Origin of the sequence: Pseudomonas syringae CC1557 (assembly GCF_000452705.1) — a bacterium.
GTDB lineage: Bacteria > Pseudomonadota > Gammaproteobacteria > Pseudomonadales > Pseudomonadaceae > Aquipseudomonas > Aquipseudomonas syringae_F.
In genome coordinates this window covers 1-53,629 of the sequence record NZ_CP007015.1, presented here as the reverse complement: position 1 = coordinate 53,629, position 53,629 = coordinate 1, and the positions used below count along the sequence as shown (strand labels likewise).

The following is a 53,629-nucleotide window of genomic DNA, read 5'->3' as shown; positions in this document are numbered from 1 at the left end:
AGCAGGATGACGAAATTACCCGCCAGAGAGGTGTTTAAAGAACCATCTTTGATCATCGCAGTGTTGATAAAGCCAATCTCGATAGCAAGCACGACCGAAACCAGTACCTGAGCCAACATAAAGCCTCCGATGGCTGATGCCCAACCCCAGAAATACTGCTTGGTCTGATCAAACAACAGAAAGGCAATGAATAGAGGCCCTACGGATACAATAGCCGTTGTCGACACCTTCAGCACAAAAAGCGTGGCAACGGCGGCGAGCAAGAACGGGATACCTCCGAGCACATAAAACACCACTCCTTGAATACCCAACCAAACATTAGCAAAACTGGTTGTTATGATATTGAAGTTCATGGCACTTTTAAGCGCTTGCAGGTTCTCGATATACGTAGCAATCAAACTGTCTATCTGGTTGGTTTGCACGCCCTCCTGGCCGGACATGGCCCCCCCATCCAATTGGGGAGGCCGGTGACAAAGGGTACGATTGTATTTACGTACCACTCCAGGTTGAATGCACATGCGGTGATAAAAGCCATTTTTGCAATTTCTTTCGCCACGTCTTCGAAAGCGACGTTCATGCCACGGTACAACCATTGAATGTTTCGAAGCGTGAAGTTGATCAACCACATGGTTCCGAATAGCGCTCCAAGTCCCAGCATCACCTTTGCCATGCCGGTGACCAAAGCGCTTTGCAGAGCGGCATCAACGAAATCAAACAACGTCTGGGCTATTTTTGTTACGTCCATGCCGCCTCCGTTATTTTGATCGGCTATACGTTGTGCCGTCGAAGTGAATAACCTTACCTTCCAAGCGCATGGTTGCAAGACCACCGGCCATGCTTAGCACACTGTCTGACTCTGCTTTTGCTTCAAGTCGCTGCAGGTCTTTTTTCATTTTCCCATACCCCACAATATCAGCTGTGGTTTCAAGGTTAATGTGGAAGACTTCTCCATCCTTTGATATATCCATCACATAGGTTGGCTTGCCCATTCTGGTTTTATTTTCACCGGTCCATCGCCCAACAAATTCTTGCCCTTTATCATCACCGCACCCGGACAGTGCAAATGCAAACAGCACTAAACAAAACAAAGAACTCATTTTTTTAAGCATAGGTCATATTCCCTTGTGAACTTAGTAATCAATCGTAGCTAGGCCGTACGCTAGTTTTACCTTTCATGTAATCACTAAACGCTTGGGCCCGCTGTTCATTTTCCATTTTCTCTTGCTGCTGCTGGAGCATCTGCATGTTGGCCAGCCGCATCTGCTGGTTTTGCTGCTCGATCAGCTCCTGTTGGTAACGCAGCTGTAGATCTTCCTTCTGTTGTGGGGTCTGCACCTCGTTTAACCGGGCCCTTAGCAGCTCGGCGTTCTTGACCCGTTCAGTGCTGGCGTTGTAATTGCGCTCCAGCGCATCGGCAGCCGACATCATCTGATCGAATTTCGCCTGCACGCTGGCATTATCCGAAGTTAAGCCGTAGCGGTCACGCAAACTGGCGATATCCCGTCCCGTGCTATACACATCGGCCCAGTCCCCCAGAGGCATTACCTTGTTCAAGGCTGGGTCGTTCAGGAACCCACCCAACATGTCGTTGCCGGTGATGATGCTTTTGTAGTGGTTGTATTGCTGCGCGGTCTGTGTGATCGCGTCTTTGGCCGTGCTCAGCGCGTCCATCGCCTGCTTGGCCTGGGCCAACGCATTCGCCTTCAGCGCGAGCAGGTTAGACGGATCCAGGACCGGAACGCCTGGTACTGCCGCATGCGCAGCAGGCAGGACTGTGGTCAACATGAGCGCGCTAAGCGCGTAAGCCATCACGTGATTTTTCATGACGAAACCTCGATTTCATTCTGTTCCTGAAGGGCTTTCCAGGCTTTTTGAAAGGCCGGCATCCAGCGCTGTGCATCCCGCGTCTTCATGGACTGGCGCAGGCCCTCGGCATAGTCGAACGCGGGCAGCCATACAGCGGGATCGTCGGTGTTCAACCATTGGCGCACAGCCTCGGCCACCAGGAACGCATCGACCCAGACCATGGGATCGGTCGTGCCCAGGTGTTGCCGAATACGTTCAGCCACTGCCAGGTTCTTTTGAGTGGCGGATAACAGCGGCAACCAATACTTGAGCGGGCCGTCCAGCTCCATTTTCAGCTTCACCGTCTGGTGCCCCTGTTGCACCACCATTTCCCGGCTCAGCGGTCCCATATCACGCACTGCCTCAAACACCTTGCCGGTGACGCCGAACTTGGCGTAGCTCTCGGCCTGGGCTTTCTTGTTTGGGAGCCAGATAGGCGTTGTCACTTGCTGAATGACGGCTGCTGCGTAAGGCGTCGCCAGTGCTTGCTCGGGGTACTGGGTGTCCATGATCAGGATTTCCCCGCGCATGCGTCCGCTCTGCAGGACCTCTTTGATTGCGTCCGCCGTGCTTTTGAACGACAGCGGTGCCCAATACTCGGCCACCACGTTCAACAGCAGATTGCCGGGGCGGGCTTCGTGCATTTCGCGTTTCATGTAGAACAACGTGTTCAGAAACGCTTCCATGACTTCGGGGTGCTTCTCGGCGTAGTCGTTTTTGAGCAACTGCGTGCAGTCAAAGGCCAGACGCCGGTAGGTCTGCGCATTGAACTGGTTGATCGGCGAGTCCAGAACCCAGGCGTACTGACCTTCGCGGCCTTCACCGGCAAACGGCACCATTTCGACAGCCGGGTGTGCAGGCAATTGCCACCCCGATGGGGGATGTTTTGCAGCAGCAGCGACATGCCCCGAAGTCGCACATTGGTATGCGCCATGACCGCTTCGACCGAATCCTTGATCGTGCGCTGGTCGGCTTCATCGGTCTTCGCTGGACCACCGGCGCAGCACAGCACCAGATCATTCAGCATTTGCCGCAACCCAGGACGGTCGTGAAACTGAAACGGGTTGACGCCGGTGAAGTGCCCAGGCTGCACGGTGTAATACTCGGCACCCAACCCACACAGCAGATGTCTCAAAGACTCGTTGTAGTCGATGCTGAAAATCAGCGGATCGAAGCGGCTGAGAAAGGTCAGCAGGATGGCCTCAGCGGTGGTTTTACCCACCCCCCGTTTGGCCTGTGTAAACCGCATGACCTGGCAGCATTTCACCGAGGTTGTTCTGGCCGGGTGGGCTGTCATGCACGTTGAGCACATATAAGGCCTTGTTGACCGTCAGCACCGGCATCACGCCCGTTCCATCACCGATGGGGTTGCCCTTGACCTTGCCCGTGGGAGTGGAGTGCAGGGAAAAGCTGCACGCCAGGTTCTCGGTCGACTTCATCATGGGGTACATGGCCTCGGTCACACCGGGGAACTGCGTGTACCAGGTGTCGATGTTGCTCATGGTCGAACGCACAAAGGTCGCGTCACGCACCGTGAACACCGACGCCATTTTCGTGCCGTTCTCGATGGCCTGGTCCGGGGTGTTGCCGTAGACGATCAGCGAGGCGTGATAACGACCAAACGCCTTGTCGCCAGGGTGATGGCATCGATGGCATTTTCAAGCTCCTCGGTTTGCTTTGAATCGCGCTCGACCGAACCCAGATCCGCCACGTGCTTTTTGAATTTGTCCTTGGCCTTGTTGCGGTCTTCGAACAGAAACGTTTGCACCAGGGTGAACTCGAACTGCTGCTCGATGGCCTCGTCCCACATACCGGGGTAGGTCCCGCCACTGGGGTAGTCGCGCAGGTCAAAGGTAGTCGCGAAACGCTGGCCACCCCGATTGGGCCGGTTCTCGACAAAATCGTAGTTTTCGAAGTTGGTGACGCTATCAATGATCGCGTCACCCAAGCGGGTGTCGCTGACCAGCACGTCTTTTTCGTGCCCGTTAATCAACAGGCTGAAGTAGCGCCCGATCTGCGAGAACAATGCACCGTGTTCGCTTTCCTCAAGGCCCATGATGACCGGGTCATATTCGGCCAGCAACGTAGAGGAAAGTGACAACAGGTCGCTCATACGCTCGATCCCTTCATCAACCTCGCGGTACTTGAGGATCAGCGCAATGCTGTACCCGACCTGGAAGAAGGTGCCGTTGCGAAAGGGTGCCGTGTAAGCGTCCACGAAGTCCTGCAGCGCGGGCAGCGGCAAGGTGTATTGCGTGTCCAGCTCGATGCCTGTCTTGGTGATGTAGGTTTGCAGCATCAGGTGCTTGCCTTCCTTTTTGCCCAGGGCCAGGAAGTAGCGGTTGAGGTTGTGAAACAGTTGGATCAGTTCGTTATCACTGCGGGTTTCACTGGAAACCCCCTTTAACTGGATCAGGCTCACCAGGCGATTGCCGGGTAGGGTCACCATGTGTTCGTGGACCGGATAGCGCATCAATGGCACTTTCTTTTCCGGGGGCATAACGCTTGTGTGAAAATCGTGCGCCATAGAATTCGCTCCATTGCGGATTAAAAGGGGTCAGCAATAACGGTTTGCCGTACTTGAGATTCAGCCAGAGACGCCGCCGTGCAAAGCGGATACGGCGCAAATACTGAGGATCGATCAGGCCCACGACCCTCAAGGCAATGAGGGCAATCAGGAACGGGGAGGCAGCAACCAGGCCCCACACCCAGGACAGCAGGAACGTCGCGGCAACACCGAAGACCAAGCCGCCCATCAGCAACCCCACCATCGGCATGATGGGAATGTTCCAGAACATCGCAGGCCGACTCATGGCGTTGTAGCTTTCGAAGGTCAGTTTCTTGAGTACTTCGTTACTGGCCATAAGCGCTCCTGGTCAACCCGGCACGCCGGTGCCGAACACCTGCCAAGCCGCTGTGCCGAGGAGCACAGATCCACCAACGACCAGCAGCACACCTACCTGCTCCAGGTAGTCCATGAAGGTGTGCGAGCGGTCGCCCGTGGAGCGAGCAATCAGCCACTGGGCACCTGACCAGATCAGGCAAATCAGGCCCAGGGTGCCCGCCAGGGTGTAAAGGCCCAGGCGGATATTGCTGCCCCACTGGTTCAGCGTGGTGAGCCAGTCAGCGGAGGCGATACCGGGCAGGTAGGCCAGAGCCACCAGCAGAATGCCCAGCTCGCCTTTGTTGGGCACAAGGGTACGTTTGATCATCATTGATCCTCTTTAGGGAGAGTTGAGGGTTCTTCAGGGGATACAGCTGGAGGAGCTGGCGCAGCCGGTGGAGCAGAAACAGACGGTGGTGCAGGTGGCAGATAGCGCGGGTACTGACGCAGCACGTCCCAGCTTTCATAGGTCGGCTCAACGGCGGATACCGGGGCCTGAGCGCGCTGGAGCTGGCTTGGCTCAGCGGAGCCGCCTTCCAGCGCAGGGACGGTCACGGTGGTACCGCCTGCGTTGGCCAGCACACGCTGCACATGGCTGCTGCCACCAAATTCGGCCTCGGCCTTAAAGCCACGTTTGGGGTTGCCGCTGTAGTAACAGGAAATGGCTTTGTGCAAAGCGCTTTGCACATCAGGATCGGCTTTACTGGCCTTTACATAGCAGGCCTGTAGCTCTCGCGCTGCCATGCGCAAGTTGGTGCAGGGTTCGAACACAGGTTCGGGTCGACTGACATCGAAATGCTGCCGGTTGATTTGGCCCAGGCCGATGCTGAAATTAGCGCCCTCCTCCACCAGCTGCTTCACCACTAATACAGCTTCATCCAGGCTTTGCGGTTGACGCGGCAACACTTTGCCGACCACGCCAATGGCATAGGGATTGAAGGAAGATTCTGTCTTGACGATGGGGGTAAGCGTGGAAGGGTGTATCGAGGGAGCACATTGCATAGCCAGGGCCAGGAAAGGCACTGGTGGTGAGCATTGCAAATTCCTTCTAGTCGGTAGTAGTGAGAGGCTTCCCAGAAGGCCGCCCTTGAGAATCTTCAATCAGCTTCTCGACGGCTTTTTCAAGAAAGTTATCGATCAGATACCGAGCGAGGTCAGAAGGCGAAATCTGCCTGGAGCTGTTGGTTTCATAACTCACCCGTATCGCGGCTTTATTCAGTGCTTCCACCCTGATCGGTCGGATATATACGCTTGATGTCTTGGTGGTTGCTTCATCTTCGGATGACGCCATGGGAACTCCTAAGGGCTGTGAGAACGCAAAAAAACACCGCCAAGCAAGACCTGGCGGTGAAATGGGAAATCGTGAAAATAGGTAATGCCTAGGCGGCGTTCACCGTCGAATAGAAAACGGTCCCAGAACGCCCGACAAGTCGCTCCAGCGCGGCGTTCTGCGATAGAAGCGCGAAGAAAGCCGCCCTACGGGCAGCTTCAGACTTCATGTCGATGATCAGCCGGAGAGTTTTTTCTAGCTCTGTCGGCACATTGCGAAACTCGATGCAATCAAGTGAACGGTTAGATCGAATCAGCGCAGCAGCCTTTAATTCCTCTACCGTAGAGTCCTGCAAAACACAGGTTCGACCGCCGAACTGAACGAACCCATGGGCACCATTCAACGCTGTGATGGTTGTGGTGTGTGTCACCTCGGGATCGAACCGTAGCAGCAGATAGCCAGGAAACAAACGAACCTCCTTTTCTATCGACGAAGGGCGATCCGTACGTTTGCGAGAGGTGATTCTGACGGGGGAATACACCTCAACGTCTAACCGTTCTATCAATGTCATAAGTGACTGATAAACGGCAGAATTGTGCATCAAAACATGCCAGTTTTTCATAATCAGAACCTTTCGATCAGGCGCTCTTTCGAATTCCGGAACCGCTGGGCCCAGGGGAGAATCATGAGCCATAGAGAGCCGGCTCTATCCGCTTCTGGATCGAAGGAGCTCAATCAGGAAACGGATTTCTAGGAAACAAAATAGATGGAACAGAAAAAAAAGTAAACACTTTTGTATCTAATAGACACATTTGTGACTTTGTGAAGGCGCAAGCAGATGAAATTATTGGTTTTTTTTTGGAGACACTGTGGACACTCTCAGGAGCGTGGTAGGAGCAAAAATCAAAGCCCTTCGGAAGTCTTCTACGTTGAGCCAAGCGGACTTGGCGGAAAAGATTGGCTGCGACGCTCCGCTGATAGGACGTTACGAACGAGGCATAAACCTGCCTGGCATCGAGCAGTTGGTAAGAATCGCAACCGTTTTCAACGTCTCTCCAGGAGAGCTGCTACCTGGTGGCCAAGATGTTCTCCGCACGCGATTGATATCGCTCCGACAAGAACTTTCAGAAAAAATCAATCAGGTCGATTCTCCTGAAAGTCTTGAGGAAATCATCCGTCTTACCGATAAATTCATCGCATACAATAACCCGTCCAAAAAGACACAGTCTGAATAGATGAAAACTCGTTAAATCAGGCCATATTTTTGAGATAACTCCTCTATACGGCTTTTTCTCTGGAAGTTATATATACTCGATTGCACATCGAGAGGTAAGAAACCGTCTGCAACCAACGCAGCATATTTCTCATCCATTCTAACGAGTTGCACCAGCTCTTTGATTTCATCCCGGTGTGGTTTTTCTAGTACAGCGACTGAGGTAGTCATAGCTGATTCTGTCCTCGAATCTATACCATCACTTGAGCGTTCTACTTAGACGAATCTACGCAAAACGCGCTCAATATTCACGGCAAAATTTCCGGCTTAAATACCACTCTTCACTTTGACCCAAGCGCGTGTGCGAATTCGCTCTAGCTTCAACGGAAGGGGCTCTAAAGGGAAAAGCCTACTAATAGTATCTTTATCCAAATAAACCGAAGCGTTATCTCTAAGTTTTGGCTCTACAAACTGCTTTGCATCTTTATTAGCACTAGGGTAAAGGGTGTGATTTGAAGTTTTAGCAATCACTTCAGGGCGCAACATGTAGTTTATAAACGCCATGCCTTCTTGTGGATGAGGGGCATCCTTCAACAACACCATATTCTCTGACCATACCAAAGCGCCTTCGCGAGGGATGGAGTATGCTATCCGACGTCCAGTTTTGTTTTTCTCATTCAACTCTTGCGCTGCAAGCGCACCATTTGCCCATCCTACAACCATACAAATATTACCATCAGCCAGATCAGCATCAATTTTAGATGAGTCAAAATAGCGTACATAAGGACGAATCTTGAGCAATAAGGCTTGAGCTTTCTGATAGTCGTCTGGGTTTTTGCTGTTGTGAGGCAGACCAAGGTAGTGCAAGGCAATCGAAATAATTTCACTCGGAGAGTCGAGCATTGCTACACCGCACTGCTGGAGCTTACTAATATTTTCTTCCTTGAACACCAAATCCCAACTATCCACCGGAGCGTCATCACCTAGTGCGGACTTTATCTTATCGACATCATATCCGATTCCGGTAGTCCCCCAAAGGTAGGGCACTGCGTACTGGTTTCCAGGGTCATTAACAGAAACCTTAGCCAGTATTTCGGAATCAAGGTGCGACCAGTTGCCGAGCTGGCTACGATCCAGAGGTTGGAGCACTCCTGCAATGATCAAGCTCGGCAACACGTTTGAGGTAGCTACTACTACGTCATACCCCGTGCGCCCAGCCATGACCTTGCTCTGCATGATCTCGGCGCTGTCAAAGGAGTCAATGAGCAGTTTGCTGCCGGTTTCGTGCTCGAATTCTTTAGGGGTATCTGGTGCAATGAAGGCATACCAGTTGTATAGATGCACGCTGGTTGGGCTCGCAATCGCAATATTTAGCCCAGCGCTGAACAAAGAGGCAGTAATGATGGTCAACATACGAACGCTTTTCATAGGCTTACTCCATGCCATTGGTCAGTCCCCATTGGTAGGTACCGAATCCATGAGGGCGCAATATAAACGTATCAAGTCAGGTTTTAAATAACCCAATAGGGGTAGACGATGCCAAACCAGCTCCAGGGCCAAATTTGGCACAGATCGATAGCGAAACTAATCGAAAAGCTCAACCGGCCTGAGTTTTGGAATTCGCTAGTCAGATTGCTGAAGGAATATGCACCAGTCGACAACTGGGTTGTGCTGATGTTTGGCAGCGAAGGGGTACAGGCAATTTGCTATCCTGATACCGCTGACGAAGAAGAAATAGATGGGCTGCTCAACCGGTATGTCAAAGGGCTATACATGCTTGACCCCTTCTACATAGCTAATCGAGAAAATCAGCAAAGCGGTTTCTTTCATCTCTTGGACATTGCACCGACTCACTTTTTGGAAACAGAGTACTATCATCTTTATTTTGAACAATTCGTATCAGTAGATGAAGTTCAGTATAACGTTCAGCTTGACTCTGAAAGAACACTTTGTTTATCCATGGGTAGCAAAAGTCGGTTTACTCAGGAGCATATTGCTATATTCGACTTAATCAAACCTTGGGTATTGGCTTTGATGAAGCAACGTATAGCTTCTGATGTTGAAGAAAAAGAAAGCTCTCGACCCCAGCAATGGCAGGACAAGATTATAGAGCTTGCTCCACAACTCACGGGGCGTGAAATTGAAGTTTTAAAGCTGGCTTTGAGTGGTTTTTCAAATAGCGAAATTGCTGGAAAGCTATCGGTATCCCCAGAGACAGTTAAAGTACATCGAAGAAATTTTTACAGTAAGCTCAATATAAAATCTCAATCAGAACTTTTTGCTTATTTCTTTCAAAGCACTATCAGTTAATATCAGTGCCCTACTTATTGTTCCAACAGCCAGAATACGTCTTTACTCTGCGACGCGAATTGGGGGCAGGACAGGGGCGCGTATAACGCGCTAGCTGTGAAAGCGAACGCGCTAAGCTGTGAGCTTGATCCAGCTAATGCGCTGCTGGTCAACATCAAGCCAGGCAGAGCCTCTGTGTAAGACTGAAACTTACGCTTCAGAGCGCTCTCTGACTGTCACTTCAATCTGCAGGCCTGCGCCGGGCAACATCTTCACTAAAGCATCAAGGGAAAATTTATCAATTTTCCCTTTAAGCAGGTCGTTCAGCCTAGGTTGCGTTACCTTCAATCTCAGCGCTGCGTCCTTTTGGGCAAGCTCCCAAGAGCGTACCTTTCGGGTGAGTGCCCGCATCAGCGTCGAACGTAACTGCAAATTTTCAGCTTCTTCCGGCGACTCAACCAACGCATCCCAAATATTGGCGTGGCGTTCGTTTGTCATCATATTTACCTCGATTGATGAATTTACTCGATACATACCTCATAGGGTTAGGGCTATCGTAGTGCACCTAATGCTTAACCCCTAGCAGATGCAAGGGGGTGCCAGTCCGTCTTAGCCCTGCGACTTCAATCTTGTTTTCGCAAGATCAATGTCACGCTTTTCCGTCTTTTTAGTGGTTTTCTGAAACGCATGCAGTACCGAAATCACGCCTGCTCGATTCGCCACATAAAACACGCGAAAAGCCCCTTGTTTTGCTCGAATTTTAATCTCGTATACGCCTGGTCCAACAGTTTTCACAGGCTTGAAGTTGGATGGATCTTCTCCGTGCTTTACCAAGTCAAGCTGGTAGACCACTCGGTCACGAATAACGGGTGGAAAGCTCGCGATATCCTTTTCACTGCTGCCACAAAAATCTACTAACTTCGATACCTCTGCCATTGGTAATACCTTAGTAAGTTTTTGATAAAATTGAGTTTTTTCTCAGTATATGAGTAAGCCATCAGCGTTCCCCAGCTTGGTCACCTGCTTGTTTGAACTGCGACGGCGCGCCGCAATCCAGAAAATCTTGCACTCCCGGCAGGAATGCCATAGGTCCACACCTATGTCTTGCTTTACACCCGAAGGTGTACACGCACATTATATCAAAATCAGTATAAGTCAAGGCGTTTTGTGGCGTCTCGTGTGCGTAAAGAGAAAAGTCGCTTAGCTCCGTCAAAAACTGGTGATAAAATACGTTATCACCACTTTCAAGCCAGGACGCTGATGAGCAGCTCAGACCCCTTTCAGATCCGCGACACCTACATCCGTGTCGACACTATGGCGGACACCTACGCAAGAATTGCGGAAAACGCCTTCGCATTTTTCCTTGACGATGCTGCAGATCCCAGTCCCCTGTTTTGCCCTCCTTACGATCCCACCGGAGCTATGGACCGCGAGGACCGAAAGGCTGCTAACGGCATCAAGACCATCGTCTTTTCAGCCATGGCCATCGAAGCTGCTGTTTTTGACTTGGCAGCCATCCAGCTGGGTGACAAGGTGGCCACCCTATACCTGGATAAAATGGACCTACTTGGCAAGTGGATGATTGTTCCTCGTCTCATCTGCGGTCGCTCCCTCAATGAGAACGGACCTGCGTTCAATAGCCTCAAAGGCCTGGTCAAAGCGCGTAACGCACTGGTTCACCACAAATCCAGGGAATGGGACAGGGAGGGAAAGGCAGAACGGGCCATGACGGATAGATGGGCCATATTCGAGAAAGACCAAGTGCCCAACGCCTTCAAAACATTGGTTTTGCTTTCACTTGAAGTTGATGCTGTGCTGAAAGACTTCCTAGGCGCTCTTCCCTTCTACGGTACAGAGATCTACACCAGCTCACCGCGCCATCCTCGCGTCGAGGAAGTAGTCCATCGTTGCCGGGTGATCCACATAAAAAACTGGAAGGTAGCTTAGATGTCCGAGCTTGTTATCCAACCTGAGCGTCGGCTGACGGCTGCGGAGTTTCAGCACCTGGCTGCGATGCCTGCGGCAGTAGAGTGGTTCGCCAATATTGACAACCCGCGCACGCGTCGTGCGTACCAGAATGACCTGCAGGACTTCTGCAGCTTTGTCGGGCTGGCCGGTGCCGAGGAATTTCGCGCTGTGACCCGCTCTCACGTTTTAGCCTGGCGCGCACAGTTGGAGCTGCGAGGTCTGGCCGGTGCCACGATCCGGCGCAAACTGGCGGCGCTGGCCAGCTTGTTCGATCATCTCCTGGAGAACAACGCGGTCGCCGGCGGCAATCCCGTGCATGGCGTAAAACGGCCTCATATCGAGAGCAATGAAGGCAAGACACCGGCCCTTGGTGATCACCAGGCCAAGCAGCTGCTTGATGCTCCGGACACTGAAACGCTCAAGGGGCTGCGCGACCGGGCAATTCTGGCCGTGCTGCTGTACCACGGCCTGCGTCGGGAGGAAGCGGCGCAACTAAAGACCGGCGATCTGCAGGAGCGACGTGGCATCAAACACCTGCGGGTGCATGGCAAAGGCAGCAAGATCCGCTTTCTGCCGCTCCATCCAGTGGCTGCCGAGCGTATCTATGCGTACCTAGAACGGGATGTTGAACGAGACGCTGCGCCAGGTCCGCTGTTTCGCTCGATGCGTGGGACCACGACAGGTGCTGGTATCACAGCGAACGGCCTTTACACCATTGTTGCGCAGTGGGCGCGCGTGGCAGGCATCGAGGTCGAGCGATTGGGTGTGCATGGTTTGCGAGCAACAGCGGCAACCAATGCGCTGGAGCATGATGCGGATATCGCTAAGGTGCAGATGTGGCTGGGCCATGCCAACATCAGTACCACGCGGCTATACGATAGGCGCGGCCAAAGGCCAGAGGATTCACCGACGTTCAAAGTGAAATACTGAACCTGCTTGTTACGCCTGCGGGAAAGTGGTTGAAGTAAGCTCTATCACCAACATACTCTGCACAGCATAAACCGGAGTAGGAAATCTGCAGTGCAAGGAAAGTATTGGTCGGACCACCAGAAAGCTCATCACATTGAGATTGATGGCGTCTGCTGGCTGCTGGACCATCTCAAAGATACGACAATTGTCGTGGTTATCCCTCCGGCGCCCGGAAATCCCTCTGTCACCCTAACGGTGTCAGTTGAATACAGCTCCCATTGCGTGAGCCGCGGCCCTAAGCAAAAACAGACAATCGACTTCTCAGCGCTCGGGTATGAGCACTTAGTGATTGATTCACGCAACATCCGGCGGGCATTTCACTCGGAGCGCCATGAGTTGTCCTTTCTGCTCCCCGGAATCATTGCGTCGTTCGCCGACCGTCGCTGTTTTTTCACAGGCAAAGAGAACTTTCTGACACTGGAATTAGGCACAGAGATGCCAGGCTATGCGCCCGACACGAAGTATGAAATCTATTTCAATGTACGCAAAGGGGACGGCAAAAACACACTGAAGCTGTTTATCGAAAGCGCCTACGTGAGGGGCGACGAAGACGCAGAAAACGAGCCAGTTAATTTCAAAAAGGCAGACAAGATCAAAGCGTGGAAGCTGTTCTTGAATAAAATTCGCGGGACATCCATCAAAGCAGCAAGGAATAGTGCGCTGAGAATGGGAAAAGGCAGGAAGTAGAAAAAGCAAACCCCCGGTTAAGGGGGTTTCGCGGATGCCTTTAGGGCGTTTATCCCATCAACCGGCACGGCCGGAACCAATGGCAGCATCTGAACACCTCAGACCCAAGGGGCAGAAGCTCCGTATATATCCAGATGGAAGAACCATACTAAAAGATGACGCCAGTGTCAACCTATGAAGCCACCTTGGCGGGGGGAGCACATTTGTACTACATCCCCAAGCGCAGCCTTTACCACCAATGCTACCGCGCCTACGGCTTGGTGGCCGGTGACAGCCAGCGTGACACGCCACCCTGTCGGTCACCGGCTCCAAGTAAGGCTATCACATGTCCACAATCAGCCGATCTGCCGGGTACTGGTTCATAAACGTCATGCTCTGCTCTGGCCGCGCAGTCAACCAGTCCGCATACGAGCCCTTGGGCAACACTACTACCATGCGCTTTTCGTCCTGGGGCTTGTGATACGCCTTCATGAAGTCGTGATCATCCGCATTCACGGTCAGCATGGTGTAGCTGTGCAGGAGCTGGTCGGTGGACGGATCGCGCCACTGCTCCCATAGGCCCGCAATGCCCAGCAGCTCGCCGTCTGCACGGACTATACGCGTGGCAACTGCCTTGCCCGATCGCCAGTCCGGCTCATATATGGCAACCGCCGGGATAATGCAGTGTTGCGCGTGGCGCCATGCATGCCGGAACGACGGTTTCTCTGCAGCTGTCTCTGACCGAGCATTGTACGTGCGCCTGCCAATTTTACTGTCCTTGCTCCAAGACGGGATCAGCCCAAAGGAGCCAGTCAGCACCTCCATAGCAGCAGGAGATTCTTCGTCTTCGGCACGTCCGTCAGGGCTACGCAGGAATGGGCCTATGTAACCAGGCCACAAATCAAGTCTGCCTTGCTCGAACGGTGCTACTCCGAATGCCTCGGCGACCAGATGCGGTGACGGTGCTTCGTAATGGCTGCACATAGAGCCTCACTGGAACATGTAGATGTCCTACTGAGAGACGCCGCCCTGCCCTGCCGTTCCATTTAATCGACTGGTTACACCCTACTGCGACCATGCGCAAAGGCAAAAAAGGGCGCCCTTGGCACCCTCTTCGTATTAGACCCGGAAACCTCTCGGCTTTCGCCTCGGTTGGCCTTGCGCGAGCAATCTTTAGCAATTCATATTTAACAATTATTAATTGCTAAATTTCGGTTAATCCAGCTTGTACCCTTGAGCTTCCAACGCATGCCTGACAATAGCGCTGACCGTCCTGTGTGCTTTCCCGGAGCGCTTGTTTTCACGCACATCGTCCTCAATTTTTTCCAGTATGCCTGGGGGCAAGCTGATCGATACGGGAACTGGCTTCCGCTTATCCGGTGCCTTTGCCAACGGGGTGGAGTCATAAGGCTTGTCAGCAAGCTCTCGGGCCAGACGTTCAGATGCTTCCTCGCTGATCTGCCCCCTCCTATTTGCAGTCTCACTCGCCTTTTTAACTGCCATGGAACACCTCTTTCAACAGACTCTTTATCTCGTTGGCTGCTTCACGGTTTTTCCCTTCTAAAACTGACATGCCCGAAGGAATGGAGTCTTTGTATGCTTTCCGATAGAAGCCGACTGAATCCAAAGGCTTGATCTCAGGATATTCGGAAAGAAATTCCAGGAATTCGCGCCTCTCAGTGATACGAACTGCAGGGTTTGGGGAAGCCATAGATTGATAGGCATATGCCTGCAGGTTTGGGTTTAGATCTCTGCAGCGCAAGACTTGCTCTTGCAGCTCCCCAAGGGTGTCCAGATCGAGCTGGCTGCATTGGTTTGGAGCAATGATGATGTCGGCCACTACTGCTCCGGTGATCAATTCACGCGAGTTTCTACCAGCGACGTCGACAATCACATAATCAAATTTCTCGCTCAGTGTTCGCAGCGTAATCGTGATGTTGTCGCGTTTTTCAATCAGGGTGATCTTCGGTTCCAGTTGTGCTGCCTCACGCTCTGCGTACCATTTCGAGGCGCTGCGTTGCGCATCCGCATCTACCAGGCAGACATCGTAGCCTTCCATTGCCAACCCAGTTGATACGTTTACGGCAGTGGTAGTTTTGCCTACGCCGCCTTTGTTCCCGCCAACGACCACGATTGTGCCCATGGGGGCCTCCTAAATTAATTCGCAATTAATAATTAGCAAATAACAATTAATAATCAGCTTTGCTGGGCTTCTAGTCAAGCCCGATCCAGTGCAGATCGGTCCATACCCCTTCTCAACGATCTAAAACGACCCGTCGCTTGGCTTTGATACCGTCGATGTCTGTCGTTATAAGGATCAACGTGCCGGTAAAACTGTTGCCTGTGTAGAAGCGGATCCACTCAGCTGCACGTGCTGCACTGGTGGTGAATTCGTTGATGATCGTAGTAACACCTTCGTCATCGATGACCGCTCCAGTAAGCGCATAAGAGGTCATATGCCATTCCCTTAGCCCACGATTGGACGGCACAGCACCCTGCGTATCCGAGCGGACACGCAGAGGCCATTCGCTGCAGCCAAAAACAGCTTTCAGGTGATTAGGGAATGCTTACTAAGGAACGACATGAGCGACTCGGCGACGCAGGGTGCTGCAACCTCACCGGCAAACTGTTTTATCCAATAGCGATATTTAGGGTCTGCAAGGTCACGTAACAGCAAAGGACGAGCTGTGATACATTTCATGTTGAGCATGATTTTCCACCAGGTTGATTGTGTTCACGCTGGGGGTGGTTGCACCCATCCCCAGCACCTTCTTTAACTACCTTCTCCTTCTATTAGCCCATGAATGCCAGAATCGGCACGATATCCTGTGGCACTCGACCTGTAAGGATTAGAAAATTTCGCCAGATCTCGTAAGGCACGTCTTGGCTCCCCTCCTTGAACTTCCTAATCCGTCTGTCTGATGCGATGCGAAGTAATCCCGCCAGCTTTTTATCCGTCGCATACGCGTCGAAATGGTCCTGGAAGTGCCGGAAATAGGACCTGACTATTTCTGCGTGAGGTGCTTCCCATCCTTCATGCTTACGCAACAGGTGAGTACGCGGAAACAAAGCCTCGTCCAGATCCTTCGGACCAGGAATGCTAGGTGCGTGCAGGTTTGCTTCGAGCTGCTTTATCGCCTCGCGAGTAGCCATCTCGAAAATCAATCTCTGCTGTTCAGGGATACCAGGTAGCTCAATCTTCATTGTCATCCCATTAATTCATAAATCATAATTATTAATTGCCAATTAATAAAACACACTGAGGAACGTAAAGACTGGGGCCTTGCGGCCCCTTCTTCACCGTGGTGACAGTTCGATACGCTGAACGTCTGAAACACGGATGTTGACCAGGTTCAGCGTCCCTGTTGCCAACCTTTCCCAGTAGCCTTGCTGATGCACATGCATCAACGCGTAGAAAAGGTAGTCAGGTAAAACGATGTCTGTTCGGTTCACCAGGACACCTATGTGTTCAGGATTGAACACTCGCCCTGGTGCGCCGCATCGTTCTGCTGAACCCCGGCGAATTATCCAAAAATGAGCCTCTGGAAAATTCGTCCGGATAGTCGCTACATCTGAAAGTCTCATCTCGTTCCTCGTAGGTGGCAACGACTAGCCCCCTCAGGTTCGAGTGGCTCTCTGCGTGCCACCAACAAGGTCATATTAGGCCCATATGGGCCTAAATGCAAGGTAGTTATTAATTAATATTTGGTAATTAATAAAACAGCAGGTCTTAGCCTGGTAATGCACAACATTAGGTTCACTTTTCCAGCGGGCATAAAAAAAGCCCCCTTCGCTCTGTGCAAGCGAGGGGGCCTTTTGATCACATGGCGAAGCCTAGCGCTTTTTCAAACACTCGAGTTCAACCTCAGTCAGTTGTTCACGGTGTATGTAATAGCCTTCGACCGGTGGAGGCTCATGTAGCTTTCGACCACCTTCCCCAGGAAAAATCGCAGCTATCAGCCCCACAACTGCGGTTTGGCCTTTTGCATCAGGAGATTTTAGAGCCCAAGCTGCCACTTGATAGAGAATCGGAGGATCGTTCGGTCTAACGCCGTCGTGCCGAAAAAACCAATCGTGAGTAGGCGTAATTTGCGTATAAGTCATGTGAGTTTCCTTTTCGTGTCTACGTCAACGAGCGTATGGCATACCGTATCTACGGAGCAACCTTGTTGACTTGGTCACTTAGCTTTTACGACCCACAACTGATCGAGGCGCGTCGTGTAACTCTGGCTCATCTGCTCACGCCGCATGCCCCAATCCGGAGTAACCGGTACTGATCCTGTACGCAGCGTTCCACGTCCCCACTTGCCGTTGATTGAATCCAAAGCAGCCATCAGTCGATCCGAACTCGCCGGCTGATTGGTCATGAAAAGGTCATCGGTAAATTCACCTGGTTGGCAGATATCCATCAGAAGCACTTCTGCTTTGCTGTACCTAAAGCCTGGTCGAAATATCCGCGAAACAGCCTCCGTCGCGTATTGGGTCATCACCCTCACATCGTTGGTGGGGTAGGGCAGCTGGACCAGTGCCCCATTCGCATACTTGGCCTCGTCAAGATTGAACATGCCAGTGCGGATACTCACCCTGATCTTTTTACACACGGAGCCCTGGGCGCGTAGTTTTTCAGACGCACGCATCATGTAGGTGGCCACCGCCTCCTTGATCGGCCCCAGCTCGGTCAATCGCTTGCCGAACATTCTGCTGCAACAAATCTCCTGGCGTGGGGGTTCGACTTCGTCCAGCTCCAGGCACGCGGTACCCGCAAGCTCGCGTGCAGTTTTCTCGATCACAACGCTGAACGTTTTGCGCAGCATCCAGGGATCTGCCATAGCGAGGTCCTTGGCCGACAGGATCTGCATGCCCTCTAGGTGCGCTTTCATTTTTCGACCGATGCCCCAGACCTCACCGACAGAGGTATTGCGCAACACCCAATCGCGTTTTACAGGGTCGCAAATGTCCACGACCCCGCCGGTATGCGCCTGGATACGCTTAGCTGTGTGGTTGGCCAACTTTGCAAGGGTCTTGGTCGGTGCAATCCCCACACCCACCGGAATGCCGGTACAACGGTAGACCTTGGATCGAATCGATCTTCCTAACTCGGTCAAATTGCCAGGCATACCGGTCAGGTCTGCGAACGCCTCATCAATGCTGTAAACCTCAACGGCAGGTACCATGGATTCTATGATGGCCATCACGCGCTGACTCAGGTCGCCATAGAGCCCAAAATTACTACTGAACGCCTGGATGCCGTGCTGACGCAGTAAGTCCTTGATCTGAAAATAAGGCGCACCCATTTTCACATACGGTTTTGCATCGTAGCTGCGGGCAATGACACAACCATCATTTGAGCTAAGAACCACTATGGGAACCTTGGCCAGGTCCGGTCGAAACACCCGCTCACAGCTGGCATAAAACGAGTTGCAATCGACCAGGCCAAACACCGGCGTTGGCTTGTTACTCAAAGCTCGTGACGCCATGTCTCACCACGCCCCATATCGACAGTTCTTCGCCTTCCAGGATATGCCGAGGCGGATAGGCGGGGTTGGCTGACTTCAGCACGACATGGTCACCCTGCAGGATGAGGATTTTGCACAGCGGCTCGTTGTTCACGGCAGCAATGACAATGCTTCCACTGGACGGTTTTCTGGATCGATCCACGACAACGAGGCTGTCATGAAAAATCTTTGCACCCTCCATGCTGTCGCCATCGATCTTGGCCACATAGATGTGAGGCGCACGTAAATCCATCAACCGGTCGAATGAAAAGTCCTGCTCGATGTGGTCCGCAGCAGGATTAGGAAAACCGGCAGGGATTTTGAAAGTGTAGAAGGGTATGACCTTTCCGGACCCGCACAACCGACCGAGTATTTTGACGTTCATGAAGCGAACCTGGCTGGGAACAGAGTTAACTGTATGGACGTACAGTTAACGACTCACAGCCTCAACACGTCAACTCAAGCCGACCAGCAGCACGGAAAGCAATAGCTGCACGCACTGAATTCATACGCGCACTCCCCATCATGAACCATCCTCATGTTCTTTTTTTAAGGGCTCTCCGACTTGCGGCCCCTTCGTGACCGCAGATATCTGATGTACACCGGATTGCACACCCGAGGCGCGGCCATCAGCAGGCTGGCCAACGAGGGCCTGAACGGGTGGGGTAGCGGGTGAACGATCTTGCCGAAGTGGTACGGGCACAGCCTTACGGCTGGCCCTGAGAACGCTCACAGTGGCCGGTTGCAAAACTTCGGTAAGGATGTGCGTGTAGCTGGCCACCGTTCTCACCGAAACGCCGGCGAGCGTGGCAATGGCAGAACGCACCAACGCTTTGCCCTGGTCCTGAAGCTGCCTGCACGCGGCGCGGATCTTAGATTCTGTGGCTTTGTGCCGCAGCTCATTAGTGCGCTTGGCCGCCAGGCTCTGCCGTTCCGTGAGCGACAAGCTGCCATCGAGCTGCATGGCCCCTCGGTGGCAACGGCGATCACCGGTGTAGCGATCCCACGTCCAGCGGCCTACGGATTTGACCGTAGCGCGTATCGACGACAGGGGCAGGTTTTCCGAAAACCCCTGCTTTAGAAAGCTATTGTGGTTGTAGGCATACGCATCGAGCGAGCGCATGAAAGACTCAAACGACCCCAGCTCGCGCTCGCGATTGACGATGCTGTACGCAAAATAACGCAGCTGCTCGAACAGGATGCAGTGCCGCGAATGGCTGACCTGGTCAAGCTTGGGACCAGTGGCCCATGGCTTGACGGTCAGCTCTACCGCGCTCGCCAGTTCGCCCAGTTCATAGACGTGGCTGTGGAATTCAGTCGTCTCCCACCAGGGGTGACCAGGTGTTTTGGCCACAGGGCCACCGTGGTAGTCCACGTCCGCGTCGAGGCGAGCGGCAAACGCGGCATAGATCGCTTTCATGTACTGAATCGGCTTGGCTCGTGCGTTCTCGGTGGTGCACACGGACGGCACGGCATAGAACAATTGGGAATGGCCGCTTTTTCGGTTACGCACCATCAGGTTCGGCGCGGGCAACCCGGCATCGTCCCAGGCCAGGGCGTTGGCGTGGTCCAGGTCGAACACCAGCCAGGACACCATGCCGGGGCGATTGACCTGCATATAGGGATAACGAAGCGCGTACTCACGAGGGCGAACGCGGGTCGCGGTTTTGTCATCGCTGCATCGCGCCATGTACGGCGCTTCCAGCAATAACCGATTGAGCGCGGTGCCGTCTTCGAAAAACCGCGCTGGCGGAAGGTGAGTGCTGCTGGCCAGCGGATCGGCGTTGGCCATGAGTGAGGTCGCGAGGGAAAGGCTGAGCGCATTGTCGTGGCTCATGCTTCACCGCCTTGGCCAGCAGGTTGGCCAACGGCGTGAAAGTGTGTGACACAAAGGGTCAACCGGGGGGGCAGGGTGCGGTCATCGAGAACGCACAGCCGCTGAAGAATCTTTTCCATAAGTCCACCGTTCAGCGGTGAACTGATGGCTTCACTTTTGACGACTTGCACAAAGCCGCAGTGAACGCCATAATCAGCTCACGTTATGTGTGTTGGACAGGTCTCCTTCTCTCGAAAAAAGCAAGGCCTGTTCAAGTTTTTCCAAAAAGCCCCGCCGGCAAGCGGGGCTTTTTGGTTTCTGCTATTTGGCTAAATCGTTAGAAATTTTCCCGTCTACGCTCATTCGAGCATGAAAAATATGGCATCCCAGCAACGGTGGGCAGGCAAAGTGCGTGAACACTATCACCCGGATTCCCCATCCGCAATGAAAATGCCATTTTTTTAAGCTTATATTCCACCAACTTTTCAGCCTAGTGCGCATGGCCATAACCCTTGCGTGGCGGGGCTTTCAACGAAAGTACTGATGTAATTTATGCAACAGTAATAACTTACGTAAGTTATAGCACTTACTCGTCTTCCATAGAATCGGTTATGGGTTCAGCATTAGATGCATTCTCAAGCAGCGCAATGAGGTCAGCCTTATCAAGCTCTTGGAGGGCCATGATTCCAGCCCGAATCACATCGGATCTAGATATGCGGAAGGTCCGTGGCAAAAGAGAAATCTTATCTATCTGCCTGTTAACGTCCTTGGAGAGGGAAAAAGTAGTACGTACGAATGTAGAAGCTTTCTTACGCTTGCGCTTAGGCTCGGGCGTGGCACTAACGGGCGCTGCAGATATGAAAGCCAGCGCTGCTTCGTCGTTGGCCTCCGAAGACGGGGAGACCTGCTCAGGCTTACGAATCAAATCTTTCAATCCCATTTTGCAGCCCCCCAAAGCTCTGCTGCCAACGTCTCTATCTCTTCTTTAGCACGTGCATCAGAGTTGCTCTCCAAGACCGAACATCCGTCTTCATCCGCATCGTCGTAGACATTGCGAGCTGTAGTAATCGCGTCAAGAGGTTGAATGCCGAAGGAGCGGCATGCTTCTTTGGCATCCAATATCCGCTGTATCTGGCTAGGAAGGGCAGGGCATTGGGTGATCACTGCACGCACGTTCAATGCTGGGTTCACTGCAGTAGCCAGTCGTGCCAGGTTATCGACCTTTGGAAGGGTCTTGAGATCTCGCCGCTTGGGCCGGAAAGGGATCAACATATGAGTTGCTACCGTCATAGCTGACCGCAGTGCCTCCGAATCAGATCCTCCAGCATCGACCACAATTTGCCTGTACCGGCCCCGAAGGTCTGTCAGCGTTTGACGAATATTGCCGTGTGCTTGCACAACAGGAATCGCAGGGAGGTCTCCCTGTGCAGAGCGTTCAGCAGCCCAGTCTGCGGTTGTGCCCTGAGGGTCGGCATCTAGAAGCAGGACGTCACCTCCGCGAGCCTGCAGCCAGACGGCCAGGTTTTGAGCCAGACAGCTTTTACCGCTGCCGCCTTTTTCACCACCTAAAAGTAAGATCATGAACTGCCCTTGATACTGATTATTGAAGTGACATAACTTACATAAGTTATGGAAAATTTGCTACAAGGAATCTACTGAGTCGCCTGGAAGGGACCCACCTCCACACAAGGAGGTGGGTTCTCACTCGGTTCAATCCACACTCATACCGTCATCTTCATCCGGGGATGACAGCTCCGGTGTGCCTGCTGCTGCGGCCTGTCCCTTGGGCGTGGTCTCGGCCACTTCCCGTTCAGGCGCGACCGGCTGCGCTGACCATTCGCGGCGGTTGACCGTTTTGTCTGTGACAGTGCCGTCCTCTTCGATGACCTGCACCACGACAGGCTGGGTGCCCAGGTCTTGCAAACGTACCTGGTCGCCTTGCTTCAGATCCGCGTCGCTCATGGCCTCTTCCAGCCCTACGCCCCACACCGTGCGGGGCTTACCGCCCTCGGGCTTGAGCGTCACGAAGTAGCTCATCTGGTTGTCGTCATTGTGCTGATACGGTGCTTCCCCATGCTCGATAAGCGTGCCCTCGATGACTTTGCTCCTGGACGGAGCTGTCTGGCCCGTTGCTGCTTGAGGTGTCGGAAACAGACGCTCTTCCACCTCATTGACTATCTGGGCAGCCATCGCCGTGAGGTGGTCTAGGTCATCGACCAACTTAGGCGAGTTTTCGACTTGCTTGTAAGCGGCGACGATGCTGGCTTTGAACGCTTCACGGTAGCTGTCGTTTTCCATGTAAGCCGTCAGCAGGGCAGCCGCTTCCGGGGTCTTGTCATTCGTCGCAATGATCCAGACGGCATGGTCTTCACCTCGCAAACCCATGACCGTATCAGAGGCCCTGACCTCCGCTTCGGACATCGGGAAATCACGACGCCATTGCGCTTCAAGCCGGACCAGCTCGCTTGGGCTCTGCAGGTCAGGGTCGTTGGCCAGCGCAGGCTTCGCGGCTTCTGGGCTTACCGGTTCAGACACGGCGTCTGAAGGCGTCGGCACATTGGCCTGCGCTTCAGACGTTGCTGATGCTGCGGAATTCGCAGCCGGTTGCGCACGCTGCGCCTGCCACTGTGCAAATGCCTGGTCGCCCTTGGGCTGGCCGCGTTCTGGAATGCCTAGGGTGATGGCCACCGTCTCCACGAACGCAATGCGCTCCGGCTCGGGAACAGTGTCGAGCTGGGTGGCCAGCGCCTGGCTAACCTGGTCAGCCGTTTTTCCTTGGCCATACAGCGCTTCGATAGGCACGGTAACGCCCAGGTGATCCGCTTGGTCCCGCACGTCCCGTGTGGCGTCATCAACGTGCCGAGGCAAGTCGGTGGCAGGACCAATGCTCTGGCCATCACGTTCGATATCCAGCTCTGCACGGCGGTCCGCCAGGCTTTGATTCATGGCCTTGTCGGTGAAATGCACGTCCAGGCCATTCTTGGCCACCGCCTCGATCACCAGCTTTTTGAATTCGGCAGTGCCGTTGATCGTCAGTGTGCTGCCAAACCTTTCCCGGGCCAGCTGGAGGGCTACGGACACCCCGGCTTCGGTGATGCCCGTGCGGCGCATGGAAATGGTGGTGCCCGTGTCGACAAACAAAGTCTTGTCGGTCTGTTTGTCCAGGTAATGCACGTTCTGACTGAACTTGGCCTTGCGCGTGTAAAGATCCTTGGCGCTGAGGTCGCGGGCCCGCTCACTGGCGGCGACTGGATCAACCTGTTTGGCGAAGCGATCCATGACCCGCTTCACCCGTTCACGCACGCCTTCGGGGGCAGGTCCCCTCGCGCCGCTAATGCTGAAGCCTGGGTCTTCTTTTTCATCGTCTAAGAGATTGCGTATAGCTGCACTGCCCATGAGATTTACCTCGATGTTGGGTTTCGGGTTGTGGAACTGTTCACGCGCTTTGAGCCGCTCGAACGTCAGCACGGAAACCAGCTGCGCCTTGTCTTGGCGGGTTAAGCGTTGATCGGAGAACACGGCGCGCCTGAGCGCGAAATACTGCTGATCGATCCGGCGTATGGCCCGGCGGTGGGCCGGAGCGATCTGGTTGTGCTGAGCCTGCCGCGTGAAATACGCGGCCACCGTGGAGGCGTGTTTGTTAACGGTCAGAGCCTTGATGGAAGCCCGCTTGAACACCAGCGCCTTGTCTGCAGGTCGCTTGAGCGGATCGAACAGCATCCGGGCGCGCTGCTCGATGTCAGCCACCGTCGCGACCCGGTGCGGGTTCTTGGCGTAAGGCGGGACAGCACCAGGCCGCCATTGACGGGGAGGGCGGGGCTTGCCCGAACTCCGGGGCCTGCGTCCGGCAGTAGATTGGACAGGCGTTGTCGTCGCAGCCCTCGCCTGGGGCAACTGGCCGGCCACCTGTGGGCGGCTGGATGATCGATAGAACACCAGCGCGTTGTCAGAAGGCCGCTTGAGCGGGTCAAACAGGCGTCGGCCCCGCTCCTCGATGTCAGCGATGGTGGCGACACGGTGGGGGTTCTGGGCATAAGGCGGGACTACACGTCCAGCTCGTACTCGGGTGTTTCGGGGTTTTCCAGCTCCGGCTCGTCGTCGGCCTGTTGTGCCTGCAGGCGTTGCTGTTCCCTTTGTTTCCTGAGAAACGGCGGCAGGTTGGCTTCCTCCTCTTCCTCGCTCAGTTGTGGACCCGGCCCGCCTTCCTCGTCCTCCTGCTGGTACAGATGATCGCAATCCAGAATCTCCTCCTGGTTGCGACTGTCCCACGTGAACGTGTGCATCACTGGGCAGTAACAACGCACCGTCACGGCTTCGGGTCGGTCCGGCTTGCCGGTGATCTGCCACATCGCTGACGGACAGGTCTTGCAAGCCATCGGCAGGTGCCGCAGTGCGTCGCCCTGCAGTTTCAGCAGGACTTCGCTGGTTATCTCTCTGTCGTTGCCAGGTGTGTACGGATTCATAATCATCTCCATGTGCTCGGTAGAAATTGTTTTCGCGCTCGGCCAGTAGCCGAACACGCTCTTCAGGGGAAGCTTGGGAATACTGTTTGCGAAACTTTGGGGTGGCCTTGTTGACGTACTTGATTTCCCTTGCGCGCTGCGGCCAGGCAAGCAAGCGATCCTGGATCACACTGGCTTCAAGCGGCGGCTTTTTCAGTTCACGCCGGACAATGAAGGCATCCTGAAAGATGGTGTCTTTCAGGTTCGTGCCCTTTGCGTCACCCGGCAATTTGACCGAAATGTATTCGTTGTCCTTGCCTTCGTTACGGATGCGCGTTTCACCGTGCTCAGCTACCAGGGCATAAAAATCGGCGCGTGAAGTTACGCCGCGCTCAATGACCTGCTTAACCAGCTGCTGTTTGAACTGGCGGTTCTTGCCGTAAAAGTCGTCGCCCTTGTAACGTGACAAAACACTGGCCGCATCGGTAATGTCCGCACGCACATTCTCACGCGGTGAAGACAGACCGTACTTCTGGTTAATGTGCTCCTGAAAAGCTTCAAAATACTTCTCATGATTCTTATAAACATCGACCGGATTGGCCTCGTTGCCGCTCAGCAGGTTGATACGTGGAATGATGATATGAATGTGAGGCTTGCGGTCAATCACCTCGCCGGTTTTCCTATCAGTGACCGTCTTCATTTTTGGCAAGTGCGCTTCGGCATACAGATTGAACTCTTCAGGCTTGTACGCATGCATAAAGAAGTTCTTGAAGTCGGTCGTCACTGCCTTGAGCAATTCAGGTGACACTGTGTCCTCTTTGAAGCTTAGCGTGAACGTAAGGTAGCGATCTTGGCCATGGTCCGGGATACTTTCGTAGATAGCTCTAGTAACACTGAGCTGCCCCTCAATGATCAAACGATGGTCCAATTCATCACGTGTAAACTCTCGGCCCGACTTGTTACCTTGTTCTAAATACTCCTGCGCCCCGGTGTTATAGCCACTGACTCTAATCAGCATATTCAATACCTGATAATAAAATCGTTTCGATGACCACCAGCGCTTCATACCATTTGTCTCTCACACTGTCGGTGATGAGGCCCCTGTCACTGGCTGATTTAGCGATATAAGCCAACTGCGAAATGTTATTACCGGCTTTATTGACGATGAATACTATTCTTCTCCTAAACCCGGTAAACTCTCTGAATACTGGAGTTGGATTTAAAATCAGCTCTCTAAAAAAGGTTGATGCAGAACAGCCCGCCCGTTTGATCATGTCATCGAACTGGGTCATTTCGTCTTGGGTGAGTCGAAACCGGATGATATGAACTTTTTTGCCAGATACGTTAGGTGAACCACGGTTGCCGTTATGGACTGGCCTTGCCGGTTTTGGCGGGTCAGTCTCGGACAACACGGTGAGCAACAGTTGTTGAATAGCATTCAGCTTATTAAGCCAGTGGAGATACTGCTTTTGATAAACGGTGCCGTTGTAAGGTGCCGAGTTTGCGGAATAGGCAACTCGGTTTAGAGCATGTCCGGACTTTTCGAATACCTGCTGCATCCGCTTTTTATCGATTGCGGACCGCTCGAAGGTAGGCGAACGGCTGATCACCAGGTCACGAAAGAATCGGGCTGGCTTCAGGCCGGATTGAGCTATGTCCTCGGCAAACCGAGCGAACTGTTCGTCCGTGAAACGGCATGACACTGGGCACGACTTGTTCACTTTTTCGGCCACAAGATCACCTCCTGGGGGCACCTGGAATGACGACAACCAACAACGACAACAACAACGCTTTCCCGCTCCGCGGGGTTTCAAAGGGGTATCCCCTTTGGCACGTCGATTGGCTACGAAAAAGGCGAAGCTCTTTTTTGTAGACAATCGGTAACGTGCCTGTTTAGCGATTTCGAGATAGGGGGTCAGCAGGGTGAACCCACGGGTTACATCAGAATTGCATCTGAAATGCTCTGGATTACGTCAGTATTGCTTGGCATTGCGTTTTTCTACATCAGTGTTACGCTCGAATACGACAGATTTACATCAGAATTACATCACTTTGTACGCAGCAAGGGGGCAAATCTTGGCTCAAGAAACCGAAAACCGGCGTGAGGCGTTGGCAGAACTGGCTCAGGACAGCAAAGCCAGGTCGTACACTGCGCAAATCCGCGATCTGTATGACGTGATCGAAAACGCCCTGGATTCAGGGGTAAGCAGAACGGTAATCCACCAAAAACTGGTGGATACTGGACTCGCGATCAGCCTTCGTCACTTTGACCAGGCGCTGTACAGAATCCGTAAAAGCCATAAACGAGCCGGACAGGTTAAACACCCCCTACCTGAAAAAACCGACAGCGCAGCGGTCAGAAATACCACGTTGCCGGATGGCGATAAGACCACGCCCAGGGCCAACATCAGGCAAAGCATGAAGCAGATCAGGGAGGAGGTGGAAAAAACGAACTGGGCCCAAGTCATCAGTGACGCGAACAGAACTTCAAAGCCATGACAGTTAAATAGTTGTTAGCTCAGTGGTTACTGCGCGAACTGTTTTTTAATGGCAGACGGGAGCGTATCAATGACAGCCTGCTGTTTTTTATATTCGTGATAAAACCATCGATTGGTTTCATTCACGTCCTGAGCCTTTATCGCTACCCACCCCATTGCACACACCACCGCGATACACACGGCCACAAATCCTGCCAAAACAATGTAGTTGAACCGTGAGGCCTGGGTATCACGAAAATTGCCGGATAAAGAGCTGACTCGCTTTTCCAAGTCATCGATTTTGATCGCTGCGCGCTGCAAAGCAGGTTCGAACACTCGCTCTAAACTCTGGTGAATGGCCGTGGACATTTCCAAAGCAACGTCCACACCTGCTTTGGCGGCAGTCGCTTGAATGACTTCCTTTGTCGTTTCTTGCAAAAGCAATGCGGTGTCTTCCGCATCCTCTACTGCGTCGGCCACAATATCCAGTGAATCCCTCATCGATAGCTCGAGCAACTGCGGAATTCGTTTTATATCATCATGCAAACGACCTACATCACTCAAAAGCTCAATGATCAGAGCATCACGCGCTGTAGAGGGAATAGTTTCATGTTCACTCATTTGATCACCTCAAGGCCAAACAGAGCAGCGAAAACCCCATCAAGCTTGCGGTTTACTCCTTTACACAAAAGCTTCAGTCCGTACATATCAGACCAACGATCACGCTCTTGTGCGCTAGCCTTTTTGTCCTTAAGAAGTGCTTTGTAATCGGTGTCATCTTCCATGACGCTTTGCATCGAAATACGGTGGATAGACAAGGCATCAAACAGTTCTGATTCGAAAACGGCACATGCAGGATTCAACGTGAAGACACTGGCGCGCTGGTGAAAAGCAAAAATAATCGGAAACTCTGTTTCCACGTCCTTTTTGACACGATTGAACAATACAAGGATCTTTTCAGGGGGTACGCCAAGTGAGGCCAGGCTACTAATCATACTGACCGTTTCTTTTTGCTCCTTGGTGCCTGAAGTGACCGGGATCACGAAGTAGTCGACTTCCTCATGTGCTTCATCAAACTCCTCCAGGTTGGCCATAAAATCTTCAACGTTGGACGCTCCAACATCGATGATTGCCTGATCCTCAAGCATGAGTCGTTTGAACAGCTCGCGGAAAGCATTGCCGCGCAGCTTCTCAACATCCAAGCCAAGGTTCTCAGCCGTTTCGTTGATTGACTCAATGGCATAGAGCGGCGCGCCGCCCATACGTGGCCACAACAGGTTTGCCGCGATGGTAGTTTTGCCAACGGTGCCGGTGTAATTGATGACCACGATTTTCTTTTTGATGAATTTCATCTGGGTAATCCTTGAATAGGGGGGTTCGCACCGGGTAAACACCACCCGGTGTGCTTGATCTAAAATTGTTGATGCCGGGCGGTTTGAACACCAAGGGCGCGGCCCTTGTCATCTCGCAACGGCCGCGTTGACCTCGGGAGCGCGGGGTGGTGAAGCTACCCCACACTCCCAAGGTGAGCCTTTTCTGAAAGAGGTAGCGTCAAGTGTGCGCTGCGCCCGTGCTTCCGTTCGCCGCGACGATAGAGCGCGTCACGACGAGCCGGGAGCGCGGCACCTGACGTGGGCAAGATCGCTGTGTGGGTGGGTCAGACCAGCATCCAGTTGAACCGGTAGGGGTCCATGAACGGGATATTGTCGTCACCGCCGTCAAAATCCCCAGCGGGTTGCGGTGCAGGCGCTTTGGCCTGAGCCTGCTTGCCTGATGCACGTGGCGGTTTTGGTGCGGCTTTGCCTTTGCCGGATGGTTTTTCCGGTGCCGCCTGCTGGGGAGCTTGCTGCCGAGGGGGTTCCTGGTGATCGCTGTCACCGCTGCCCTGGCCGTTCTGGCTGTGTTGGGAGTCGCCCTGTGGACGGCCACCGAGCAGCTGCATGGTGCCTTGCATGTCCACGACGATTTCCGTGGTGTAGCGCTTGATACCGTCCTTTTCCCATTCGCGGGTTTGCAGCTTGCCCTCGATGTAGACCTGCGAACCCTTGCGCAGATATTCGCCGGCAATTTCGGCCACCTTGCCAAACAGCGACACGCGGTGCCATTCGGTCTTTTCGACCTTCTGCCCGCTCTGCTTGTCAGTCCACTGCTCGCTGGTGGCCAGGCTCAGGTTGGTTACCGCAGTGCCGTTGGGCAGGTAACGACAGTCAGGGTCTTGTCCGCATGTGCCTACCAGGATCGCTTTATTGATTCCACGCGCCATGAGTGCGCTCCTTCTTCAATGAGTTCGTTAAGGGGTGTCTTCGTTTGGGTCAAACACGAATATCGTGCTCAGAAGCTCTCGGCCTCGGGCTGTAGACTGCTCAGCTGGGCCCAGCAGCAATGCCGTTGAACCGTCTGCCGACAACTCAAACTCTGCAAAGCAGTTGTCGCAATCCACTGGACGCCAGATCATTTCCCACGCTTTGACGTTGACGATATCCACGGTTGCGGGGGTTTCGCAGTTGGGGCAGTGCGCCGTCATCGTTTCACCGGCTGGCCACTGCGCCCCCTTGGGCTGTTGTTCCTCTGGCATAGCTAAAGCCTTCTTTGGAGAGAGGGGGTCACGCGCGCGTGGGTTTGCGGCTGAATACGAATTCCAGCTTGGCTTCGTGATTGAGCTTCAGGGCCGCTTCAAAGGACTTACCGGTTTTCTTGCTGTGAAAACCTTTCAGCACGCCGGTCTTGCCATTCGTCAGCAGCGCCTCGATCTGGCCGGGCGACAGCATCTTGCCGCTGACTTCCGGATGGAACTTGAAAGCGCAGGCGCGACATCCGATCACTCGCGGGGTGACGGCCAGTTCACCGCCGCACATGGGGCACTGAGCGTTCAGGCTGTCCAATACCGGCTTACCATCGCCTTGCACGTTGCCCAGGTCGATGTTCTGCACCTGGTCTGCAATGAAGGACTCCAGCTCGTCCAGGAACGCGTCGACGGTCAGTTCACCGGCCTCGATCATCTGTTGCTGTTCATGCCAGAGCGCGGTCATGTCCGGCGTGGTCGCAATCGCTGGCAACGCGGCAATGAACTCCAGCCCCAACGCGGTGGGGATCAGTTTTTTCTTCTCTACCGCGTAGAAACCACGCTCCTGCAACTTGGCCAGTACAGCACCACGGGTCGCCGGGGTGCCGATGCCGCCGTTCTCGCCTTTCTTGCCCTGGTCACGGTCGATCAGTAGCTGCTTGATGCGCGGGTCTTTCACATACTTGGCCACGCGCTGCAGATCCTTGAGCAACGTGGCTTCGGTATAAAGCGGCAGGGGCTTGGTCTTTTCCTTGGCCACCGTAATGCCATCGCATACCCCGGCGTCACCGACTTTCATATCCGCCAGAGCATCGAAGGGGCTCGCGACCTCGGCGGCGTCCGACGCGTCTTCGTCTTGCTCGTTTTCTTCAGTGACCTGCGCCGTCCACCCTGGCTGCGTCACTTTGGTGGAGCGCGCAACGAAGGTGTGTCCGTTCACGCCAAAACGCACCTCGGCACTGAGGTAGCGTTTCTCGGGCAAGAACTGCGCGACGTAGCGTTTGACGATGGCCAGGTACACGGCGCGTTCATCGTCACTTAGCTGGGCAATGTCGATCTTCACTGCCGTTGGGATGATCGCGGTGTGCGCCGAGACCTTGCTGTCGTCAAACGCCCGGCTTTTACGTTCCGAATTCACCTCGGTGAACATCCCGGCCAAATCCGGTAGGGCCTGACTTAGCAGGCTCAAGGTCTCCGGAGCCTCGGCAAATTGTTCGTCGGACAGGTAGCTGCAATCGGAACGGTTGTAGGTGATGGCCTTGTACTTCTCGCGCAGCGCCTGGGTCAGGGCTAGGGTTTTCTCGGCATCGATGCTGTGGGTCTTGCTCATGTAGACCTGCAGGTCGAGCAACGCGAACGGCAAGGGTGCCGGGGTTTGCTTCTCCTCCACACGGGCCTCGATCACGTCCGCAGGCTTCATTCGGCACGCGTCGGCTACCTGCGTGGCATACGCCTCGTCGATGATGCGGTTCTTGTCATCGATGGGGGCATCCGCGGCCACCACGAGGCGGGCCTGGGGACGACTGCTACCAAAGGCCAGGCTTGCCGCAACCGTGTAGTAAAACGCACTGGCGTGACCCTTGTTGGCCAGGTAGCGATTCACGATCAGCCCCAGGATCGGAGTCTGCACGCGTCCCACTGACAACACGCTTTTGACGCCCTTGGCCCTACCGGCCAGGGTGCAGGCGCGAGTCATATTGAATCCATACAACTGATCACCGATGCTGCGGGCCAGGGCCTTCTGGAACAGGCCGTAAAACTCGCTGTTGTCGCGAAGGCCGTCCAATGCTTTGCGGGCGGCATTGGCGTTCATGTCGTTGATCAAGATACGTTTGACCGGCGCGGTGTTGCCGAAATGCACCAGGACCTCGTCGACCAGCAACTGGCCTTCGTCGTCCGGGTCACCGGCGTGGACGATTTCCGAGGCGCGACCGATCAGCTGCTGGACCACTTTGAGCTGGTCGCGAGTGCGCGCAATGGGCTGGTACTTGGCCGGGCGCAGCTTCAGGGGCAAGTCGGCCTGAACCCAGTTTTTATAATCGGGGTTGTGAACCTCGGGCGGGGCCAGTTCAAGCAGGTGGCCCACGCACCAGGTGACGATATCGTTGCTGCCGCACTCGAAATAGCCGTCCTTGCGTATAACGGTGCCCAGCGCCTCGGCAATGACCTGGCCCAAGTCGGGCTTTTCCGCAATGAATACTCGCATGGTGTTCTCCTTGTCAGGATCTGGGGCTTAGCCCTGGACCTTGCCGAACTTGTCGTTGATTTTTTGGGTGTAGCTCTGATCAGCATCGGGGCAGCTGTTGAGGTAGTCCTGGCGCGCCGAAGCGGTTTCGCTCCATTTGATATTCCCGTGCTTCTTGACCAGGATGCTGAAGTAGTCCTGCTCAGCGCTTCGGCACTCGCTGCTACCACTATTGCCGGCGAACTTGCCGTAGAGGCAAAGCACGGACTTGCACGGGTCACCGGCGAAGGCTGATCCACTGCCCATCAGGCACACTGCGAACAGCGCGCAGACCCGCGTTTTGCCGCGACCAGGCACGGCGTTGCCAGCGGCCTGACCCTGGCGGTCAGCCGTTTTGCTGTAGGTATTCATGTTTTGCTCCTGCAGGCGCTTGGGTGCGCCGGTGGGGGACTACATCGGTTCCGAGGTGTCGTCAGCCTGCACAGGCTCTGGATCAGGCTCGACCTCAACTGGCTGTGCCTTATCCGCTTCGGCCTGAGCCACTTCGGACGCTTTGTCTTTGGGATTCCAGCGCTGTCGCTGTTCGGCCTGCATGGGCTTGGTGTCTGCCACTGCGACCTTGGATTCGATGGTGCGCACCGGTACGGTGAGCGCATCGATTTTGGAGGCGTCACCGACAGGCAAGGGCGGAGGCGTCATCTTCTGTCGCGCTTTAAACACTTCCTCTTCGAAGTAAATAATCTTGCGCGCCAGGATTTTCATGGGCTCTGTCTGTCGATTGCCTTGGACAAAAATCAGCTGCTTGTCAAAAGGCAACTCGTTCACCTCCTGGGGGAACATCAAGGGGCGGGGTTGCTCGCTGTAACTGTCGGTTTGCCCCCGAGCCCCCACCTCGTGCCTCTGCCTGTTCAACGATTGGTTGTGGACGCGCACGGTCGTGTTACCCAAGCGCCTGCTGTACTCCTCAGCCAGCTTGATATCACCGGGGGCGAACACAATTTCGTTGTGGATCGCCTTCATGATGCCGTTGGCCGCTTCCTCTCCGTAAACGGCACGAATCTGGTCTTTGCCTTGGAAAATCAGGAAAAACCGTAAACCGGCGCCTCGGGTCAGTGCTGGCGCGGTTTCCATGATTTCCATACGGCCCATGATGGCAAATTCGTCCATCATCAGAGCCAGTTGGTACTTGTACCGAAGCGTGCCATCTGCGCAATGCCCGCCTTGCTCAGGCAGCACTTTGGCATTGAGCCGAATCGCCTGGGTGAAAAACAGGTTCATCAGCGGGCCGTACTTCTTCAGGTTTCCTTCCGTAACGCTGAAATAAACTGTGGTCTTTTCCTCGCGCATTTTGGCAAAGTCGATGTCGTCACCTGACACCGCCCAGGCCACCGTCTTTTCGGCATACACCGACAACACGTCACGCACGATATCCACGGTGGTGGACCAACCACTGCTCTTGTTTTTCGAGGCTTCGTACACACCGTTAAGCTCTCGAAGGGTTTCAAAGCTGAGCGCATTAGGGCCGATGCTGCGCAATTCGATGATCTGCTGAGCCCACGTCCCCATCCCGGTACCCAATGAGCCGATTTCGTAGGCCTGGGGCAACGTGAAGGGCATTTCCGGCGTTTCCATCAGGTACAGCAGGATGGATGAAAACACGTTGCCCGCCTTGTTGTACCACTCCTGATTCTTGGGGTTGTCGGAGACGAACAACACGCGAGCCAGGGTACGAATATCACCTAGTCGGTACAGAGGATCGCGGTTGATGGCGCTGTTCGGGTTCCAACGGTGCGTTTCCAGGCGTTCAGGTGAAAAGCGGTAGACCTTCTGCCCGGCAGAAGCCCTGAAGCCCGATGTGATTTCCCAGTTCTCAAATTTCGGATCGTTGACCACCATTGAATCGGGGTAGCTCAACAGGTTGGGGATCACCGCACTGACACCTTTCATGGAACCAGGAGGCGCTGCCAGCATCACGAACTGTTGCCCGTAGCTGGCCAGAAACGAGTCCTCCGTGGGGTGCTTGCCGAGCAAGAACGCGGGATGCTCCTCGATCCGTTCTTGGGGATTGTCCGGGCTGATGGGTTTGGATTTACCTCTGGCCATCAGCGGACACCTGCTCGACGCTCAATCGCCTGGGCGTCGAGGCTTTGTTGCAGGGCGATGGCCACCTGCTGATTGGCCTGGATCTGCCTGACCGATGTGCTGATCTCATTGAGCTGGGTGAGTGCAATACAAATGCCCAGCCAGGCTGCAATGACGAAGACAACGCCCAGCGCAATGGGCAAGGGCAAACCCAGAAAGAGAAAGGGTTTCGATTCTTTTGCTTGTTCCATGGGGAATCTCCTGCAAGGTACTTCTGGACACAGCCCGACACCAGGTGGCAATGGCCGTCTGCGTGGCGGTGCATGGAAAGGATTTTTCAGTCCGTGTTGGCTTGATCGGCGTGACGCCATTCGAGGTAGCTCTCGACTCGCCAAAAACCGGCAGCGGCAGCATTGCGTTCAAGCATCCACCACGTTTCGCCAGGCTCGACCATGCCGTGGTAATCCTTAGCTAACTTACGGCGTGGATCGTCGTCCTGTTCAGCTGCCAATTGCTCCTGATTGAACTGGTCGCTGCGTGCCTGCTCTTCGGCCAACTCCTCTTCGGTGAAATAGTCATAGGGATCATCATCGAAGTCCGGCTGTCCGAACTGGCATTCCCATTCGGTGCGTATCTCTTGCTCATCGCCTCCGGTGGCCAGCAAATGAGCGAGGTAGTTCAGAGCACCGGCTGGAATGTCTGCCAGCGGCATGTCCAGAATCCGTGCGACTTCGGGCTTAGCCTTTTCGATCTGCAACTCAAGCGCTGCGTATTCAGCGTTTTGAGCCTCGCGCTGAGCCTGCAACCGCTCCTTCAACTGCTCGCTGTTCGCCACCTGATCGGCCTTGGCCTGCTCGATGACCCTGTTCCAGTCGGGCGGCGGAGGGCAGACACCCTTGTCGATCAACCCGGCATTGATCCTGCTGAGCAACGCCATGTCCTGCTCTGGCACGGGCGTGCTGACAATCGGGTCCGCAGAGTCGTCCTCGATGGCGTCCGACAAACCGCGTTTCATACGGCCAGTGCCCACACGCCTCACCAGGTGAAGCTCTCCCCAGGCGTTGCCGGTTGCCCTCTTGCCTTCCATTTCCAGGCTCGTGGTGTATTTCATCAACCACTTATGCATAAACCGCTGACGCTCGGGAGCCATGCGCAGGGAAATGTCATGGAAGCGCTGATAGAACGCTTCGTCATGCCCGCATGCCATGCTGTCACCCTGGTGCGCCACCTCGTGTTCGACCAGCCCGAAGATGTAGGCAGCCGTTTTCATGGGATCAGACTTGAGCCGTTGCACGATGGGGCGGTTGATGGCCAGGTAGGTTTTACCATCCGTCCACGCTTCACTGGTGTTTGACTCGCCAAGCAACACATCCAGGCGGTCTTTGCTATGTCGAACGGTGCCATCATTCCAGCGTTCAGCCCCCACACACGCACCGGCGTAGTGTTGCAGGCACCAGCGCAACGCGATCCAGGCCCGGCGTGTTTCTTTGTCCAGCGCCTTTTTCTCATCGACAATCGATGTTCGTTCGACATAAGCCTTCTTGACGGTCGTGAAAGCGGCGCACTGGGGCACCTTCAGGTCACGGAACCAGTGACTGACGGCAGGTCTCGCATTGGCAATCACCCGCTCCAGCACATCTTCAAAATCTTCAACGCTATGGCAACCGAAGCGGTCAAGCGTTTGTGGATGCAGCACCTGGATAATGCGCTGCCCGGCAATACCTTCGCCTTTGGGTATGTCACTGCCCTTTAAAACAACGGTGTAGGTGCCCTTGTGTTCACGAAACGCCTTGTTAATAAAATCCATCAGGGTGATATGCCGTTTGCCTGGCAGCACCGTGATGACTTCTTCATGGCAGAATATTTTGCCCACATCAGCTGCACCGCTGAGCAACGACAGCGCTGATCGCGCTCGACGTGCTTCTGTCTTGCGGCGTCCACCTGACTGCCCCGAGACCTTTTCAGCCAACGGGGCGAATACTTTGGCGATTGCTTTCCAGACCGGGCAGGTCTTGCGCAGTATCTCGCTACGGGAGACGTTGAGTGCGATCGCCCGCTTGGTCACGATCAGGCCTCCAGCCCCCCAGAGGTGCGAGGAATCGTGACGGACCAGCACACCTTGGTTGTAGATCGAAACCGCGCCTTCTTCCTTGGCCCGGTAATAGGCGTATTCGTCTTCAAAGTCCCACTTTTCCGTTGCAGGATCGCGGGTAATGAGACGGCCATTGAGTTCAACGCTGATGCGGGTGTAGCGCACCAGGTCACGAATCTCCTGGACGGCAGACATCAACTCCAAATCGTTGAGCGGTTCGTACCAGGTGCCCTCAATGGAGCAACCCGGTGCACCATGTTCAAGATCGTCCAGCTCGTAGTTGTAGCCCATCGAGCGGGTATCAACGGTCATCTGCCAATCGTTGGAAGCCCAACGTGTTTTGGCGTGCGCCATGATCTGGCCCCGGCCCAGGCGGAACCGGCCATAAGTGGCATCACCTTCCTGGTGCGGTGTGCCAAAGCGTCCGAAGTAACGCAACACGTCATTGCGGCTGGCAAATCCGCGACCATCATCAGCGCAGTGAAAACCCTCTTTGGTCATGGTCAGGCGCAATGCGGTGGCATCGGCGTCTACAGAGTTCATCACCAGCTCGATGATGGCCTTGCCGATCGATCCAGCCTGACTATGGATGATGTGTTGAATGATTTCGGGGTCCAGCTCGAAAGGTAGCAGCACGGTACACCTCATATGGATAAAGCTAGGCACAGCCAAACGCCAGACAGCTGATAGCCGACTGCGTAGCGGTGCACTGGGATGGTTTGAAAATGCGGGAGTATCAGGGGGTGATGCGGGTGCAATGCCTACTTGCTGGTGTTCTTGTATTCGCCTTGGTACTCGAACTGGCGCAGCTCGCGGTTGTTGGCAAAGCGGGCATCACCGTGTAGCGAGGTCTTGGGCTTCAAACGCACGAAAAGGGCCATCAGTGTGATGCCTACTGGCAAGAAGGTGAGGGCAGCCGTCACACACCAAGACCAAGGCACGTACAGCATCCGCCGGTCGTTCCAGGCCAGCTTGCGGGTCTCCCATAGCGTGTCCCAGGCCAAGCCCGCGAAGTGACCTTGGGTCAGGTGCAGATACATAGCCCCCCCTGCGTACAGCCCGATAACGAAGCACACAGCCATCATGAACACGATTGATAGCAAGATTTTCCACCACATGGCGTTCTCCTAGGCAGCTCGTTGACGCTGGCCATTGAGCAAGGCCAGCTTGTGTTCGGGTTCGTAATGCACTTCTTCGATGTAGGTGTTTTCCATGTACACGACCACGTCAAATGAGGTGCGCACCAGGCGCTCGATGTACGCGTAATCCAGGCCGAGGCCGATTGGTGACTGCTTCACCAGGCCGCACACACGGGCGTAGCCTGCTTCACTGTCATTGGCGTGCGCGGTGGTCACGGTGCCCTTGGTGCCGGTGTTCAGAATCTCGATGAAGTGCCACACCTCGTCACCCGTCAGCTCGGCCAGAAACAGGTGGTCGGGCTTCATCCGTAGCGCGCTGGCCACCAGGGCTTTGGGCGTCACCACATGGCCATAGAGCAGATGCACATGGTTGGGATGGAAGGGCATGGGGTCCTCCAGTATTTCCTGGATAGTGATCATGCGGCGGTTAACCGGAAACATGTCGATCAGCGACTTGCCGTAAGTGGTTTTACCCGAGCCCGGCCCACCAAAAATGATGATGTTCTGGCGATGGGCGATGGCGATTTCCATGAACCGGTGCCAGTGGCCAGCCGCATGGGCCTCCTGCATGTCGCGCTGCCAGTCTTTCAGGGCCAGTATCGGTGAAGCAATGGCCCTGGCTCGGTCATAGCGGCCACTGTTGACGTAATCCATATGGGTGAAGCGATCCAAAGAGGGTTTTCGAAACGTGGTCGACAGAGTGCCCTTTTCGCATGCCGGGGCCATGACAATCTGGCCCCGCTCCCCGCCAGGCAGCTCCACCGTGTGAATCGGTGAATGAGGGGCCAGCACGCGGTAGTTCAGCGCGCAGAGCGCATTGGCCAGCCGCCAGCACAGGTTGTAAGTGAGCCAAGGCGCTTCTTCGTATTGCCAGCCGTTTGGACCGTCCACCCACAGCTCGTAAGGCCGGTTGATGGCCACGTCCTTGGTGCCCTGACGACTCAGGCGCTCGGTGACGCCTGCCTGGTCGAGGAAGTCCAGGACCAGGGTGTCTTCGGTGAGTCCTTGTTCTTGCGTCATGAATACTCCTTAGCGGTTCTCGAAAACCGATGAAAAGTCGATGTCTCGGGCCACGATGACAGTGATTACGGTGCCCGGCAGCAGGTGTGCGGTGTCCGGAATGTTGATGGTGCTGTCCAACGCCTTGTTGGCCATGCTCTCCACGTTCTGCTCGCTGTTGTTCACCGTGTAGCCTCCGGACCCCGAGCTTTTCTGCGTCGTGTTGGACGCGGCCTGAAGCGCGTCTTGGATGAACGACAACATCACTGCACCGCCAAAGCGCTGCATGTAGTGGCGATTGATCCAGGCTTCGGTCCCGCTGGCTCCCATGGGGCCTGCACCCAAGCTGTCGATCTTGGCCCGCACACCCGCTTGGGTTTCGATTTCGGTCCAGGTGGTGAACACGCTGGTTTCGCCTGGCCCAACCTCAACCGTCTGTTCACCGGTGAGCTTGTCACCTGCTGCCGCAATCACCGTGGAGCCATCAGCGGAATACAGCGGATCGGTCAGACGACAATCCACCATTCCTGGGTGTGTACTGATGATTTCGGTGTACAGCGCGCAGCGCGTGTAGGTGTTGTGGCTGACCAGGTACTTGCGGTTCGGTGCCAGGTAAGCCTTAGCCGGGGTAAAGGTGGTGCCGCCCAGATTGCTCAGGCTGCTGCGTTTTCTGCTGGACGATTCACCACCCAGACCGCTGCTCGATCCGCCCTGAATGTCGGCCAGCATTGAAGGCGGCAGGGATGGCTGCTCGCCGGAAGGCTGTTGCGGCTGAGTATTCCCAGCACCAGTACCCTGCGCGTCTTCCGAGGTGACCAACATTTCACGTCCCAGTTTGCGTTGCCGGGGGGTCTGTTCCACGGGCGGGTTCTGGCCGGGCGAGCCGGGCGGAGGCGGCGCACTACCGGCATGGTCCTGACCGTTTTTTCCGCGCTCGGCATCCTCTTTATCTTTTTGCTCCTTGGCCAATCGCTCCCTTTCCGCTCGGGCTCGCCTATCCTCTTCGGCTTTGTCTGCGGCCAGCTTGGCTTCCCGTGCCTTTTTCATGCTGTCATCGGTACCCAGATTCACGTCCAGGGTCGCGTCCTTCTTGACGTTGGTTTCATCGACCTCGGAGCCGGTGGTTTTCATCTTGGAAATGGTGAAGTACCAAAGTCCGCCTATCCCCAGCAGACCAACCAACACCAGCCCGACCAGGCCCAGGTAAAGCGTTCTCTTGTTTTGGGCATCGCCTGATCGTTTGGCCCGCACGTCAAAGGCGCCGCGGGCCTGAGTGCTATCAGGCTCGGAGACCGGGGCCGGTTCCGGAGAAGCTGCTGTGGACGCTGCTGCTTCGGGCGGCCCGATGCTGTCCGGCCCTTGAGTGTTCTCCGGAGCCTGGTCGTTGTCATTGTTCTGCATGCTTGAGCTCCCGAATCTCGCCGGTGGTGGTCCCGTTGAAGTTGTACCCCGTGTTCACCTGGGCAGTAGGCCGGGCCTCTACAAGCAGACCGTTCAGGCGAAACCGAAACAATCGGCTGACCCCATGCACCACGACCACGTTCTGTTCGTTGTGCATGTCGGCCACCGTTTCGGTGCCGTCTGGTAGAACCTGGTACAGCACCGGGCGCGGCCCGTTGCCAGTAAAGCGGAAGCAGGTCAGCATGCCGTTGTCCCAGCCCTCATAGGGCGCGATGGATCGACTCTCTTCGTTCGAGCGCTTTTGGTAGGGGCCGTTTTGCACAGGGCCGTCACAGGGATTGCCGGGATCACGGCGGGCTGCTCCAGACTTTTTCGGCGGCTCGGGGTAGGTGAAGCGCAGCAGATAGGTCGAGTCTTGGTAGCGCTCGACCAACTTCAGCTCAATCAGATAGGTACGCCGATTGGTGTTGATGGTCAGGTTCGTATCGGGCTCTTTATCGGTAACCGGTTTGAGCGAAACCATATTGCCCGCTTTGTTTGGACCAATAGACCAAGCTTTCGGATCGCCCGATACCATCAGCCCGGTGTCTTGATTGATCGTCTCGTTTGATTGAAGCTGGACCAGCGCTCCACGGCCCACCGTCGCTTGAATCCTGTACACCTCGTCAGGTGAATAAATGGCCGTCTGCACGCGCCGGTCCAGTGCCGAGCCAGTGCCCATGCTCTCGGCAAAGGCAGGCAGACCGAATGTCATGAGTAACAAGGCCGTGAGGCCTGAAGCGGCTTTATTTGCCATTGGACACCCCAACTTCCTGAGTCATTGTGTAGGCCTTGATCCCGAAGCCACGGGGGTTTAGCCACTGGTCACCGGCTTTTTTGGCAGGGTTTTTGTAGTCGTAGGTCACTGTGGCCACCCAGGTCACCGGGTGCAGCTGGGGGTCGGGGACGCCGTTGCGGTCCAGCACGGTTTTGGTGATCCGCACCTGGGCGGTGCCTTCCCGATCTTTACGATCAAGGAAGTTGATATTGTTGATATCTGTGCGTATTTGCCGGTTGGTCCCCAGCACTTCCAGATAGCCCTTGGAGGACAACTGGAAGTTGCGGTACTCGGTAAAGGTCTCGTCATAGGACATCAACTTGACCATGCTGTAATTGGCATCGTTACTCGAAAAGTTGTAGCTCTCGCGGAAACGCGTGTACGCGGAAAGCCAGAACTCGTCATCGATCTGCTCCTGTGGCTTGCCTTTGTCGTCGGCCCACACCACATCCGTGTAGCCGGAGTTTCTGTCTACACGTACCAGGCCCAGTTGAACGGTCTTGAGTGGGGTCAGGCCCATCACGGCGGCAACCGACATGACGGCAATGGTCCCAAACACATAATTCAACCGCGTTGCTCGTTTGGTCTTGGCCTTTTCATCGGCGGCGATGCTCTTTTCAAAGTACCGCGCTGCATGGATCCAAGCCTGTTCAACCAGGCTGATTTCTTGTGCGGTTGCCGCGTCGATGCTGGTACGGGCGGCCAGTTGCCGCTCCTGCTCGATCACGTCTTCTTTGGATTTTCGAAACTTTCTCATAAGTCACCTAAACCTGGACAAACCCGTGCTGCGCGGATCAGTTCGCGGAGCATTTGGAATCGTTAGGCGGAGCCTCTGCGGGCTTTGCCGGGGAGGCGGGCGCCGAACGCTTTGGACTGGTGGTCTTGAGCGACTGGGCCTTGGGCGCAGGGCTTGCCGCTGGCAGAACCCGGCCAGGCACGGCAGTGGTCGACGTTGTCACGGGGGCAGCCCGAGACGCAGGGGTATGGGTGAAGGGCATGTCTTCCCACTGCCCTTCCGGTTCGGACAGTTTGGGTGCAGAGCCACACCCTGACAGCAAGGCAGCCGAAAGCAGCCCGCTCAAAGCAAGTTTGAAATTCATAGTGGAGTACCTGAGAGAAGCGAGGGTATTACAAGTAAGAAGAGGACGTAGCCGGTAACGATGGTGCTATTGGATCAGAGAGCTATTTGATGTTGTTGCCTCCCCTCCCACGCAGTTTGGAAATACCGGCGGCGACACCGCGTGTCATGCCTCTTGCTGCACTAAATCCTGAGATTTTACTGACAAGTCCTCCTCCGGAGGGACCACCGCCCATGATGGAGGATGCTTGGCTTGGAAGTTCGATGACAAGTGCTGTAAACGTGCCAAAGACAAGCAGGATGACGAAATTACCCGCCAGAGAGGTGTTTAAAGAACCATCTTTGATCATCGCAGTGTTGATAAAGCCAATCTCGATAGCAAGCACGACCGAAACCAGTACCTGAGCCAACATAAAGCCTCCGATGGCTGATGCCCAACCCCAGAAATACTGCTTGGTCTGATCAAACAACAGAAAGGCAATGAATAGAGGCCCTACGGATACAATAGCCGTTGTCGACACCTTCAGCACAAAAAGCGTGGCAACGGCGGCGAGCAAGAACGGGATACCTCCGAGCACATAAAACACCACTCCTTGAATACCCAACCAAACATTAGCAAAACTGGTTGTTATGATATTGAAGTTCATGGCACTTATAAGCGCTTGCAGGTTCTCGATATACGTAGCAATCAAACTGTCTATCTGGTTGGTTTGCACGCCCTCCTGGCCGGACATGGCCCCCCCCATCCAATTGGGGAGGCCGGTGACAAAGGGTACGATTGTATTTACGTACCACTCCAGGTTGAATGCACATGCGGTGATAAAAGCCATTTTTGCAATTTCTTTCGCCACGTCTTCGAAAGCGACGTTCATGCCACGGTACAACCATTGAATGTTTCGAAGCGTGAAGTTGATCAACCACATGGTTCCGAATAGCGCTCCAAGTCCCAGCATCACCTTTGCCATGCCGGTGACCAAAGCGCTTTGCAGAGCGGCATCAACGAAATCAAACAACGTCTGGGCTATTTTTGTTACGTCCATGCCGCCTCCGTTATTTTGATCGGCTATACGTTGTGCCGTCGAAGTGAATAACCTTACCTTCCAAGCGCATGGTTGCAAGACCACCGGCCATGCTTAGCACACTGTCTGACTCTGCTTTTGCTTCAAGTCGCTGCAGGTCTTTTTTCATTTTCCCATACCCCACAATATCAGCTGTGGTTTCAAGGTTAATGTGGAAGACTTCTCCATCCTTTGATATATCCATCACATAGGTTGGCTTGCCCATTCTGGTTTTATTTTCACCGGTCCATCGCCCAACAAATTCTTGCCCTTTATCATCACCGCACCCGGACAGTGCAAATGCAAACAGCACTAAACAAAACAAAGAACTCATTTTTTTAAGCATAGGTCATATTCCCTTGTGAACTTAGTAATCAATCGTAGCTAGGCCGTACGCTAGTTTTACCTTTCATGTAATCACTAAACGCTTGGGCCCGCTGTTCATTTTCCATTTTCTCTTGCTGCTGCTGGAGCATCTGCATGTTGGCCAGCCGCATCTGCTGGTTTTGCTGCTCGATCAGCTCCTGTTGGTAACGCAGCTGTAGATCTTCCTTCTGTTGTGGGGTCTGCACCTCGTTTAACCGGGCCCTTAGCAGCTCGGCGTTCTTGACCCGTTCAGTGCTGGCGTTGTAATTGCGCTCCAGCGCATCGGCAGCCGACATCATCTGATCGAATTTCGCCTGCACGCTGGCATTATCCGAAGTTAAGCCGTAGCGGTCACGCAAACTGGCGATATCCCGTCCCGTGCTATACACATCGGCCCAGTCCCCCAGAGGCATTACCTTGTTCAAGGCTGGGTCGTTCAGGAACCCACCCAACATGTCGTTGCCGGTGATGATGCTTTTGTAGTGGTTGTATTGCTGCGCGGTCTGTGTGATCGCGTCTTTGGCCGTGCTCAGCGCGTCCATCGCCTGCTTGGCCTGGGCCAACGCATTCGCCTTCAGCGCGAGCAGGTTAGACGGATCCAGGACCGGAACGCCTGGTACTGCCGCATGCGCAGCAGGCAGGACTGTGGTCAACATGAGCGCGCTAAGCGCGTAAGCCATCACGTGATTTTTCATGACGAAACCTCGATTTCATTCTGTTCCTGAAGGGCTTTCCAGGCTTTTTGAAAGGCCGGCATCCAGCGCTGTGCATCCCGCGTCTTCATGGACTGGCGCAGGCCCTCGGCATAGTCGAACGCGGGCAGCCATACAGCGGGATCGTCGGTGTTCAACCATTGGCGCACAGCCTCGGCCACCAGGAACGCATCGACCCAGACCATGGGATCGGTCGTGCCCAGGTGTTGCCGAATACGTTCAGCCACTGCCAGGTTCTTTTGAGTGGCGGATAACAGCGGCAACCAATACTTGAGCGGGCCGTCCAGCTCCATTTTCAGCTTCACCGTCTGGTGCCCCTGTTGCACCACCATTTCCCGGCTCAGCGGTCCCATATCACGCACTGCCTCAAACACCTTGCCGGTGACGCCGAACTTGGCGTAGCTCTCGGCCTGGGCTTTCTTGTTTGGGAGCCAGATAGGCGTTGTCACTTGCTGAATGACGGCTGCTGCGTAAGGCGTCGCCAGTGCTTGCTCGGGGTACTGGGTGTCCATGATCAGGATTTCCCCGCGCATGCGTCCGCTCTGCAGGACCTCTTTGATTGCGTCCGCCGTGCTTTTGAACGACAGCGGTGCCCAATACTCGGCCACCACGTTCAACAGCAGATTGCCGGGGCGGGCTTCGTGCATTTCGCGTTTCATGTAGAACAACGTGTTCAGAAACGCTTCCATGACTTCGGGGTGCTTCTCGGCGTAGTCGTTTTTGAGCAACTGCGTGCAGTCAAAGGCCAGACGCCGGTAGGTCTGCGCATTGAACTGGTTGATCGGCGAGTCCAGAACCCAGGCGTACTGACCTTCGCGGCCTTCACCGGCCAAACGGCACCATTTCGACAGCCGGGTGTGCAGGCAATTGCCACCCCGATGGGGGATGTTTTGCAGCAGCAGCGACATGCCCCGAAGTCGCACATTGGTATGCGCCATGACCGCTTCGACCGAATCCTTGATCGTGCGCTGGTCGGCTTCATCGGTCTTCGCTGGACCACCGGCGCAGCACAGCACCAGATCATTCAGCATTTGCCGCAACCCAGGACGGTCGTGAAACTGAAACGGGTTGACGCCGGTGAAGTGCCCAGGCTGCACGGTGTAATACTCGGCACCCAACCCACACAGCAGATGTCTCAAAGACTCGTTGTAGTCGATGCTGAAAATCAGCGGATCGAAGCGGCTGAGAAAGGTCAGCAGGATGGCCTCAGCGGTGGTTTTACCCACCCCCGTTTGGCCTGTGTAAACCGCATGACCTGGCAGCATTTCACCGAGGTTGTTCTGGCCGGGTGGGCTGTCATGCACGTTGAGCACATATAAGGCCTTGTTGACCGTCAGCACCGGCATCACGCCCGTTCCATCACCGATGGGGTTGCCCTTGACCTTGCCCGTGGGAGTGGAGTGCAGGGAAAAGCTGCACGCCAGGTTCTCGGTCGACTTCATCATGGGGTACATGGCCTCGGTCACACCGGGGAACTGCGTGTACCAGGTGTCGATGTTGCTCATGGTCGAACGCACAAAGGTCGCGTCACGCACCGTGAACACCGACGCCATTTTCGTGCCGTTCTCGATGGCCTGGTCCGGGGTGTTGCCGTAGACGATCAGCGAGGCGTGATAACGACCAAACGCCTTGTCGCCCAGGGTGATGGCATCGATGGCATTTTCAAGCTCCTCGGTTTGCTTTGAATCGCGCTCGACCGAACCCAGATCCGCCACGTGCTTTTTGAATTTGTCCTTGGCCTTGTTGCGGTCTTCGAACAGAAACGTTTGCACCAGGGTGAACTCGAACTGCTGCTCGATGGCCTCGTCCCACATACCGGGGTAGGTCCCGCCACTGGGGTAGTCGCGCAGGTCAAAGGTAGTCGCGAAACGCTGGCCACCCCGATTGGGCCGGTTCTCGACAAAATCGTAGTTTTCGAAGTTGGTGACGCTATCAATGATCGCGTCACCCAAGCGGGTGTCGCTGACCAGCACGTCTTTTTCGTGCCCGTTAATCAACAGGCTGAAGTAGCGCCCGATCTGCGAGAACAATGCACCGTGTTCGCTTTCCTCAAGGCCCATGATGACCGGGTCATATTCGGCCAGCAACGTAGAGGAAAGTGACAACAGGTCGCTCATACGCTCGATCCCTTCATCAACCTCGCGGTACTTGAGGATCAGCGCAATGCTGTACCCGACCTGGAAGAAGGTGCCGTTGCGAAAGGGTGCCGTGTAAGCGTCCACGAAGTCCTGCAGCGCGGGCAGCGGCAAGGTGTATTGCGTGTCCAGCTCGATGCCTGTCTTGGTGATGTAGGTTTGCAGCATCAGGTGCTTGCCTTCCTTTTTGCCCAGGGCCAGGAAGTAGCGGTTGAGGTTGTGAAACAGTTGGATCAGTTCGTTATCACTGCGGGTTTCACTGGAAACCCCCTTTAACTGGATCAGGCTCACCAGGCGATTGCCGGGTAGGGTCACCATGTGTTCGTGGACCGGATAGCGCATCAATGGCACTTTCTTTTCCGGGGGCATAACGCTTGTGTGAAAATCGTGCGCCATAGAATTCGCTCCATTGCGGATTAAAAGGGGTCAGCAATAACGGTTTGCCGTACTTGAGATTCAGCCAGAGACGCCGCCGTGCAAAGCGGATACGGCGCAAATACTGAGGATCGATCAGGCCCACGACCCTCAAGGCAATGAGGGCAATCAGGAACGGGGAGGCAGCAACCAGGCCCCACACCCAGGACAGCAGGAACGTCGCGGCAACACCGAAGACCAAGCCGCCCATCAGCAACCCCACCATCGGCATGATGGGAATGTTCCAGAACATCGCAGGCCGACTCATGGCGTTGTAGCTTTCGAAGGTCAGTTTCTTGAGTACTTCGTTACTGGCCATAAGCGCTCCTGGTCAACCCGGCACGCCGGTGCCGAACACCTGCCAAGCCGCTGTGCCGAGGAGCACAGATCCACCAACGACCAGCAGCACACCTACCTGCTCCAGGTAGTCCATGAAGGTGTGCGAGCGGTCGCCCGTGGAGCGAGCAATCAGCCACTGGGCACCTGACCAGATCAGGCAAATCAGGCCCAGGGTGCCCGCCAGGGTGTAAAGGCCCAGGCGGATATTGCTGCCCCACTGGTTCAGCGTGGTGAGCCAGTCAGCGGAGGCGATACCGGGCAGGTAGGCCAGAGCCACCAGCAGAATGCCCAGCTCGCCTTTGTTGGGCACAAGGGTACGTTTGATCATCATTGATCCTCTTTAGGGAGAGTTGAGGGTTCTTCAGGGGATACAGCTGGAGGAGCTGGCGCAGCCGGTGGAGCAGAAACAGACGGTGGTGCAGGTGGCAGATAGCGCGGGTACTGACGCAGCACGTCCCAGCTTTCATAGGTCGGCTCAACGGCGGATACCGGGGCCTGAGCGCGCTGGAGCTGGCTTGGCTCAGCGGAGCCGCCTTCCAGCGCAGGGACGGTCACGGTGGTACCGCCTGCGTTGGCCAGCACACGCTGCACATGGCTGCTGCCACCAAATTCGGCCTCGGCCTTAAAGCCACGTTTGGGGTTGCCGCTGTAGTAACAGGAAATGGCTTTGTGCAAAGCGCTTTGCACATCAGGATCGGCTTTACTGGCCTTTACATAGCAGGCCTGTAGCTCTCGCGCTGCCATGCGCAAGTTGGTGCAGGGTTCGAACACAGGTTCGGGTCGACTGACATCGAAATGCTGCCGGTTGATTTGGCCCAGGCCGATGCTGAAATTAGCGCCCTCCTCCACCAGCTGCTTCACCACTAATACAGCTTCATCCAGGCTTTGCGGTTGACGCGGCAACACTTTGCCGACCACGCCAATGGCATAGGGATTGAAGGAAGATTCTGTCTTGACGATGGGGGTAAGCGTGGAAGGGTGTATCGAGGGAGCACATTGCATAGCCAGGGCCAGGAAGGCACTGGTGGTGAGCATTGCAAATTCCTTCTAGTCGGTAGTAGTGAGAGGCTTCCCAGAAGGCCGCCCTTGAGAATCTTCAATCAGCTTCTCGACGGCTTTTTCAAGAAAGTTATCGATCAGATACCGAGCGAGGTCAGAAGGCGAAATCTGCCTGGAGCTGTTGGTTTCATAACTCACCCGTATCGCGGCTTTATTCAGTGCTTCCACCCTGATCGGTCGGATATATACGCTTGATGTCTTGGTGGTTGCTTCATCTTCGGATGACGCCATGGGAACTCCTAAGGGCTGTGAGAACGCAAAAAAACACCGCCAAGCAAGACCTGGCGGTGAAATGGGAAATCGTGAAAATAGGTAATGCCTAGGCGGCGTTCACCGTCGAATAGAAAACGGTCCCAGAACGCCCGACAAGTCGCTCCAGCGCGGCGTTCTGCGATAGAAGCGCGAAGAAAGCCGCCCTACGGGCAGCTTCAGACTTCATGTCGATGATCAGCCGGAGAGTTTTTTCTAGCTCTGTCGGCACATTGCGAAACTCGATGCAATCAAGTGAACGGTTAGATCGAATCAGCGCAGCAGCCTTTAATTCCTCTACCGTAGAGTCCTGCAAAACACAGGTTCGACCGCCGAACTGAACGAACCCATGGGCACCATTCAACGCTGTGATGGTTGTGGTGTGTGTCACCTCGGGATCGAACCGTAGCAGCAGATAGCCAGGAAACAAACGAACCTCCTTTTCTATCGACGAAGGGCGATCCGTACGTTTGCGAGAGGTGATTCTGACGGGGGAATACACCTCAACGTCTAACCGTTCTATCAATGTCATAAGTGACTGATAAACGGCAGAATTGTGCATCAAAACATGCCAGTTTTTCATAATCAGAACCTTTCGATCAGGCGCTCTTTCGAATTCCGGAACCGCTGGGCCCAGGGGAGAATCATGAGCCATAGAGAGCCGGCTCTATCCGCTTCTGGATCGAAGGAGCTCAATCAGGAAACGGATTTCTAGGAAACAAAATAGATGGAACAGAAAAAAAAGTAAACACTTTTGTATCTAATAGACACATTTGTGACTTTGTGAAGGCGCAAGCAGATGAAATTATTGGTTTTTTTTTGGAGACACTGTGGACACTCTCAGGAGCGTGGTAGGAGCAAAAATCAAAGCCCTTCGGAAGTCTTCTACGTTGAGCCAAGCGGACTTGGCGGAAAAGATTGGCTGCGACGCTCCGCTGATAGGACGTTACGAACGAGGCATAAACCTGCCTGGCATCGAGCAGTTGGTAAGAATCGCAACCGTTTTCAACGTCTCTCCAGGAGAGCTGCTACCTGGTGGCCAAGATGTTCTCCGCACGCGATTGATATCGCTCCGACAAGAACTTTCAGAAAAAATCAATCAGGTCGATTCTCCTGAAAGTCTTGAGGAAATCATCCGTCTTACCGATAAATTCATCGCATACAATAACCCGTCCAAAAAGACACAGTCTGAATAGATGAAAACTCGTTAAATCAGGCCATATTTTTGAGATAACTCCTCTATACGGCTTTTTCTCTGGAAGTTATATATACTCGATTGCACATCGAGAGGTAAGAAACCGTCTGCAACCAACGCAGCATATTTCTCATCCATTCTAACGAGTTGCACCAGCTCTTTGATTTCATCCCGGTGTGGTTTTTCTAGTACAGCGACTGAGGTAGTCATAGCTGATTCTGTCCTCGAATCTATACCATCACTTGAGCGTTCTACTTAGACGAATCTACGCAAAACGCGCTCAATATTCACGGCAAAATTTCCGGCTTAAATACCACTCTTCACTTTGACCCAAGCGCGTGTGCGAATTCGCTCTAGCTTCAACGGAAGGGGCTCTAAAGGGAAAAGCCTACTAATAGTATCTTTATCCAAATAAACCGAAGCGTTATCTCTAAGTTTTGGCTCTACAAACTGCTTTGCATCTTTATTAGCACTAGGGTAAAGGGTGTGATTTGAAGTTTTAGCAATCACTTCAGGGCGCAACATGTAGTTTATAAACGCCATGCCTTCTTGTGGATGAGGGGCATCCTTCAACAACACCATATTCTCTGACCATACCAAAGCGCCTTCGCGAGGGATGGAGTATGCTATCCGACGTCCAGTTTTGTTTTTCTCATTCAACTCTTGCGCTGCAAGCGCACCATTTGCCCATCCTACAACCATACAAATATTACCATCAGCCAGATCAGCATCAATTTTAGATGAGTCAAAATAGCGTACATAAGGACGAATCTTGAGCAATAAGGCTTGAGCTTTCTGATAGTCGTCTGGGTTTTTGCTGTTGTGAGGCAGACCAAGGTAGTGCAAGGCAATCGAAATAATTTCACTCGGAGAGTCGAGCATTGCTACACCGCACTGCTGGAGCTTACTAATATTTTCTTCCTTGAACACCAAATCCCAACTATCCACCGGAGCGTCATCACCTAGTGCGGACTTTATCTTATCGACATCATATCCGATTCCGGTAGTCCCCCAAAGGTAGGGCACTGCGTACTGGTTTCCAGGGTCATTAACAGAAACCTTAGCCAGTATTTCGGAATCAAGGTGCGACCAGTTGCCGAGCTGGCTACGATCCAGAGGTTGGAGCACTCCTGCAATGATCAAGCTCGGCAACACGTTTGAGGTAGCTACTACTACGTCATACCCCGTGCGCCCAGCCATGACCTTGCTCTGCATGATCTCGGCGCTGTCAAAGGAGTCAATGAGCAGTTTGCTGCCGGTTTCGTGCTCGAATTCTTTAGGGGTATCTGGTGCAATGAAGGCATACCAGTTGTATAGATGCACGCTGGTTGGGCTCGCAATCGCAATATTTAGCCCAGCGCTGAACAAAGAGGCAGTAATGATGGTCAACATACGAACGCTTTTCATAGGCTTACTCCATGCCATTGGTCAGTCCCCATTGGTAGGTACCGAATCCATGAGGGCGCAATATAAACGTATCAAGTCAGGTTTTAAATAACCCAATAGGGGTAGACGATGCCAAACCAGCTCCAGGGCCAAATTTGGCACAGATCGATAGCGAAACTAATCGAAAAGCTCAACCGGCCTGAGTTTTGGAATTCGCTAGTCAGATTGCTGAAGGAATATGCACCAGTCGACAACTGGGTTGTGCTGATGTTTGGCAGCGAAGGGGTACAGGCAATTTGCTATCCTGATACCGCTGACGAAGAAGAAATAGATGGGCTGCTCAACCGGTATGTCAAAGGGCTATACATGCTTGACCCCTTCTACATAGCTAATCGAGAAAATCAGCAAAGCGGTTTCTTTCATCTCTTGGACATTGCACCGACTCACTTTTTGGAAACAGAGTACTATCATCTTTATTTTGAACAATTCGTATCAGTAGATGAAGTTCAGTATAACGTTCAGCTTGACTCTGAAAGAACACTTTGTTTATCCATGGGTAGCAAAAGTCGGTTTACTCAGGAGCATATTGCTATATTCGACTTAATCAAACCTTGGGTATTGGCTTTGATGAAGCAACGTATAGCTTCTGATGTTGAAGAAAAAGAAAGCTCTCGACCCCAGCAATGGCAGGACAAGATTATAGAGCTTGCTCCACAACTCACGGGGCGTGAAATTGAAGTTTTAAAGCTGGCTTTGAGTGGTTTTTCAAATAGCGAAATTGCTGGAAAGCTATCGGTATCCCCAGAGACAGTTAAAGTACATCGAAGAAATTTTTACAGTAAGCTCAATATAAAATCTCAATCAGAACTTTTTGCTTATTTCTTTCAAAGCACTATCAGTTAATATCAGTGCCCTACTTATTGTTCCAACAGCCAGAATACGTCTTTACTCTGCGACGCGAATTGGGGGCAGGACAGGGGCGCGTATAACGCGCTAGCTGTGAAAGCGAACGCGCTAAGCTGTGAGCTTGATCCAGCTAATGCGCTGCTGGTCAACATCAAGCCAGGCAGAGCCTCTGTGTAAGACTGAAACTTACGCTTCAGAGCGCTCTCTGACTGTCACTTCAATCTGCAGGCCTGCGCCGGGCAACATCTTCACTAAAGCATCAAGGGAAAATTTATCAATTTTCCCTTTAAGCAGGTCGTTCAGCCTAGGTTGCGTTACCTTCAATCTCAGCGCTGCGTCCTTTTGGGCAAGCTCCCAAGAGCGTACCTTTCGGGTGAGTGCCCGCATCAGCGTCGAACGTAACTGCAAATTTTCAGCTTCTTCCGGCGACTCAACCAACGCATCCCAAATATTGGCGTGGCGTTCGTTTGTCATCATATTTACCTCGATTGATGAATTTACTCGATACATACCTCATAGGGTTAGGGCTATCGTAGTGCACCTAATGCTTAACCCCTAGCAGATGCAAGGGGGTGCCAGTCCGTCTTAGCCCTGCGACTTCAATCTTGTTTTCGCAAGATCAATGTCACGCTTTTCCGTCTTTTTAGTGGTTTTCTGAAACGCATGCAGTACCGAAATCACGCCTGCTCGATTCGCCACATAAAACACGCGAAAAGCCCCTTGTTTTGCTCGAATTTTAATCTCGTATACGCCTGGTCCAACAGTTTTCACAGGCTTGAAGTTGGATGGATCTTCTCCGTGCTTTACCAAGTCAAGCTGGTAGACCACTCGGTCACGAATAACGGGTGGAAAGCTCGCGATATCCTTTTCACTGCTGCCACAAAAATCTACTAACTTCGATACCTCTGCCATTGGTAATACCTTAGTAAGTTTTTGATAAAATTGAGTTTTTTCTCAGTATATGAGTAAGCCATCAGCGTTCCCCAGCTTGGTCACCTGCTTGTTTGAACTGCGACGGCGCGCCGCAATCCAGAAAATCTTGCACTCCCGGCAGGAATGCCATAGGTCCACACCTATGTCTTGCTTTACACCCGAAGGTGTACACGCACATTATATCAAATCAGTATAAGTCAAGGCGTTTTGTGGCGTCTCGTGTGCGTAAAGAGAAAAGTCGCTTAGCTCCGTCAAAAACTGGTGATAAAATACGTTATCACCACTTTCAAGCCAGGACGCTGATGAGCAGCTCAGACCCCTTTCAGATCCGCGACACCTACATCCGTGTCGACACTATGGCGGACACCTACGCAAGAATTGCGGAAAACGCCTTCGCATTTTTCCTTGACGATGCTGCAGATCCCAGTCCCCTGTTTTGCCCTCCTTACGATCCCACCGGAGCTATGGACCGCGAGGACCGAAAGGCTGCTAACGGCATCAAGACCATCGTCTTTTCAGCCATGGCCATCGAAGCTGCTGTTTTTGACTTGGCAGCCATCCAGCTGGGTGACAAGGTGGCCACCCTATACCTGGATAAAATGGACCTACTTGGCAAGTGGATGATTGTTCCTCGTCTCATCTGCGGTCGCTCCCTCAATGAGAACGGACCTGCGTTCAATAGCCTCAAAGGCCTGGTCAAAGCGCGTAACGCACTGGTTCACCACAAATCCAGGGAATGGGACAGGGAGGGAAAGGCAGAACGGGCCATGACGGATAGATGGGCCATATTCGAGAAAGACCAAGTGCCCAACGCCTTCAAAACATTGGTTTTGCTTTCACTTGAAGTTGATGCTGTGCTGAAAGACTTCCTAGGCGCTCTTCCCTTCTACGGTACAGAGATCTACACCAGCTCACCGCGCCATCCTCGCGCGTCGAGGAAGTAGTCCATCGTTGCCGGGTGATCCACATAAAAAACTGGAAGGTAGCTTAGATGTCCGAGCTTGTTATCCAACCTGAGCGTCGGCTGACGGCTGCGGAGTTTCAGCACCTGGCTGCGATGCCTGCGGCAGTAGAGTGGTTCGCCAATATTGACAACCCGCGCACGCGTCGTGCGTACCAGAATGACCTGCAGGACTTCTGCAGCTTTGTCGGGCTGGCCGGTGCCGAGGAATTTCGCGCTGTGACC

General features: G+C 54.1%; 63 protein-coding genes and 4 pseudogenes. 12 read left to right on the top strand and 55 right to left on the bottom strand.

Annotation, left to right across the window (positions count from 1 at the left end; all coding sequences use genetic code 11):
- Nucleotides 1–113: 113 nt before the first annotated feature.
- The 9 genes and pseudogenes from N018_RS28790 to N018_RS25655 all read right to left on the bottom strand — a co-directional run.
- A pseudogene (locus N018_RS28790) lies at nt 114–577 on the bottom strand (type IV secretion system protein); the annotation flags it as partial.
- 178 nt (nt 578–755) lie between these two features.
- Nucleotides 756–1,109 carry a hypothetical protein gene (locus N018_RS25690; RefSeq protein WP_025391080.1) on the bottom strand — a complete coding sequence of 118 codons (354 nt, stop codon included), beginning with the start codon at nt 1,107–1,109 and terminating at the stop codon, nt 756–758.
- Nucleotides 1,110–1,137: 28 nt separating this feature from the next.
- Entirely contained in the window at nt 1,138–1,824 is a 687-nt protein-coding gene (gene virB5 / locus N018_RS25685) for a P-type DNA transfer protein VirB5 (RefSeq protein WP_025391079.1), read from the bottom strand.
- A pseudogene (locus N018_RS25680) lies at nt 1,821–4,318 on the bottom strand (VirB4 family type IV secretion system protein). The gene virB5 (N018_RS25685) and the pseudogene N018_RS25680 overlap by 4 nt, the downstream one beginning before the upstream one ends.
- Complete coding sequence (locus tag N018_RS25675; RefSeq protein WP_040118647.1) at nt 4,233–4,709, bottom strand: VirB3 family type IV secretion system protein; 477 nt, start codon at nt 4,707–4,709, stop codon at nt 4,233–4,235. Before N018_RS25675 ends, N018_RS25680 begins: the two are co-directional and overlap by 86 nt.
- 12 nt (nt 4,710–4,721) lie before the next feature.
- Nucleotides 4,722–5,057, bottom strand: a complete 336-nt coding sequence (locus N018_RS25670) for a hypothetical protein (RefSeq protein WP_025391077.1) — start codon at nt 5,055–5,057, stop codon at nt 4,722–4,724.
- Nucleotides 5,057–5,765 (bottom strand): annotated as a pseudogene (locus N018_RS25665) (lytic transglycosylase domain-containing protein). The gene N018_RS25670 and the pseudogene N018_RS25665 overlap by 1 nt, the downstream one beginning before the upstream one ends.
- Nucleotides 5,766–5,777: 12 nt before the next feature.
- Nucleotides 5,778–6,020 (bottom strand): hypothetical protein, encoded by a 243-nt coding sequence (locus N018_RS25660; RefSeq protein WP_017279420.1) that lies wholly within the window; start codon nt 6,018–6,020, stop codon nt 5,778–5,780.
- A gap of 88 nt (nt 6,021–6,108) precedes the next feature.
- Nucleotides 6,109–6,621: a transcription termination/antitermination NusG family protein gene (locus N018_RS25655; RefSeq protein WP_010199861.1), complete on the bottom strand. Its 513-nt coding sequence runs from the start codon at nt 6,619–6,621 to the stop codon at nt 6,109–6,111.
- Between the two features lie 247 nt (nt 6,622–6,868).
- On the opposite strand from N018_RS25655, the gene N018_RS25650 reads away from it, so the two are divergent.
- Nucleotides 6,869–7,234 carry a helix-turn-helix domain-containing protein gene (locus N018_RS25650; protein ID WP_025391075.1) on the top strand — a complete coding sequence of 122 codons (366 nt, stop codon included), beginning with the start codon at nt 6,869–6,871 and terminating at the stop codon, nt 7,232–7,234.
- Between the two features lie 11 nt (nt 7,235–7,245).
- Here N018_RS25650 and N018_RS25645 read toward each other — a convergent pair whose 3' ends face one another.
- Entirely contained in the window at nt 7,246–7,443 is a 198-nt protein-coding gene (locus N018_RS25645; RefSeq protein WP_025391074.1) for a hypothetical protein, read from the bottom strand.
- A 96-nt stretch (nt 7,444–7,539) separates the two neighbouring features.
- The gene (locus tag N018_RS25640; RefSeq protein WP_025391073.1) at nt 7,540–8,640 is read right to left on the bottom strand and encodes a polyamine ABC transporter substrate-binding protein; all 1,101 of its coding nucleotides are present in this window, start codon (nt 8,638–8,640) and stop codon (nt 7,540–7,542) included.
- Between the two features lie 108 nt (nt 8,641–8,748).
- Here N018_RS25640 and N018_RS25635 point away from each other — a divergent pair, with 108 nt between their 5' ends.
- Nucleotides 8,749–9,522 (top strand): helix-turn-helix transcriptional regulator, encoded by a 774-nt coding sequence (locus tag N018_RS25635; protein WP_017279416.1) that lies wholly within the window; start codon nt 8,749–8,751, stop codon nt 9,520–9,522.
- A gap of 189 nt (nt 9,523–9,711) precedes the next feature.
- Here N018_RS25635 and N018_RS25630 read toward each other — a convergent pair whose 3' ends face one another.
- Together N018_RS25630 and N018_RS25625 are read right to left on the bottom strand one after the other, a co-directional pair.
- The gene (locus N018_RS25630; RefSeq protein WP_025391072.1) at nt 9,712–9,999 is read right to left on the bottom strand and encodes a helix-turn-helix domain-containing protein; all 288 of its coding nucleotides are present in this window, start codon (nt 9,997–9,999) and stop codon (nt 9,712–9,714) included.
- Between the two features lie 111 nt (nt 10,000–10,110).
- On the bottom strand, nt 10,111–10,437 hold the full coding sequence (locus N018_RS25625; protein WP_025391071.1) for a type II toxin-antitoxin system RelE/ParE family toxin: 327 nt from the start codon (nt 10,435–10,437) through the stop codon (nt 10,111–10,113).
- Nucleotides 10,438–10,761: 324 nt separating this feature from the next.
- Here N018_RS25625 and N018_RS25620 point away from each other — a divergent pair, with 324 nt between their 5' ends.
- The 3 genes from N018_RS25620 (at nt 10,762) to N018_RS25610 (ending at nt 13,125) form a co-directional block, all read left to right on the top strand.
- On the top strand, nt 10,762–11,448 hold the full coding sequence (locus tag N018_RS25620) for a hypothetical protein (RefSeq protein WP_025391108.1): 687 nt from the start codon (nt 10,762–10,764) through the stop codon (nt 11,446–11,448).
- Nucleotides 11,449–12,399, top strand: a complete 951-nt coding sequence (locus N018_RS25615) for a tyrosine-type recombinase/integrase (RefSeq protein WP_025391107.1) — start codon at nt 11,449–11,451, stop codon at nt 12,397–12,399. It abuts the gene before it with no gap.
- A gap of 90 nt (nt 12,400–12,489) precedes the next feature.
- Nucleotides 12,490–13,125, top strand: coding sequence for a hypothetical protein (locus N018_RS25610; protein WP_025391106.1), 636 nt, complete (start codon nt 12,490–12,492; stop codon nt 13,123–13,125).
- Between the two features lie 321 nt (nt 13,126–13,446).
- Here N018_RS25610 and N018_RS25605 read toward each other — a convergent pair whose 3' ends face one another.
- The 14 genes from N018_RS25605 to N018_RS28450 form a co-directional block, all read right to left on the bottom strand.
- Nucleotides 13,447–14,088, bottom strand: coding sequence for an SOS response-associated peptidase (locus N018_RS25605; protein WP_025391105.1), 642 nt, complete (start codon nt 14,086–14,088; stop codon nt 13,447–13,449).
- A 231-nt stretch (nt 14,089–14,319) separates the two neighbouring features.
- Complete coding sequence (locus N018_RS25600; protein ID WP_025391104.1) at nt 14,320–14,607, bottom strand: hypothetical protein; 288 nt, start codon at nt 14,605–14,607, stop codon at nt 14,320–14,322.
- Nucleotides 14,597–15,247 carry an AAA family ATPase gene (locus N018_RS25595; protein WP_025391103.1) on the bottom strand — a complete coding sequence of 217 codons (651 nt, stop codon included), beginning with the start codon at nt 15,245–15,247 and terminating at the stop codon, nt 14,597–14,599. Before N018_RS25595 ends, N018_RS25600 begins: the two co-directional genes overlap by 11 nt.
- Nucleotides 15,248–15,359: 112 nt before the next feature.
- Nucleotides 15,360–15,560 carry a hypothetical protein gene (locus N018_RS25590; protein WP_003348581.1) on the bottom strand — a complete coding sequence of 67 codons (201 nt, stop codon included), beginning with the start codon at nt 15,558–15,560 and terminating at the stop codon, nt 15,360–15,362.
- Between the two features lie 337 nt (nt 15,561–15,897).
- Entirely contained in the window at nt 15,898–16,308 is a 411-nt protein-coding gene (locus N018_RS25585; protein WP_016569388.1) for a hypothetical protein, read from the bottom strand.
- A gap of 93 nt (nt 16,309–16,401) precedes the next feature.
- Nucleotides 16,402–16,689 (bottom strand): hypothetical protein, encoded by a 288-nt coding sequence (locus N018_RS27100; RefSeq protein WP_074454502.1) that lies wholly within the window; start codon nt 16,687–16,689, stop codon nt 16,402–16,404.
- 249 nt (nt 16,690–16,938) lie between these two features.
- Nucleotides 16,939–17,208 (bottom strand): hypothetical protein, encoded by a 270-nt coding sequence (locus tag N018_RS27095; protein WP_031597914.1) that lies wholly within the window; start codon nt 17,206–17,208, stop codon nt 16,939–16,941.
- A 74-nt stretch (nt 17,209–17,282) separates the two neighbouring features.
- Nucleotides 17,283–18,581, bottom strand: coding sequence for a Y-family DNA polymerase (locus N018_RS25575; RefSeq protein ID WP_051476212.1), 1,299 nt, complete (start codon nt 18,579–18,581; stop codon nt 17,283–17,285).
- A complete protein-coding gene (locus N018_RS25570) occupies nt 18,559–18,984 on the bottom strand; it encodes a LexA family protein (protein WP_005782533.1) in 426 nt (141 codons plus the stop codon). Before N018_RS25570 ends, N018_RS25575 begins: the two co-directional genes overlap by 23 nt.
- 138 nt (nt 18,985–19,122) lie before the next feature.
- On the bottom strand, nt 19,123–20,436 hold the full coding sequence (locus tag N018_RS25565; protein ID WP_025391100.1) for a replication initiation protein: 1,314 nt from the start codon (nt 20,434–20,436) through the stop codon (nt 19,123–19,125).
- A 565-nt stretch (nt 20,437–21,001) separates the two neighbouring features.
- The gene (locus N018_RS25560; protein ID WP_003407059.1) at nt 21,002–21,355 is read right to left on the bottom strand and encodes a hypothetical protein; all 354 of its coding nucleotides are present in this window, start codon (nt 21,353–21,355) and stop codon (nt 21,002–21,004) included.
- Nucleotides 21,346–21,996 carry an AAA family ATPase gene (locus N018_RS25555; RefSeq protein ID WP_003407061.1) on the bottom strand — a complete coding sequence of 217 codons (651 nt, stop codon included), beginning with the start codon at nt 21,994–21,996 and terminating at the stop codon, nt 21,346–21,348. Before N018_RS25555 ends, N018_RS25560 begins: the two co-directional genes overlap by 10 nt.
- 129 nt (nt 21,997–22,125) lie before the next feature.
- Nucleotides 22,126–23,694, bottom strand: coding sequence for an LPD7 domain-containing protein (locus tag N018_RS28455; RefSeq protein WP_324294029.1), 1,569 nt, complete (start codon nt 23,692–23,694; stop codon nt 22,126–22,128).
- 764 nt (nt 23,695–24,458) lie between these two features.
- Nucleotides 24,459–24,878, bottom strand: coding sequence for a hypothetical protein (locus N018_RS28450; RefSeq protein ID WP_025391098.1), 420 nt, complete (start codon nt 24,876–24,878; stop codon nt 24,459–24,461).
- A 73-nt stretch (nt 24,879–24,951) separates the two neighbouring features.
- Here N018_RS28450 and N018_RS28785 point away from each other — a divergent pair, with 73 nt between their 5' ends.
- Both N018_RS28785 and N018_RS28780 read left to right on the top strand, forming a co-directional pair.
- Nucleotides 24,952–25,236, top strand: coding sequence for a hypothetical protein (locus N018_RS28785; protein WP_025391097.1), 285 nt, complete (start codon nt 24,952–24,954; stop codon nt 25,234–25,236).
- A 192-nt stretch (nt 25,237–25,428) separates the two neighbouring features.
- The gene (locus N018_RS28780) at nt 25,429–25,662 is read left to right on the top strand and encodes a hypothetical protein (RefSeq protein WP_040118650.1); all 234 of its coding nucleotides are present in this window, start codon (nt 25,429–25,431) and stop codon (nt 25,660–25,662) included.
- A gap of 202 nt (nt 25,663–25,864) precedes the next feature.
- Here the strand turns inward: N018_RS28780 and N018_RS25530 are convergent, their stop codons facing one another.
- Nucleotides 25,865–26,590 carry a plasmid mobilization protein gene (locus N018_RS25530; protein WP_025391095.1) on the bottom strand — a complete coding sequence of 242 codons (726 nt, stop codon included), beginning with the start codon at nt 26,588–26,590 and terminating at the stop codon, nt 25,865–25,867.
- Between the two features lie 343 nt (nt 26,591–26,933).
- Between N018_RS25530 and N018_RS25525 the strand changes: the two genes are divergently transcribed.
- A complete protein-coding gene (locus N018_RS25525; protein WP_040118649.1) occupies nt 26,934–27,356 on the top strand; it encodes a hypothetical protein in 423 nt (140 codons plus the stop codon).
- Between the two features lie 26 nt (nt 27,357–27,382).
- Here N018_RS25525 and N018_RS25520 read toward each other — a convergent pair whose 3' ends face one another.
- The 23 genes from N018_RS25520 to N018_RS25410 form a co-directional block, all read right to left on the bottom strand.
- A complete protein-coding gene (locus N018_RS25520; protein WP_025391094.1) occupies nt 27,383–27,955 on the bottom strand; it encodes a hypothetical protein in 573 nt (190 codons plus the stop codon).
- On the bottom strand, nt 27,952–28,686 hold the full coding sequence (gene stbB, locus N018_RS25515) for a StbB family protein (RefSeq protein ID WP_025391093.1): 735 nt from the start codon (nt 28,684–28,686) through the stop codon (nt 27,952–27,954). Before stbB ends, N018_RS25520 begins: the two co-directional genes overlap by 4 nt.
- 305 nt (nt 28,687–28,991) lie before the next feature.
- The gene (locus tag N018_RS25510; RefSeq protein WP_025391092.1) at nt 28,992–29,597 is read right to left on the bottom strand and encodes a single-stranded DNA-binding protein; all 606 of its coding nucleotides are present in this window, start codon (nt 29,595–29,597) and stop codon (nt 28,992–28,994) included.
- Nucleotides 29,598–29,624: 27 nt separating this feature from the next.
- Complete coding sequence (locus N018_RS25505; RefSeq protein WP_025391091.1) at nt 29,625–29,909, bottom strand: hypothetical protein; 285 nt, start codon at nt 29,907–29,909, stop codon at nt 29,625–29,627.
- 28 nt (nt 29,910–29,937) lie between these two features.
- Nucleotides 29,938–32,103, bottom strand: coding sequence for a type IA DNA topoisomerase (locus N018_RS25500; RefSeq protein WP_025391090.1), 2,166 nt, complete (start codon nt 32,101–32,103; stop codon nt 29,938–29,940).
- Between the two features lie 27 nt (nt 32,104–32,130).
- Complete coding sequence (locus N018_RS25495; protein WP_025391089.1) at nt 32,131–32,493, bottom strand: TrbM/KikA/MpfK family conjugal transfer protein; 363 nt, start codon at nt 32,491–32,493, stop codon at nt 32,131–32,133.
- Nucleotides 32,494–32,532: 39 nt separating this feature from the next.
- Nucleotides 32,533–34,185: a type IV secretory system conjugative DNA transfer family protein gene (locus tag N018_RS25490; protein ID WP_025391088.1), complete on the bottom strand. Its 1,653-nt coding sequence runs from the start codon at nt 34,183–34,185 to the stop codon at nt 32,533–32,535.
- Nucleotides 34,185–34,415: a hypothetical protein gene (locus N018_RS25485; protein ID WP_025391087.1), complete on the bottom strand. Its 231-nt coding sequence runs from the start codon at nt 34,413–34,415 to the stop codon at nt 34,185–34,187. Before N018_RS25485 ends, N018_RS25490 begins: the two co-directional genes overlap by 1 nt.
- A gap of 86 nt (nt 34,416–34,501) precedes the next feature.
- Entirely contained in the window at nt 34,502–36,892 is a 2,391-nt protein-coding gene (locus N018_RS25480) for an ATP-binding protein (protein ID WP_025391086.1), read from the bottom strand.
- A gap of 125 nt (nt 36,893–37,017) precedes the next feature.
- Complete coding sequence (locus N018_RS25475; RefSeq protein ID WP_010217013.1) at nt 37,018–37,374, bottom strand: hypothetical protein; 357 nt, start codon at nt 37,372–37,374, stop codon at nt 37,018–37,020.
- A gap of 9 nt (nt 37,375–37,383) precedes the next feature.
- Nucleotides 37,384–38,415, bottom strand: a complete 1,032-nt coding sequence (gene virB11 / locus N018_RS25470; RefSeq protein ID WP_025391085.1) for a P-type DNA transfer ATPase VirB11 — start codon at nt 38,413–38,415, stop codon at nt 37,384–37,386.
- A gap of 9 nt (nt 38,416–38,424) precedes the next feature.
- Nucleotides 38,425–39,795, bottom strand: coding sequence for a TrbI/VirB10 family protein (locus N018_RS25465; protein WP_025391084.1), 1,371 nt, complete (start codon nt 39,793–39,795; stop codon nt 38,425–38,427).
- Nucleotides 39,782–40,591: a P-type conjugative transfer protein VirB9 gene (locus N018_RS25460; RefSeq protein WP_025391083.1), complete on the bottom strand. Its 810-nt coding sequence runs from the start codon at nt 40,589–40,591 to the stop codon at nt 39,782–39,784. Before N018_RS25460 ends, N018_RS25465 begins: the two co-directional genes overlap by 14 nt.
- On the bottom strand, nt 40,581–41,369 hold the full coding sequence (locus N018_RS25455) for a virB8 family protein (RefSeq protein ID WP_025391082.1): 789 nt from the start codon (nt 41,367–41,369) through the stop codon (nt 40,581–40,583). The genes N018_RS25460 and N018_RS25455 overlap by 11 nt, the downstream gene beginning before the upstream one ends.
- Nucleotides 41,370–41,794: 425 nt before the next feature.
- Nucleotides 41,795–42,730 (bottom strand): type IV secretion system protein, encoded by a 936-nt coding sequence (locus N018_RS25450; RefSeq protein ID WP_025391081.1) that lies wholly within the window; start codon nt 42,728–42,730, stop codon nt 41,795–41,797.
- A 10-nt stretch (nt 42,731–42,740) separates the two neighbouring features.
- A complete protein-coding gene (locus N018_RS25445) occupies nt 42,741–43,094 on the bottom strand; it encodes a hypothetical protein (protein WP_025391080.1) in 354 nt (117 codons plus the stop codon).
- 28 nt (nt 43,095–43,122) lie between these two features.
- Nucleotides 43,123–43,809 carry a P-type DNA transfer protein VirB5 gene (gene virB5, locus N018_RS25440; protein ID WP_025391079.1) on the bottom strand — a complete coding sequence of 229 codons (687 nt, stop codon included), beginning with the start codon at nt 43,807–43,809 and terminating at the stop codon, nt 43,123–43,125.
- A complete protein-coding gene (locus N018_RS25435; protein ID WP_229631655.1) occupies nt 43,806–46,304 on the bottom strand; it encodes a VirB4 family type IV secretion system protein in 2,499 nt (832 codons plus the stop codon). The genes virB5 (N018_RS25440) and N018_RS25435 overlap by 4 nt, the downstream gene beginning before the upstream one ends.
- The gene (locus N018_RS25430) at nt 46,219–46,695 is read right to left on the bottom strand and encodes a VirB3 family type IV secretion system protein (protein ID WP_040118647.1); all 477 of its coding nucleotides are present in this window, start codon (nt 46,693–46,695) and stop codon (nt 46,219–46,221) included. The genes N018_RS25435 and N018_RS25430 overlap by 86 nt, the downstream gene beginning before the upstream one ends.
- Before the next feature lie 12 nt (nt 46,696–46,707).
- Nucleotides 46,708–47,043: a hypothetical protein gene (locus N018_RS25425; protein WP_025391077.1), complete on the bottom strand. Its 336-nt coding sequence runs from the start codon at nt 47,041–47,043 to the stop codon at nt 46,708–46,710.
- Nucleotides 47,043–47,750 (bottom strand): lytic transglycosylase domain-containing protein, encoded by a 708-nt coding sequence (locus N018_RS25420; RefSeq protein ID WP_025391076.1) that lies wholly within the window; start codon nt 47,748–47,750, stop codon nt 47,043–47,045. The genes N018_RS25425 and N018_RS25420 overlap by 1 nt, the downstream gene beginning before the upstream one ends.
- Before the next feature lie 12 nt (nt 47,751–47,762).
- Entirely contained in the window at nt 47,763–48,005 is a 243-nt protein-coding gene (locus N018_RS25415) for a hypothetical protein (protein WP_017279420.1), read from the bottom strand.
- Nucleotides 48,006–48,093: 88 nt separating this feature from the next.
- Nucleotides 48,094–48,606: a transcription termination/antitermination NusG family protein gene (locus N018_RS25410; protein ID WP_010199861.1), complete on the bottom strand. Its 513-nt coding sequence runs from the start codon at nt 48,604–48,606 to the stop codon at nt 48,094–48,096.
- A 247-nt stretch (nt 48,607–48,853) separates the two neighbouring features.
- Here N018_RS25410 and N018_RS25405 point away from each other — a divergent pair, with 247 nt between their 5' ends.
- Nucleotides 48,854–49,219: a helix-turn-helix domain-containing protein gene (locus N018_RS25405; protein WP_025391075.1), complete on the top strand. Its 366-nt coding sequence runs from the start codon at nt 48,854–48,856 to the stop codon at nt 49,217–49,219.
- Nucleotides 49,220–49,230: 11 nt separating this feature from the next.
- On the opposite strand, the gene N018_RS25400 is transcribed toward N018_RS25405, so the two are convergent.
- Nucleotides 49,231–49,428 (bottom strand): hypothetical protein, encoded by a 198-nt coding sequence (locus tag N018_RS25400; protein WP_025391074.1) that lies wholly within the window; start codon nt 49,426–49,428, stop codon nt 49,231–49,233.
- A 96-nt stretch (nt 49,429–49,524) separates the two neighbouring features.
- Nucleotides 49,525–50,625, bottom strand: a complete 1,101-nt coding sequence (locus tag N018_RS25395; protein ID WP_025391073.1) for a polyamine ABC transporter substrate-binding protein — start codon at nt 50,623–50,625, stop codon at nt 49,525–49,527.
- A 108-nt stretch (nt 50,626–50,733) separates the two neighbouring features.
- On the opposite strand from N018_RS25395, the gene N018_RS25390 reads away from it, so the two are divergent.
- Complete coding sequence (locus N018_RS25390; protein ID WP_017279416.1) at nt 50,734–51,507, top strand: helix-turn-helix transcriptional regulator; 774 nt, start codon at nt 50,734–50,736, stop codon at nt 51,505–51,507.
- Between the two features lie 189 nt (nt 51,508–51,696).
- On the opposite strand, the gene N018_RS25385 is transcribed toward N018_RS25390, so the two are convergent.
- Nucleotides 51,697–51,984: a helix-turn-helix domain-containing protein gene (locus N018_RS25385; RefSeq protein WP_025391072.1), complete on the bottom strand. Its 288-nt coding sequence runs from the start codon at nt 51,982–51,984 to the stop codon at nt 51,697–51,699.
- Nucleotides 51,985–52,095: 111 nt separating this feature from the next.
- Entirely contained in the window at nt 52,096–52,422 is a 327-nt protein-coding gene (locus N018_RS25380; RefSeq protein ID WP_025391071.1) for a type II toxin-antitoxin system RelE/ParE family toxin, read from the bottom strand.
- 323 nt (nt 52,423–52,745) lie between these two features.
- Here N018_RS25380 and N018_RS25375 point away from each other — a divergent pair, with 323 nt between their 5' ends.
- Together N018_RS25375 and N018_RS28245 are read left to right on the top strand one after the other, a co-directional pair.
- The gene (locus tag N018_RS25375) at nt 52,746–53,387 is read left to right on the top strand and encodes a hypothetical protein (protein ID WP_229631653.1); all 642 of its coding nucleotides are present in this window, start codon (nt 52,746–52,748) and stop codon (nt 53,385–53,387) included.
- 47 nt (nt 53,388–53,434) lie between these two features.
- Nucleotides 53,435–53,629 (top strand): annotated as a pseudogene (locus N018_RS28245) (tyrosine-type recombinase/integrase); the annotation flags it as partial.

What these genes read in the sequence shown, in the direction of transcription:
- N018_RS25690 (WP_025391080.1), bottom strand. Translation starts at nt 1,109, where the DNA reads ATGCTTAAAAAAATGAGTTCTTTGTTTTGTTTAGTGCTGTTTGCATTT.
- virB5 (WP_025391079.1), bottom strand. Translation starts at nt 1,824, where the DNA reads ATGAAAAATCACGTGATGGCTTACGCGCTTAGCGCGCTCATGTTGACC.
- N018_RS25675 (WP_040118647.1), bottom strand. Translation starts at nt 4,709, where the DNA reads ATGGCCAGTAACGAAGTACTCAAGAAACTGACCTTCGAAAGCTACAAC.
- N018_RS25670 (WP_025391077.1), bottom strand. Translation starts at nt 5,057, where the DNA reads ATGATCAAACGTACCCTTGTGCCCAACAAAGGCGAGCTGGGCATTCTG.
- N018_RS25660 (WP_017279420.1), bottom strand. Translation starts at nt 6,020, where the DNA reads ATGGCGTCATCCGAAGATGAAGCAACCACCAAGACATCAAGCGTATAT.
- N018_RS25655 (WP_010199861.1), bottom strand. Translation starts at nt 6,621, where the DNA reads ATGAAAAACTGGCATGTTTTGATGCACAATTCTGCCGTTTATCAGTCA.
- N018_RS25645 (WP_025391074.1), bottom strand. Translation starts at nt 7,443, where the DNA reads ATGACTACCTCAGTCGCTGTACTAGAAAAACCACACCGGGATGAAATC.
- N018_RS25640 (WP_025391073.1), bottom strand. Translation starts at nt 8,640, where the DNA reads ATGAAAAGCGTTCGTATGTTGACCATCATTACTGCCTCTTTGTTCAGC.
- N018_RS25635 (WP_017279416.1), top strand. Translation starts at nt 8,749, where the DNA reads ATGCCAAACCAGCTCCAGGGCCAAATTTGGCACAGATCGATAGCGAAA.
- N018_RS25630 (WP_025391072.1), bottom strand. Translation starts at nt 9,999, where the DNA reads ATGACAAACGAACGCCACGCCAATATTTGGGATGCGTTGGTTGAGTCG.
- N018_RS25625 (WP_025391071.1), bottom strand. Translation starts at nt 10,437, where the DNA reads ATGGCAGAGGTATCGAAGTTAGTAGATTTTTGTGGCAGCAGTGAAAAG.
- N018_RS25620 (WP_025391108.1), top strand. Translation starts at nt 10,762, where the DNA reads ATGAGCAGCTCAGACCCCTTTCAGATCCGCGACACCTACATCCGTGTC.
- N018_RS25615 (WP_025391107.1), top strand. Translation starts at nt 11,449, where the DNA reads ATGTCCGAGCTTGTTATCCAACCTGAGCGTCGGCTGACGGCTGCGGAG.
- N018_RS25605 (WP_025391105.1), bottom strand. Translation starts at nt 14,088, where the DNA reads ATGTGCAGCCATTACGAAGCACCGTCACCGCATCTGGTCGCCGAGGCA.
- N018_RS25600 (WP_025391104.1), bottom strand. Translation starts at nt 14,607, where the DNA reads ATGGCAGTTAAAAAGGCGAGTGAGACTGCAAATAGGAGGGGGCAGATC.
- N018_RS25595 (WP_025391103.1), bottom strand. Translation starts at nt 15,247, where the DNA reads ATGGGCACAATCGTGGTCGTTGGCGGGAACAAAGGCGGCGTAGGCAAA.
- N018_RS25590 (WP_003348581.1), bottom strand. Translation starts at nt 15,560, where the DNA reads ATGACCTCTTATGCGCTTACTGGAGCGGTCATCGATGACGAAGGTGTT.
- N018_RS25585 (WP_016569388.1), bottom strand. Translation starts at nt 16,308, where the DNA reads ATGAAGATTGAGCTACCTGGTATCCCTGAACAGCAGAGATTGATTTTC.
- N018_RS27100 (WP_074454502.1), bottom strand. Translation starts at nt 16,689, where the DNA reads ATGAGACTTTCAGATGTAGCGACTATCCGGACGAATTTTCCAGAGGCT.
- N018_RS27095 (WP_031597914.1), bottom strand. Translation starts at nt 17,208, where the DNA reads ATGACTTATACGCAAATTACGCCTACTCACGATTGGTTTTTTCGGCAC.
- N018_RS25575 (WP_051476212.1), bottom strand. Translation starts at nt 18,581, where the DNA reads ATGGCGTCACGAGCTTTGAGTAACAAGCCAACGCCGGTGTTTGGCCTG.
- N018_RS25570 (WP_005782533.1), bottom strand. Translation starts at nt 18,984, where the DNA reads ATGAACGTCAAAATACTCGGTCGGTTGTGCGGGTCCGGAAAGGTCATA.
- N018_RS25565 (WP_025391100.1), bottom strand. Translation starts at nt 20,436, where the DNA reads ATGAGCCACGACAATGCGCTCAGCCTTTCCCTCGCGACCTCACTCATG.
- N018_RS25560 (WP_003407059.1), bottom strand. Translation starts at nt 21,355, where the DNA reads ATGGGATTGAAAGATTTGATTCGTAAGCCTGAGCAGGTCTCCCCGTCT.
- N018_RS25555 (WP_003407061.1), bottom strand. Translation starts at nt 21,996, where the DNA reads ATGATCTTACTTTTAGGTGGTGAAAAAGGCGGCAGCGGTAAAAGCTGT.
- N018_RS28455 (WP_324294029.1), bottom strand. Translation starts at nt 23,694, where the DNA reads ATGGATCGCTTCGCCAAACAGGTTGATCCAGTCGCCGCCAGTGAGCGG.
- N018_RS28450 (WP_025391098.1), bottom strand. Translation starts at nt 24,878, where the DNA reads ATGAATCCGTACACACCTGGCAACGACAGAGAGATAACCAGCGAAGTC.
- N018_RS28780 (WP_040118650.1), top strand. Translation starts at nt 25,429, where the DNA reads ATGATTCTTATAAACATCGACCGGATTGGCCTCGTTGCCGCTCAGCAG.
- N018_RS25520 (WP_025391094.1), bottom strand. Translation starts at nt 27,955, where the DNA reads ATGAGTGAACATGAAACTATTCCCTCTACAGCGCGTGATGCTCTGATC.
- stbB (WP_025391093.1), bottom strand. Translation starts at nt 28,686, where the DNA reads ATGAAATTCATCAAAAAGAAAATCGTGGTCATCAATTACACCGGCACC.
- N018_RS25510 (WP_025391092.1), bottom strand. Translation starts at nt 29,597, where the DNA reads ATGGCGCGTGGAATCAATAAAGCGATCCTGGTAGGCACATGCGGACAA.
- N018_RS25505 (WP_025391091.1), bottom strand. Translation starts at nt 29,909, where the DNA reads ATGCCAGAGGAACAACAGCCCAAGGGGGCGCAGTGGCCAGCCGGTGAA.
- N018_RS25500 (WP_025391090.1), bottom strand. Translation starts at nt 32,103, where the DNA reads ATGCGAGTATTCATTGCGGAAAAGCCCGACTTGGGCCAGGTCATTGCC.
- N018_RS25495 (WP_025391089.1), bottom strand. Translation starts at nt 32,493, where the DNA reads ATGAATACCTACAGCAAAACGGCTGACCGCCAGGGTCAGGCCGCTGGC.
- N018_RS25490 (WP_025391088.1), bottom strand. Translation starts at nt 34,185, where the DNA reads ATGGCCAGAGGTAAATCCAAACCCATCAGCCCGGACAATCCCCAAGAA.
- N018_RS25485 (WP_025391087.1), bottom strand. Translation starts at nt 34,415, where the DNA reads ATGGAACAAGCAAAAGAATCGAAACCCTTTCTCTTTCTGGGTTTGCCC.
- N018_RS25475 (WP_010217013.1), bottom strand. Translation starts at nt 37,374, where the DNA reads ATGTGGTGGAAAATCTTGCTATCAATCGTGTTCATGATGGCTGTGTGC.
- virB11 (WP_025391085.1), bottom strand. Translation starts at nt 38,415, where the DNA reads ATGACGCAAGAACAAGGACTCACCGAAGACACCCTGGTCCTGGACTTC.
- N018_RS25465 (WP_025391084.1), bottom strand. Translation starts at nt 39,795, where the DNA reads ATGCAGAACAATGACAACGACCAGGCTCCGGAGAACACTCAAGGGCCG.
- N018_RS25460 (WP_025391083.1), bottom strand. Translation starts at nt 40,591, where the DNA reads ATGGCAAATAAAGCCGCTTCAGGCCTCACGGCCTTGTTACTCATGACA.
- N018_RS25455 (WP_025391082.1), bottom strand. Translation starts at nt 41,369, where the DNA reads ATGAGAAAGTTTCGAAAATCCAAAGAAGACGTGATCGAGCAGGAGCGG.
- N018_RS25450 (WP_025391081.1), bottom strand. Translation starts at nt 42,730, where the DNA reads ATGGACGTAACAAAAATAGCCCAGACGTTGTTTGATTTCGTTGATGCC.
- N018_RS25445 (WP_025391080.1), bottom strand. Translation starts at nt 43,094, where the DNA reads ATGCTTAAAAAAATGAGTTCTTTGTTTTGTTTAGTGCTGTTTGCATTT.
- virB5 (WP_025391079.1), bottom strand. Translation starts at nt 43,809, where the DNA reads ATGAAAAATCACGTGATGGCTTACGCGCTTAGCGCGCTCATGTTGACC.
- N018_RS25435 (WP_229631655.1), bottom strand. Translation starts at nt 46,304, where the DNA reads ATGCGCTATCCGGTCCACGAACACATGGTGACCCTACCCGGCAATCGC.
- N018_RS25430 (WP_040118647.1), bottom strand. Translation starts at nt 46,695, where the DNA reads ATGGCCAGTAACGAAGTACTCAAGAAACTGACCTTCGAAAGCTACAAC.
- N018_RS25425 (WP_025391077.1), bottom strand. Translation starts at nt 47,043, where the DNA reads ATGATCAAACGTACCCTTGTGCCCAACAAAGGCGAGCTGGGCATTCTG.
- N018_RS25420 (WP_025391076.1), bottom strand. Translation starts at nt 47,750, where the DNA reads ATGCTCACCACCAGTGCCTTCCTGGCCCTGGCTATGCAATGTGCTCCC.
- N018_RS25415 (WP_017279420.1), bottom strand. Translation starts at nt 48,005, where the DNA reads ATGGCGTCATCCGAAGATGAAGCAACCACCAAGACATCAAGCGTATAT.
- N018_RS25410 (WP_010199861.1), bottom strand. Translation starts at nt 48,606, where the DNA reads ATGAAAAACTGGCATGTTTTGATGCACAATTCTGCCGTTTATCAGTCA.
- N018_RS25400 (WP_025391074.1), bottom strand. Translation starts at nt 49,428, where the DNA reads ATGACTACCTCAGTCGCTGTACTAGAAAAACCACACCGGGATGAAATC.
- N018_RS25395 (WP_025391073.1), bottom strand. Translation starts at nt 50,625, where the DNA reads ATGAAAAGCGTTCGTATGTTGACCATCATTACTGCCTCTTTGTTCAGC.
- N018_RS25390 (WP_017279416.1), top strand. Translation starts at nt 50,734, where the DNA reads ATGCCAAACCAGCTCCAGGGCCAAATTTGGCACAGATCGATAGCGAAA.
- N018_RS25385 (WP_025391072.1), bottom strand. Translation starts at nt 51,984, where the DNA reads ATGACAAACGAACGCCACGCCAATATTTGGGATGCGTTGGTTGAGTCG.
- N018_RS25380 (WP_025391071.1), bottom strand. Translation starts at nt 52,422, where the DNA reads ATGGCAGAGGTATCGAAGTTAGTAGATTTTTGTGGCAGCAGTGAAAAG.
- N018_RS25375 (WP_229631653.1), top strand. Translation starts at nt 52,746, where the DNA reads ATGAGCAGCTCAGACCCCTTTCAGATCCGCGACACCTACATCCGTGTC.